The organism is Microvirga makkahensis (assembly GCF_009830105.1).
Taxonomy (GTDB): Bacteria; Pseudomonadota; Alphaproteobacteria; order Rhizobiales; family Beijerinckiaceae; genus Microvirga; species Microvirga makkahensis.
In genome coordinates this window covers 1-57,671 of record NZ_WURB01000020.1, presented here as the reverse complement: position 1 = coordinate 57,671, position 57,671 = coordinate 1, and the positions used below count along the sequence as shown (strand labels likewise).

The 57,671-nt window shown below is 61.4% G+C and carries 42 protein-coding genes and 3 pseudogenes (1 of these 45 running past the window's edge); 28 read left to right on the top strand and 17 right to left on the bottom strand.

Annotated features, from left to right (window positions below):
* The 7 genes from GR328_RS20210 to GR328_RS20180 all read left to right on the top strand — a co-directional run.
* Positions 1–2,697, top strand: the 3' portion of a protein-coding gene (locus tag GR328_RS20210) for a MupA/Atu3671 family FMN-dependent luciferase-like monooxygenase (RefSeq protein WP_160887054.1). It extends 2,016 nt beyond the left edge of the window; the window shows 2,697 of its 4,713 coding nt (coding positions 2,017–4,713); the start codon falls outside the window, past its left edge; it ends in the stop codon at positions 2,695–2,697.
* A gap of 9 nt (positions 2,698–2,706) precedes the next feature.
* Positions 2,707–9,369: a type I polyketide synthase gene (locus tag GR328_RS20205; protein WP_160887025.1), complete on the top strand. Its 6,663-nt coding sequence runs from the start codon at positions 2,707–2,709 to the stop codon at positions 9,367–9,369.
* Entirely contained in the window at positions 9,366–10,382 is a 1,017-nt protein-coding gene (locus GR328_RS20200; RefSeq protein ID WP_160887023.1) for a glycosyltransferase family 2 protein, read from the top strand. Before GR328_RS20205 ends, GR328_RS20200 begins: the two co-directional genes overlap by 4 nt.
* Positions 10,383–10,450: 68 nt before the next feature.
* Positions 10,451–11,482 carry a glycosyltransferase family 2 protein gene (locus GR328_RS20195; protein WP_160887021.1) on the top strand — a complete coding sequence of 344 codons (1,032 nt, stop codon included), beginning with the start codon at positions 10,451–10,453 and terminating at the stop codon, positions 11,480–11,482.
* A 63-nt stretch (positions 11,483–11,545) separates the two neighbouring features.
* The gene (locus GR328_RS20190) at positions 11,546–13,135 is read left to right on the top strand and encodes a GumC family protein (protein WP_160887020.1); all 1,590 of its coding nucleotides are present in this window, start codon (positions 11,546–11,548) and stop codon (positions 13,133–13,135) included.
* A 57-nt stretch (positions 13,136–13,192) separates the two neighbouring features.
* On the top strand, positions 13,193–14,005 hold the full coding sequence (locus tag GR328_RS20185; protein WP_160887018.1) for a CpsD/CapB family tyrosine-protein kinase: 813 nt from the start codon (positions 13,193–13,195) through the stop codon (positions 14,003–14,005).
* A gap of 192 nt (positions 14,006–14,197) precedes the next feature.
* Positions 14,198–15,571, top strand: coding sequence for an oligosaccharide flippase family protein (locus GR328_RS20180; protein ID WP_160887016.1), 1,374 nt, complete (start codon positions 14,198–14,200; stop codon positions 15,569–15,571).
* A 294-nt stretch (positions 15,572–15,865) separates the two neighbouring features.
* Here GR328_RS20180 and GR328_RS20175 read toward each other — a convergent pair whose 3' ends face one another.
* Positions 15,866–17,125, bottom strand: coding sequence for a glycosyltransferase (locus GR328_RS20175; protein ID WP_160887014.1), 1,260 nt, complete (start codon positions 17,123–17,125; stop codon positions 15,866–15,868).
* 436 nt (positions 17,126–17,561) lie between these two features.
* Here GR328_RS20175 and GR328_RS20170 point away from each other — a divergent pair, with 436 nt between their 5' ends.
* Complete coding sequence (locus tag GR328_RS20170) at positions 17,562–19,235, top strand: O-antigen ligase family protein (protein WP_160887012.1); 1,674 nt, start codon at positions 17,562–17,564, stop codon at positions 19,233–19,235.
* Positions 19,236–19,411: 176 nt separating this feature from the next.
* Here GR328_RS20170 and GR328_RS20165 read toward each other — a convergent pair whose 3' ends face one another.
* Together GR328_RS20165 and GR328_RS20160 are read right to left on the bottom strand one after the other, a co-directional pair.
* Complete coding sequence (locus GR328_RS20165; RefSeq protein ID WP_246215999.1) at positions 19,412–19,924, bottom strand: serine O-acetyltransferase; 513 nt, start codon at positions 19,922–19,924, stop codon at positions 19,412–19,414.
* Positions 19,925–20,026: 102 nt separating this feature from the next.
* Positions 20,027–21,643, bottom strand: a complete 1,617-nt coding sequence (locus GR328_RS20160; RefSeq protein ID WP_160887010.1) for a GMC oxidoreductase — start codon at positions 21,641–21,643, stop codon at positions 20,027–20,029.
* A gap of 290 nt (positions 21,644–21,933) precedes the next feature.
* Between GR328_RS20160 and GR328_RS20155 the strand changes: the two are divergent.
* Positions 21,934–22,958 (top strand): annotated as a pseudogene (locus GR328_RS20155) (IS110 family RNA-guided transposase).
* A 363-nt stretch (positions 22,959–23,321) separates the two neighbouring features.
* On the opposite strand, the gene GR328_RS20150 reads toward GR328_RS20155, so the two are convergent.
* The gene (locus GR328_RS20150) at positions 23,322–24,506 is read right to left on the bottom strand and encodes a glycosyltransferase family 2 protein (RefSeq protein WP_160887008.1); all 1,185 of its coding nucleotides are present in this window, start codon (positions 24,504–24,506) and stop codon (positions 23,322–23,324) included.
* A 264-nt stretch (positions 24,507–24,770) separates the two neighbouring features.
* Between GR328_RS20150 and GR328_RS20145 the strand changes: the two genes are divergently transcribed.
* From GR328_RS20145 to GR328_RS20135, 3 genes are all read left to right on the top strand, one after another.
* Positions 24,771–26,048, top strand: coding sequence for a hypothetical protein (locus GR328_RS20145; RefSeq protein WP_160887006.1), 1,278 nt, complete (start codon positions 24,771–24,773; stop codon positions 26,046–26,048).
* Positions 26,049–26,094: 46 nt separating this feature from the next.
* Positions 26,095–27,702 carry a hypothetical protein gene (locus GR328_RS20140; protein WP_246215998.1) on the top strand — a complete coding sequence of 536 codons (1,608 nt, stop codon included), beginning with the start codon at positions 26,095–26,097 and terminating at the stop codon, positions 27,700–27,702.
* Positions 27,703–27,915: 213 nt separating this feature from the next.
* Entirely contained in the window at positions 27,916–29,211 is a 1,296-nt protein-coding gene (locus GR328_RS20135; protein WP_160887004.1) for a polysaccharide biosynthesis/export family protein, read from the top strand.
* A 357-nt stretch (positions 29,212–29,568) separates the two neighbouring features.
* Here GR328_RS20135 and GR328_RS28340 read toward each other — a convergent pair whose 3' ends face one another.
* Positions 29,569–30,789 carry a glycosyltransferase gene (locus GR328_RS28340; protein WP_160887002.1) on the bottom strand — a complete coding sequence of 407 codons (1,221 nt, stop codon included), beginning with the start codon at positions 30,787–30,789 and terminating at the stop codon, positions 29,569–29,571.
* Positions 30,790–31,117: 328 nt separating this feature from the next.
* Positions 31,118–31,639 carry a flavin reductase family protein gene (locus tag GR328_RS20125; protein WP_246215997.1) on the bottom strand — a complete coding sequence of 174 codons (522 nt, stop codon included), beginning with the start codon at positions 31,637–31,639 and terminating at the stop codon, positions 31,118–31,120.
* A gap of 407 nt (positions 31,640–32,046) precedes the next feature.
* Between GR328_RS20125 and rfbC the strand changes: the two genes are divergently transcribed.
* From rfbC to GR328_RS27600, 9 genes and pseudogenes are all read left to right on the top strand, one after another.
* Positions 32,047–32,673, top strand: a complete 627-nt coding sequence (gene rfbC, locus GR328_RS20120; RefSeq protein WP_160887000.1) for a dTDP-4-dehydrorhamnose 3,5-epimerase — start codon at positions 32,047–32,049, stop codon at positions 32,671–32,673.
* Positions 32,674–32,702: 29 nt separating this feature from the next.
* Positions 32,703–33,779 (top strand): dTDP-glucose 4,6-dehydratase, encoded by a 1,077-nt coding sequence (rfbB, locus tag GR328_RS20115; RefSeq protein WP_160886998.1) that lies wholly within the window; start codon positions 32,703–32,705, stop codon positions 33,777–33,779.
* A 45-nt stretch (positions 33,780–33,824) separates the two neighbouring features.
* Positions 33,825–34,706, top strand: a complete 882-nt coding sequence (rfbA, locus tag GR328_RS20110) for a glucose-1-phosphate thymidylyltransferase RfbA (protein WP_160886996.1) — start codon at positions 33,825–33,827, stop codon at positions 34,704–34,706.
* A gap of 1,101 nt (positions 34,707–35,807) precedes the next feature.
* Positions 35,808–35,951, top strand: a complete 144-nt coding sequence (locus tag GR328_RS26920; RefSeq protein WP_205790168.1) for a hypothetical protein — start codon at positions 35,808–35,810, stop codon at positions 35,949–35,951.
* 75 nt (positions 35,952–36,026) lie between these two features.
* On the top strand, positions 36,027–36,689 hold the full coding sequence (locus tag GR328_RS20105; protein ID WP_160886994.1) for a winged helix-turn-helix domain-containing protein: 663 nt from the start codon (positions 36,027–36,029) through the stop codon (positions 36,687–36,689).
* The gene (locus GR328_RS20100; protein WP_160886992.1) at positions 36,686–37,024 is read left to right on the top strand and encodes a transposase; all 339 of its coding nucleotides are present in this window, start codon (positions 36,686–36,688) and stop codon (positions 37,022–37,024) included. Before GR328_RS20105 ends, GR328_RS20100 begins: the two co-directional genes overlap by 4 nt.
* Before the next feature lie 634 nt (positions 37,025–37,658).
* Complete coding sequence (locus tag GR328_RS20095; RefSeq protein WP_160886990.1) at positions 37,659–38,231, top strand: histidine phosphatase family protein; 573 nt, start codon at positions 37,659–37,661, stop codon at positions 38,229–38,231.
* A gap of 124 nt (positions 38,232–38,355) precedes the next feature.
* A pseudogene (locus tag GR328_RS20090) lies at positions 38,356–38,478 on the top strand (IS5/IS1182 family transposase); the annotation flags it as partial.
* Position 38,479: 1 nt separating this feature from the next.
* Positions 38,480–38,590, top strand: a pseudogene (locus GR328_RS27600) (IS110 family RNA-guided transposase); the annotation flags it as partial.
* Positions 38,591–39,168: 578 nt separating this feature from the next.
* On the opposite strand, the gene GR328_RS20085 reads toward GR328_RS27600, so the two are convergent.
* Positions 39,169–40,089 carry a LysR family transcriptional regulator gene (locus GR328_RS20085; RefSeq protein ID WP_246215996.1) on the bottom strand — a complete coding sequence of 307 codons (921 nt, stop codon included), beginning with the start codon at positions 40,087–40,089 and terminating at the stop codon, positions 39,169–39,171.
* Between the two features lie 134 nt (positions 40,090–40,223).
* On the opposite strand from GR328_RS20085, the gene GR328_RS20080 reads away from it, so the two are divergent.
* From GR328_RS20080 to GR328_RS20055, 6 genes are all read left to right on the top strand, one after another.
* The gene (locus GR328_RS20080) at positions 40,224–41,060 is read left to right on the top strand and encodes a transporter substrate-binding domain-containing protein (RefSeq protein WP_160886988.1); all 837 of its coding nucleotides are present in this window, start codon (positions 40,224–40,226) and stop codon (positions 41,058–41,060) included.
* A gap of 65 nt (positions 41,061–41,125) precedes the next feature.
* Positions 41,126–42,259: an NAD(P)/FAD-dependent oxidoreductase gene (locus tag GR328_RS20075; protein ID WP_160886986.1), complete on the top strand. Its 1,134-nt coding sequence runs from the start codon at positions 41,126–41,128 to the stop codon at positions 42,257–42,259.
* Positions 42,240–42,548: a 2Fe-2S iron-sulfur cluster-binding protein gene (locus tag GR328_RS20070; protein ID WP_160886984.1), complete on the top strand. Its 309-nt coding sequence runs from the start codon at positions 42,240–42,242 to the stop codon at positions 42,546–42,548. The genes GR328_RS20075 and GR328_RS20070 overlap by 20 nt, the downstream gene beginning before the upstream one ends.
* A complete protein-coding gene (locus GR328_RS20065; protein WP_160886982.1) occupies positions 42,545–44,071 on the top strand; it encodes an NAD(P)/FAD-dependent oxidoreductase in 1,527 nt (508 codons plus the stop codon). Before GR328_RS20070 ends, GR328_RS20065 begins: the two co-directional genes overlap by 4 nt.
* A complete protein-coding gene (locus tag GR328_RS20060; protein ID WP_160886981.1) occupies positions 44,068–44,412 on the top strand; it encodes a Rid family hydrolase in 345 nt (114 codons plus the stop codon). Before GR328_RS20065 ends, GR328_RS20060 begins: the two co-directional genes overlap by 4 nt.
* Before the next feature lie 598 nt (positions 44,413–45,010).
* A complete protein-coding gene (locus tag GR328_RS20055) occupies positions 45,011–45,679 on the top strand; it encodes a hypothetical protein (protein WP_160886979.1) in 669 nt (222 codons plus the stop codon).
* Positions 45,680–45,811: 132 nt separating this feature from the next.
* Here the strand turns inward: GR328_RS20055 and GR328_RS20050 are convergent, their stop codons facing one another.
* The 7 genes from GR328_RS20050 to GR328_RS20020 all read right to left on the bottom strand — a co-directional run bounded on the left by GR328_RS20050 (position 45,812) and on the right by GR328_RS20020 (position 52,524).
* Positions 45,812–46,477: an RraA family protein gene (locus GR328_RS20050; RefSeq protein ID WP_160886977.1), complete on the bottom strand. Its 666-nt coding sequence runs from the start codon at positions 46,475–46,477 to the stop codon at positions 45,812–45,814.
* Between the two features lie 76 nt (positions 46,478–46,553).
* Entirely contained in the window at positions 46,554–47,666 is a 1,113-nt protein-coding gene (locus GR328_RS20045; protein ID WP_205790163.1) for an aminotransferase class I/II-fold pyridoxal phosphate-dependent enzyme, read from the bottom strand.
* 236 nt (positions 47,667–47,902) lie between these two features.
* Positions 47,903–49,102 (bottom strand): ABC transporter substrate-binding protein, encoded by a 1,200-nt coding sequence (locus GR328_RS20040; RefSeq protein ID WP_160886975.1) that lies wholly within the window; start codon positions 49,100–49,102, stop codon positions 47,903–47,905.
* Positions 49,103–49,154: 52 nt separating this feature from the next.
* On the bottom strand, positions 49,155–50,156 hold the full coding sequence (locus tag GR328_RS20035; protein WP_160886973.1) for a branched-chain amino acid ABC transporter permease: 1,002 nt from the start codon (positions 50,154–50,156) through the stop codon (positions 49,155–49,157).
* 8 nt (positions 50,157–50,164) lie between these two features.
* Entirely contained in the window at positions 50,165–51,037 is an 873-nt protein-coding gene (locus GR328_RS20030; protein WP_160886971.1) for a branched-chain amino acid ABC transporter permease, read from the bottom strand.
* A 12-nt stretch (positions 51,038–51,049) separates the two neighbouring features.
* Complete coding sequence (locus GR328_RS20025; RefSeq protein ID WP_160886969.1) at positions 51,050–51,757, bottom strand: ABC transporter ATP-binding protein; 708 nt, start codon at positions 51,755–51,757, stop codon at positions 51,050–51,052.
* Entirely contained in the window at positions 51,754–52,524 is a 771-nt protein-coding gene (locus GR328_RS20020) for an ABC transporter ATP-binding protein (protein ID WP_425487057.1), read from the bottom strand. The genes GR328_RS20025 and GR328_RS20020 overlap by 4 nt, the downstream gene beginning before the upstream one ends.
* A 751-nt stretch (positions 52,525–53,275) precedes the next feature.
* On the opposite strand from GR328_RS20020, the gene GR328_RS20015 reads away from it, so the two are divergent.
* Complete coding sequence (locus GR328_RS20015) at positions 53,276–54,073, top strand: helix-turn-helix domain-containing protein (protein WP_160886965.1); 798 nt, start codon at positions 53,276–53,278, stop codon at positions 54,071–54,073.
* 80 nt (positions 54,074–54,153) lie between these two features.
* Here GR328_RS20015 and GR328_RS20010 read toward each other — a convergent pair whose 3' ends face one another.
* From GR328_RS20010 to GR328_RS20000, 3 genes are all read right to left on the bottom strand, one after another.
* On the bottom strand, positions 54,154–54,876 hold the full coding sequence (locus GR328_RS20010; protein WP_246215995.1) for an SDR family oxidoreductase: 723 nt from the start codon (positions 54,874–54,876) through the stop codon (positions 54,154–54,156).
* Between the two features lie 155 nt (positions 54,877–55,031).
* Entirely contained in the window at positions 55,032–55,802 is a 771-nt protein-coding gene (locus tag GR328_RS20005) for a 2-keto-4-pentenoate hydratase (RefSeq protein WP_160886961.1), read from the bottom strand.
* A gap of 504 nt (positions 55,803–56,306) precedes the next feature.
* Positions 56,307–57,260, bottom strand: coding sequence for a cyclase family protein (locus GR328_RS20000; RefSeq protein ID WP_160886959.1), 954 nt, complete (start codon positions 57,258–57,260; stop codon positions 56,307–56,309).
* Positions 57,261–57,671: the final 411 nt, after the last annotated feature.

Here is a 57,671-nt window from a genome sequence, read left to right as displayed (position 1 = left end):
CCCTCCCTCACGGGCAATACAGCGCGGATCGTGCAGGTCGACGGAGAGAGTGCCACGATCGGCCGATTCCCGACCGATCGCCCTGACAGCGCCGCTATGCCAGGGAATCTCTGCTATTGCATCTATACCTCGGGCAGCACCGGGCTGCCCAAGGGTGTTCTGATCGAGCACCGCAACGTCATTAATTTTTTCACAGGAATGGACGAGCGTGTTGATCGCCAGCTGCCGGCAACATGGTTTGCCGTCACAAGCCTGTCGTTCGATATCTCGGTCCTGGAGCTCCTCTACACCCTGTCCCGGGGGTTCCAAGTCGTCATCTATCGCGACCGTGCCGCGGTTCCAAGCGTCGATCGTCGGCTTGACGCAGCACGGCCCAGCAGCGGGATCGACTTCTCCCTGTTCTATTTCTCCGGCTGCGGAGCGGAGAGCGACGCATCTGGAAAGTATCGGCTGCTGCTCGAAGGCGCACGCTGGGCCGATGCCAACGGTTTCTGTGCAGTCTGGACACCCGAGCGTCACTTCCATGCCTTCGGCGGGCTTTATCCGGAACCGTCCGTCACGGCTGCAGCCGTTGCGGCCGTCACACAAAATGTCTCGATCCGGGCCGGCTCGGTCGTTCTGCCTCTCCATCATCCAGTCCGCGTCGCAGAAGCCTGGAGCGTCGTCGACAATCTCTCCAACGGCCGGGCTGGAATCTCGATCGCATCCGGATGGCAGCCGGACGATTTCATTCTCATGCCGGAAAACTATGCCAAGTCGAAGGACATCATGTTCCGCGACGCGGAGTTGGTGAAGCGCCTGTGGCGCGGCGAGAAGGTGGCCTTCGCGGGGCCATTGGGAAAGGACGTCGAGATCCAGGTTCTCCCGCGGCCAGTCCAGCCGGAATTGCCTCTCTGGGTCACGACGGCTGGCAATCCCGAGACCTTCGAGCAGGCAGGACGCATCGGAGCCAACCTCCTCACCCATCTGCTCGGGCAATCCGTCGAGCAGCTTGCGCCGAAGATCGCCGCTTACCGGAAGGCCCGCGCTGAGGCCGGGTTCGATCCCGATACGGGCATCGTGTCGCTCATGCTGCATACCTTTGTGTCGGATGACGAAGAGGCCGTGCGCGAAATCGTCCGCGAGCCGCTCAAGGCCTATCTCGGCAGCTCGCTGTCGCTGTTAAAGCATTATGCGTGGACCTTCCCGGCCTTCAAGAAGCCGAGATCCGGCGAAGCCGGTGGCGATGAACTGGCGGGAGTCGCCGACGACGAGCGCGACGCAATCCTGGAATTCGCCTTCTTGCGCTACTACGAGACAAGCGGGCTGTTCGGAACGCCAGAAAGCGCCGCCCGGATGGTTGCATCCCTGAAAGGGATTGGCATCGACGAGATCGCCTGTCTGGTCGATTTCGGCATCGACACCGATACGGTCCTCGCCAACCTGCCGCATCTCGGCAGGCTGCAGCAGCAGAGCCAGCCGGCATCCGCCGTCGAGGCAAGTGGAACGGCGTCCGTGCCGGCGCTCCACCTCGACCAGTCACTGGCCGCTCAGCTCATCCGTCACCGGGTGACGCATCTCCAGTGCACCCCCTCGATGGCGCGCCTGCTAACTCTGGACGATAGGAGCCAAGCCGCGCTTGCAAAGGTCGCGAACATCTTCATCGGCGGCGAAGCCTTCCCGGTCGGACTTGCCAGGGAGCTGTCCGAACTCGTCGATGGCGGTCGCATCACCAACATGTATGGGCCGACGGAGACCACGATCTGGTCCACGACATGGCCTCTGCAGGGCAGCGGAGAAACCGTTCCCATTGGCACCCCAATCGCCAATAATGCGATCTATATCCTCGATGCGCAGCGGCAGCCGCTTCCGCCCGGCGTCCCGGGTGAACTCTGGATCGGCGGCGAGGGCGTAGCCCGTGGCTATCATCAGCGGCCCGAACTGAGCGCCGAACGCTTCGTGGCCGACCCATTCCGCGGCGCTGGGGCACGCATGTACCGGACCGGCGACCTCGCCAAGTGGCGACGGCTCGGGAACGGGCGCGGAATTGTGGAGTTCCTAGGCCGTGTCGATCACCAGGTGAAGATCCGCGGCTACCGCATTGAACTCGGTGAGATCGAGGCGTGCTTGGCCCAACACCCGGCGGTTCGGGAGTGCGTGGTGGTGGCCAGGCCGGGTCCTGCCGGCGACCAGCAGCTCGTGGCATTCCTGTCGGCTCGCACGGATCATTCCGCCGACGCCGCGCAGATCCGGGCCTATCTCCGAAACACGCTGCCGGAAGCCATGGTGCCGGCCCATCTGGTGGTGCTGCCGTCCCTGCCGCACACGCTCAACGGCAAGATCGACCGCAAGGCCTTACCGGAGCTGGCCGAGACGCGCAGCATCCGCACGGTCGCCCAGGAGCCGCTGGCGCCTGAGGGTGAGCTGGAACGGACAGTTCTCGCTGCCTGGCACACCACTCTGGGAGACGACACAATCCGGGTCGACGATAATTTCTTCGATGTCGGGGGACATTCGCTGCTCGTGGTCCGGCTGCATCGTCACCTCCGCGAGATCCTCAAGCGGCCGATCTTCCTGACGGATCTCTACCGCTTCCCGACCGTGCGCAGCTTCGTGCAGTCGATTTCATCCAACGTGCCAGATGCCGCGGCTCAGCAGGGCATCGATCGCGCGGCACGCCGGCGCCAGAACCTCCAGCGCCGCGGCGCCTATCACTAGGAGAACTTCGTGTCCGGATTAGGCAGCGATATCGCGATCGTGGGCATCGGTCTCAGGGTTCCGGGAGCGTTGAGCCCGGCCCTGTTCTGGAACAATCTACGCCAGGGGCGCGAGAGCGTCCGCCAGCTGACCGAGGGCGAACTCCTCAAGGCCGGCGTGTCGCGGGAGACCTTTCTGCACCCGAACTACGTGCGGGCCGCAGCGATGCTGGACCGCATGGAGATGTTCGACGCCGAATTCTTCGGGTTCTCGCCGAAAGAGGCCGCGATCATGGACCCGCAGCACCGTCATTTCCTGGAGACCTGCTGGGAGGCCTTCGAGGATGCCGGTCATCCTCCGGAGGCCTTCAAGGGTTCGGTCGGCATGTTCGCCGGCTGCGGTATGGGCGGATACTTCGCGTTCAACCTGCTGTCCAACCCTGATCTTGTGCGGAACGTCGGCACGTTCCTGCTGCGCCATACGGGTAACGACAAGGACTTCCTGACGACGCGGGCGAGCTATCTGTTCAACCTGCGCGGGCCATCGGTGAATGTTCAGACGGCGTGCTCGACCTCCCTTGTCGCGACGCATCTCGCGTGCCAGCATCTGCTTTCGGGTGAATGCGACATGGCCCTCGCCGGAGGCGTCACCATCGAGATCCCGCATGGACGCGGCTACCACTACGAGAACGGTGAGATACTTTCCCCGGACGGCCATTGCCGGGCTTTCGATCACAGGTCTGCAGGTACAGTTTTCGGCTCTGGCGCTGCTGTGGTGGTCTTGCGGCGTCTTCAGGAAGCGGTCGCGGACGGCGATCGGATCTATGCGGTGATCAAGGGAACCGCCGTCAACAACGATGGCTCCAGCAAGGTCGGCTACCTCGCGCCTTCGGTGGATGGGCAGGCAGCCTGCATTTCGGAGGCGCTCGCCGTTGCCGGTGTCGAGCCAGACAGCATCCGGTATGTCGAATGCCACGGCACCGGAACCTTCATGGGGGATCCGATCGAGGTTGCTGCACTCACCCAGGCTTTCCGTAGCGGTACGGCAGATGTCGGATACTGCGGGATCGGCAGCGTCAAATCCAATATCGGCCATCTCGACACAGCCGCTGGCGTCGCCGGCCTCGTGAAAGCAGCACTAGCCCTTTATCATCGCGAGATACCTCCGACCATCAATTTCGAGAAGAGCAATCCCCATATCGATTTCGCGACGAGTCCGTTCTACGTCCAGGACAGGCTTCAGTCCTGGGATGCTTCGCCGGGCTCGCCGCGCCGCGCCGGCGTCAACTCGCTTGGTGTCGGGGGGACGAACGCGTTTGCCGTCCTGGAAGAATATGCAGGATCATCGTTGGGAAGCGGCAGGCGACCGTGGCGTTTGCTGGCCGTGTCTGCCCGGAGCCGCGCGGCGCTCGATGCGAATGCAGCCCGTCTGGCGCAACATCTGCGCGACCACCCGGAGATCGACCTTGGCGACGTGTCGTGGACGCTCCAAGTGGGACGGCGCTCTTTCCAGGAGCGCCGTGTCCTTGCCGTTCGCGATCGCGCCGAAGCAATCTCCCTGCTCGAGGCGCAGGACAGCCGGAGGGTGTTCACTCATACCGCCTCGCAGGAGACCCAGAGCGTCGCCTTCATGTTCCCGGGCGGCGGCTCGCAATATCCCCGCATGGCAGCGGACCTATACCGCAGCGAACCAGCCTTCGCCCAGCATATTGATCATGGCCTTCGCCTGCTGCAGGAGCGGTACGGCCTCGACCTGCGGCCACTTCTGCTCTGTGAGAGTCATCAGCTGGACGAGATCCGTATGGCCCTTGAGGCACCATCGCTCCAACTGCCGGCCGTCTTCATCGTCGAATATGCATTGGCTCAAATCCTCATGGCACGGGGCGTTAAACCGCAGGCGCTGCTGGGTCACAGTGTCGGCGAGAACACCGCCGCCTGCGTGGCCGGATCCATGAGCTTCGAGGACTGCCTCGGCCTGGTGGTTCTGCGCGGGCGTCTGATGGACCGGGTGTCCGGCGGCATGATCGCGGTGCCGGTCTCGGCTGCGGAGCTGCAACCGCATCTCGATGCGCTTGGTCTCGATCTGGCAGCCGTCAATGCCCCCAATCTCTGCGTCGCTTCCGGTCCGGCAGCCGATATCGCCGCCTTGGAGAAACGGCTCGGTGAAGCGGGAATCGAGGCCCAGCGCGTCAAGATCGAGATTGCCGCTCATAGCCGGCTTCTGGAGCCGATTCTGGATGAGTTCGGCGCTTATCTCAGATCAATACGGCTCACGCCGCCGTCGATCCGGTGGGTATCGAACCGCACTGGAACCTGGATTACTGACGAAGAGGCGATTGACCCGCAATACTGGGTCGACCACCTGCGCGGCACTGTCCGGTTCGCTGACTGCCTTGCGACCCTGGCGGCGGAGCCCGGACGGGTCTTCCTCGAGGTCGGACCCGGCAAGACATTGTCGTCCCTTGCGAAGATCCAGCCTGCCGTCAAGGCCGGTCAGGCCGTCATCCCGACCATGCGCCACGCGGACGAGCAGGTGCCTGATGACGGCTTCTTGCTCACGGCTTTGGGCCGGCTGTGGGCGTGCGGCGGAAGCCTCGACAGCGAACGGCTGTTTTCCGGCGAGCGGCGGCGGCGGATTGGCCTCCCGACCTATGCGTTTCAGGGCCAGCGCTATTTCTTCGAGCCCGGCGCCGGGGCACAGCAAGGCAAGGGATCCGAGAGCCTGCTTGCCGATCGGGAGGCGGACGAATCCCGCTGGTACTGGGCACCGGGCTGGAAGATGCGCGAGGCGGAAGACGCCACTGAGGAATCCTTGTCCTGGCTCGTCTTCCTCGACGATTCCGGCATCGGAGCGCGCCTTGTCGAACGCCTGAGGCGGCGCGGTGATCGGGTCGTGACGGTTCGTGCGGGCGATTCCTATCAGCGGCTCTCCGACGACGCCTATGTCATCGCTCCCGAGCATGGCCGCGCCGACTACGATGCGTTGGTGCACGACCTCACCCGGTCCGGGAGGGCTCCCGACCGGGTGGCTCACCTGTTCCTGCTGTCGCGTACCGACAGCTTCCGTCCCGGATCGAGCTTATTCCATCGCGATCAGGAGCAGGGTTTTTACAGCCTGTTGTTCTTCGCTCAAGCCTGGGCGTCCGAAGATTCCAAACGAGGTCTCCACATCGTCACCGTGACCGCCGGCATGCAGAGCGTTGGCGACAGTGATCCAGTTGCGCGACCCGAGCAAGCCACCGTCCTGGGGCCGGTGCGGGTGATCCCGCGCGAGTTCCCGGACATCACGGTTTCCTGCGTCGACGTTGACCCTGCCGCGTTCAAGAGAAAGCGTGCGGTCCTGCGCGATCTCGTCGAGGGCTTGAGCCTCGCGAAGCCGGTGAGCGTTCGTGCGGGCCACCAAGCGGAGGAAGAAGCCGCCCTGTCGTTGCTGGAGGCGGAGTTGCGGGCGCCAGCGTCAAACGACATCGTCGCCCATCGAAGCCTCGGCCGCTACCTCCAGACGATTCGGCGCACGGCCGTTGCGGACGGAGGGGAGATTCCCCTGCGGCAACGCGGCGTGGTGATCATCACCGGCGGATTGGGCGGCATCGGCCTGACGATCGCCAAAGAACTCGCTGCTGAGCGCGAGGCGCGCATCGTCCTCGTGTCGCGGACGGCGGTTCCGGACCGCGCGCAATGGCCTGACCTCGCCCGAAAGCTGGCCGCTTGCCATCAGCTGCTACGGACAATCGCAGAGATCGAAGCGATCGAGAAGCTCGGGGCCGAGGTGACCCTGCTGCAGGCTGATGTGACGAATATCGAAAGCATGCGTGCGGTCGCTCAAACGGTGCGTCAGCGCTACGGCGCCATCAACGGTCTTGTGCATGCTGCTGGCGTCATCCACGACGCCTCACTGGCGACGAAGGATCAAGCGGATATCGAGGAGGTGCTTGCCCCGAAGGTCTACGGCACACTGGTGCTCGACGAGGTTCTCAGGGATGACGATCTCGACATGTTCGTCGTGTTCTCGTCGACGAGCACCGTCACCGCACCGCCCGGGCAGGTCGACTACGTGGCTGCTAATGCCTTCCTCAACGCTTTCGCGCAAGCACGGTCCCTAAAGGGGCATGGCAGAACTATTGCGATAAATTGGGGCGTGTGGAGCGATGTCGGCATGGCAGCACGCAGTGCGGCTCGCTTGCTCCGCGATGACAGGGCGGCAGAGGCGCAGCTCGCGGAGCATCCGTTCTTCGACCGGCTCTCGGTCGACGCCAAAGGCGTGGCTACACTCGAGGTGAGATGGTCGGCGTCGGAGCATTGGTTCTTGGCTGAGCACAGGACCGCCCAGGGCGACGCGCTTTTGCCCGGAGCCGGATATCTGGAGTTGTCGGCGGCGGCACTGCGGGAGATCGGCATTGCCCAGCCTTTCGAGATCCAGGACCTCCTGTTCCTCAGACCCCTCGCCGTTGACGATGCGGGACGCCATGTAAGGGTGCGCCTCACGCCGACACCGGAGGGTTACGGGTTCGATGTCGCCGTCGCGGTCGATCTCGATTCGAACCTGGCCGCCGGCGCAGAACTGCGGACCGGCTGGAGGCGTGTGGCGCAGGCGGAGCTTATCCTGGGCGAGCAGCCGCAGCTGCCGAGCCTCGACCTCGTGGCCCTCGAAGCCGCCATGCCGCGTCGTCTGCCCTCGGTGACAAAGCAGCAGAATCATCTGCGGTTTGGACCCCGTTGGGACGTAGTCGAACGCGTCGTGGCCGGAGAGGAGAGGGCGCTCGCCTATCTGCGGCTCGCCGACGCCTTCGCGTCGGACCTGGAGGATTTCAGCCTGCATCCAGCCCTGGTCGACTTGGCTACTGGCTACGCCATGGACCTGATTCAGGGATATACCGGCGACAGCCTTTGGGTGCCGGTGAGCTACCATAAGATCCGAGTACAGGGGCGTCTTCCCGCCGAGATCTGCTCTGTGGTGACGGTGCGTGGCGGCAGCACTCAGGAAAGCGGGTTCGCGCAGTTCGATGTTACGATCACCGATCGTCAGGGCAACGTGCTGATCGCGGCCGAGAAATTCACCATCAAGCGCCTCGACGCAGCTCTGGATATCGGCCACGGCTCATCGGCGGATGCTGCAGATGTTGAAGAGGGTCAGGCTGCATCCTCCGACCGTCGCCCCTCCGCGGCGGAGCTCGCCTTCCAACACAACCTTTCGCAAGGGATCAAGCCCAATGAAGGACGGCGCTCCTTCACCCGGGCGCTCGGCGGATATCAGGGAGCACAGCTTTACGTGAGCTCCATGGATCTCAGGGCTCTCGTCACGCAGGCCGGTGCGGCCGCAGGCCTTCAGAACACGACTTCCGCAGCGGAGCCCTCCTTTGCCAGACCCGAACTCGGATCGAACTATGTGGCGCCACGCGACGAAATCGAGACGACCCTGACCGAGCTCTGGCGCGACTTGCTGGGGGTGAGTCAGGTCGGCATCCTCGACAACTTCTTCGACCTGGGCGGTCACAGCCTGATCGCCGTTCGGCTCTTCGCCAAGGTCAAGCGCGTCTTTGCGGTCGAGTTCCCGATCTCGGTTCTCTTCGAAGCGCCCACCATCGAGGCCTGCGCAGCCTTGATCCGCAGCGCGAGGCCGGCCGGCGACAAAGAAGGGGACCGCGCTTCCACCGGCAGCGCCCGTCCGCGCTACCGGCATCTGGTGCCGATGCATGCCGGGGAAGGCGGGTCTGGGCGGCCTTTCTTCCTGGTGGCCGGCATGTTTGGCAACGTCCTCAACCTGCGCCATCTGGCCCATCAGATCGGCGTCGACCGGCCATTCTATGGTGTGCAGGCCCGCGGGGTCTATGGCAATGATGCGCCTCATGAAACGTTTGAGGACATGGCGCGCGAATACCTGGAAGAGATCCGTCTCGTCCAGCCGCAGGGCCCCTATACTCTGGGCGGATTCTCCGGCGGCGGGATCGCCGCCCTGGAGATGGCGCGGCAGCTGCAGGAGGAGGGTGAGAAGGTCGATCTGCTCGTGATGCTCGACACGCCTCTGCCGCGCTCGGAGACGCTGACTTGGAAGGACAAGATTGTCATGCACCTCCAGCGCATGCGGCGCGCAGGGCCGCGCCACGTCCTGGACATCGTGCAGGGCCGGCGAGCCTGGCGGCGTCGCCTGATCCAGGAACAGAATGCCCTTGGATCGGTTGCGCAGGGCGGGCTGCACTCCGCAGCAATCGGAGCAGCCTTCCACCGGGCTTTGGAGCGGTACGAGGTGCGGCCCTATGACGGCACCATTACCCTGTTCCGCCCGAAGCTGCAGCCGGTCCATGTCTTCGGGCCGCACCGGCAGATCAACGCGGATCGGCGGTTCATCTACGAGGATAACGGCTGGACTCCATACTGCCGGCGGATCGTCGTCTTTGAAGTTCCAGGAGACCACGACAGCATGGTGCTTGAGCCCAACGTGCGCGTGCTGGCCACGAAGATGCGTGAAGCGATCAACGGCGCCGACAAGATGGCGAGCCGGACCCGGCAGGCCGTAGGCATCACGGATGCGAAGATGCAACAGGCAGCCGATCCGATTGTCGTCCGGTCCTTCCCGCGCCAGTCGTACGGCGCCTCGCGACCGAGGCGCCCGGAGGCCCTCAAAGGTCATGCCATGCCGCCAGGCGCCACGGCTCCGAAGGAGCGGCCGGCCGAAGCGGAGGGGCAGCGGCAATGAGCGCGGCACTTCAGGAGATCCGTCAACCAGACCCCTCGTCCGCGCAGGTGGTCATTGTCATCGTCAACTACTGCACCCCCCAGCTTACGATCAACTGCCTGGAGTCCCTTGAGCAGAGCGGTGATCTGACGGCCAGCATGCAGGTTGTCGTCGTTGACGGAGGCTCCACGGACGACTCGGCTGCCATTATCGGGGCAGCCATCGAGCATCACGGCTGGGCTGGCTGGGCTACCCTCCTACCACTCAACGTCAACGGCGGGTTCGCCTATGCGAACAACCGTGGCGTTGAAGTTGCAACGACTCGGTTCGGCAGACCGCGCTTTGTCTGGCTCCTGAATTCCGACACGATTGTGCGTCCCGGAGCCCTGTCGCGACTTCTCACCTTCATGGAAGGGAACCCACAGGCGGCGATCGCCGGCAGCCGGCTTGAGGACCCCGACGGAACGCCGCAGCATTCCGCATTCCGGTTCCACTCCGTCCTGGGGGAATTGGAATCGACCATTCGGCTCGGCCCCGTCTCACGGTTGCTGCGGAAGTGGTGTGTAGCGCCTCCAATCGCCGATGCCTCCATCCGGACCGACTGGGTTTCAGGTGCGAGCCTAATCGTTCGCACGGAGGCGCTCGATGGCACCGGCGTGCTCGATGAGGCCTACTTCATGTACTACGAAGAATCAGATCTGTGTCTGCACGTCGCCCGAAAAGGGTGGCAATGTTGGTACGTGCCGGAGAGCCGGGTTGTCCATCTCGTGGGCAAATCCTCCGGCGTGACGAGCCGCAGCGGTGCCCCACGCCGCCGGCCCACCTATTGGTTCGCCTCCCGCCGCCGCTACTTCATCAAGAACCATGGCTGGCTCTACGCTGTCCTGGCCGACCTGGCCTGGGTCGGCGGCCATGCTGTCTGGCGCCTGCGACGGAACCTGCAGAACAAGCCCGACCGAGATCCTCCCCGGTTGCTGACCGACTTTCTGAGGCAATGCGCTCTCGCGCGGACGGCCCAGATCTCGAAACCTTGAGCCCGCGATGGAGGAGCGTCATGGAATCCGGGGAGATTGCACAGACCCACCAGCGGAAACGGTCGGCGATGAGCGAAACGCCCGTTTCTCCAACACCCCGCATCGGTGCCGTCGCAATCGGCCGCAACGAGGGCGAGCGTTTGCGCTGCTGTCTGCACTCGCTCGTCGATCTCAGGCATAAGGTCATCTATGTGGACTCGGGGTCGACGGACCATAGCGTCGCTCTGGCGACCACGCTGGGCTGCGACATCGTCGCGCTCGATCTGAGCAGCCCCTTCACGGCGGCGGCAGCCCGCAATGCGGGTCTCTCCCGGCTCCTCGAAACAGCTCCCGACTGCGAGTTCGTCCAGTTTGTCGATGGGGACTGCGAAGTGGTCAGCGGATGGATAGCTTCGGCATCCACCTTCCTGACGCACCACAAGGACTATGCGGTCGTGTGCGGGCGCCGGCGGGAGCGTCATCCGGACAATTCAATCTACAACCGGGTCTGTGACCTCGAGTGGAACACACCGGCTGGCGAGGCCGAAGCCTGCGGCGGCGACGCCTTGATGCGCGTAGACGCCGTGCGCGGCGTCGGCGGATTCGATCCGGCTCTGATTGCCGGCGAGGAGCCGGAATTGTGCTCGCGGCTCAGGAAAGCAGGCTGGCGCATCATGCGCCTCGATGAAGAAATGACCCTTCATGACGCGAACATCACACGCTTCGGCCAATGGTGGCGACGTACCGAGCGGGCCGGCTGGGCCTTCGTGAACGGCGCCGTCATGGAAGCCCGCACCGGGCATCGCCGATGGGCTCGCGAGGCGGTACGTCCATGGGTGTGGTGTCTCGCCGTTCCGGCTCTTGCGCTTGCTCTCTGGCGACCTCTCGGCGTCCTGGGCCTGCTGCCGCTCCTTGCCTATCCGCTCGTCATGGCGCGCGCCGCGGCCGCTGCGATCCAGCGTGGCGGATCGATCCGGGACGCGCCCGCCCATGGAGCGCTCTCGGTCATCGGCAAGTTCGCCGAGCTCAAAGGGCAGCTCACATGGATACGTGATCACCTGCTCCGGCGCCCGCGGCGCCTGATCGAGTACAAGACTGCACTCACCAGATACCGCTCATAGCAGGTTGCGCTGCGGACTGGTCGAAAGTCCAGGGGATCGACCCCGTCGAAATCGAGGTAAGGGATGGAACAGGGCAGCGAGCGCGGCATTCAACACTATCTCGACCTGCTGAAGAGAAGATTCGGCCTCGTGGCCGGGATCATCCTGCTGCTCGCAGCCGTCGGTGCTGCAGTGGTGTTTTCCCTTCCGAGGATCTATCGTGGGGAAGCGGCTATTCTGGTAGATCCTCCGACCATCTCAGCGAGCCTGGGCGAGCCTGGCCGGCCATACCAGCCGACGGAACCGCTTCAGCTGGCCGAACAGCGGGTCCTGACCAGGGAGAATCTGCTCCGGCTCGCCGAAAAGTTCGATCTGTTTACAAAGCGTAGGGCTAGTCTCACGCCGGTGGAGATTGCCGACCTGATGCGCGAACGCACCCGGATCGCGCGCATCGAAGTCGGACCTGCAGCCCGCCCGCCAAACAGCCCGACCTTTACGTTCACGGTGGAGTTCGAGTACGAGAATCCTGAGCTGGCGGCCGCAGTGGCAGATGAGCTCGCACACGCTATTCTGAACGAGGATGTCCGCGCGCGGACCAGCCGGGCCGGCGATGCGGTCCAGCTGCTCGGCCGCGAAGTCAAGGATATGAGGGGTCAGATCGCCGCGATCGAGGACCAGATCTCAGGTCTTTCGCAGAAGAACATCGACGTGCTGCCGGGCCGGCCCGAGTTCCAGATGACACAGCTCGAGGCAAAGAGGAGCGATCTGGCCGAAAATGACGCGGCGATCCGCTCCCTGGACGACGAAAGGCGTCTGCTCGATCTTGAGCTGCGCATGAAGGCGGTCGGCGGAAGCGCCCCGGCCAGCGATACGCAGGCTCTTGAAATGCGGCTGCAGGAGATGAAGGAGCAGCTTGTCGACCGGACGTCGGTCTACTCGGACAAACACCCCGAGGTTCGGACACTGAAGCAGCAGATCGTCTCGATAGAGGAGCAAATCCGCAACGCGTCCTCCAGAGCTGAGCTTCCCGGACATATCGAAACCTCGCTCCTTCCCCCCAATCTGAGGCTCATTGCGGAGCGCATCAGAACCCTCGAAGACCGCAGAATCTTCCTGGACGAGCGGCGCCAGACCCTGCAGGCCAGCATCTCGGCCCTCCAGATCGGAATCGCGCAGGCCCCGGAAGTCGAGGCCGCGTTGAGGACGCTGCAGGGACGTCGGGATGCGCTTCAGAGGAGTCTTGACGAGCTGACCGGGCGCCTGACCGCCGCCGAGCTGGTGGAACGCCTGGAGCAGGACGAGCGATCTCAGCGCCTCAAGCTCATTGAGCGGCCTATCGTCCCGGACAAACCAGCCAAGCCCAACCGCTTGAAGCTCCTGATCGTTGTCCTTGGCGCCGCCGTCATAGCCGGATTCGGCACCGTCCTCGCCCTTGATTTCCTCGATCAGACGATCCGCAGCGCCAATGAGGTGCGATCTGCCACGGGAGGCATGCCGGTAACATGCATTCCGAAGATCATGACGAGACGGGAGGCGCGTCGACGCAGGATCAGACGGACTGTCGGCACTGCTTCCGTCGGTTCATTGATGCTCGTGTTGCTCTTCGCCGCTCATACCTACGTCATGCCCGTTCAGCAGATATGGGAAAAGGTCGAGCTCTTCCGCCGTAACTGAGAACGCGCTGAAGCCAAACCGAACGACACACGAATTGTTACGAGTCAGGTCATACAAATGGTGCAGATCACACAAGCCGCCGAGTGGATAGGATTGGACCAAGCCGTCGAGGCGGAGCAGTCGCTTGCACCCGTTCAGCGGATCGAGGTTTCAGTCGTATCGGAGCGCAGACACGGGGCTGCGGTGGAGTCCTGGAGCGCTGTCAAGGCCGTTTCCCTCTGCCCAGCTCACCTGGAGGACAACCGCATCGTCTCGCATGATGGCACAGACGAGCGCGCGCATCCCTTCGACCTGCTGAGAACCCAAGTCCTGCACGTCATGGACGAGCATGACTGGCAGGTGCTTGCAGTCGCCTCGCCCACCGACAGGAGCGGAAACACGACGACAGCCATCAACCTCGCCTTGAGCGTTGCGCGTCAGGGCGAGCGCCCGGTCGTGCTGGTCGATTTGAACCTCCGGCAGCCGCAGATCGCCAGGAGCCTGGGGTTGAACAGGCTGGTCGGCGTGATCGACTATCTGGATGGAAGGGCTCGTCTTCAGGACACGATGGTGAAGGTTGAGGTCTCGGGACGGAGCGCATTCGTGCTGCCCTGCGCCGCTTCGGGGGCGAACGCTCCGGATGTGATCGCGTCCAGCCGGACGAAGACCCTAATCCAGCGGTTGAAACGAGAGGGCGACCGCCCGCTCGTCATTCTGGACATGCCCCCCCTGCTCACCTCCTACGAGACGGTCGCACTCCTGCCTGAAGTCGACTGCATGCTGCTAGTGCTGGCGGCGGGGCACTCGACCATGGCGGAGCTCGATGCCTGTAGAGGCCACTTGGAGGCGACGAACATCGTCCGGGTCGTTCTAAATAGCGATCGCGGCTGAAAGCACGGGCAGGCCGCTTAATTCGAAATCTCAGGGAAGACGGTTGCCTCGACCCATGTATGATGATGCTGTAAGAAGAAGAGGCACGGAGCCGGTGAGCGCGCTGCACACACCGGGCTTGCTGCCACAGCGATCCACCGTACGCGTCTCCTCCCGAGCCAGACGGACGATAGCGTTCAACAAGGGCCAAGCATGATCAATGACGCTGTTGCCGCTCCTTTACGCAAACGCATTCTCCGCGCGAGTGGATGGACGCTCATTCAGAACGGCGCATCGCTATCGCTCCGGTTGTTCGGCAATCTGCTGCTGACCCGCCTACTCACGCCGGAAGCCTTCGGTCTCATGGCGGTCATCCAAGCGCTCGTGGTCGCACTAGCGCACCTCTCCGATGTCGGCATCTCCCAGAATATCGTGGTTCACCGTCGAGGAGACGATCCGGACTTTCTAAACACTGTCTGGACCGTGCAGATCCTGCGCGGTGTCCTCATCCTGATCGCCTCGGCGGCTTGTGCCGTCGGGATTTTCCTGCTTGAGCAGGCCGGTTGGTTTAGGCCCGGCACGGTTTATACGGACCCGCAACTCCCCTATGTCATCGTAGCCTTCTTCTTCTACGTTCTGATTTTGGGCTTCGAAACGACAAAGGTGCAGCAAGCCCGCCGGAATATGCAGCTCGAACAGATCACCATGATCGAGCTGATGAGTCAGGCGGCCGCCCTGATCGTCATGTTGATTCTCGCTACCACTTTCCGGAATGTCTGGGCGCTCGTCGCCGGCTCACTTGTGGCGGCGACACTCAGGGTAGTTGCCGGACACCTTATCCTGTCAGGGCCGCGTAACCGCATCATGTGGGATCCGAGTGCCTGGACCGACATTCTGAGCTTCGGCAAATGGATCTTTCTCAGCTCTGTCATGGGATTTCTTCTTGTCAGCGGCGATCGGATCCTTCTCGGAGCGATCGTCGACTCGACCGTTCTGGGGGTCTACTCCATTGCCGTTCTACTGCTCGGCGTTCTGTATTCGACCTTCTACGCCATCATCGGATCGGTCGTGTTTCCGACCCTGAGCGAGGTGTTCAGGAATCACCCGAATGATCTGCGGCAGGTGCATCGACGATTCCAGTTGCAAGCCGATGTGGCGCTCTTCGGACTGGCTGGCTTTCTATTCGTGGCCGGACCGGCGATAGTCGACCTCCTGTACGACGATCGTTACAGAGAGGCCGGAACGATGCTAGCGGCGCTCTCGCTCGGCTTGATCGGCGCACGCTCCTCCATCTCCGAGCAAGGGTACCTGGCCATGGGCCAGGTGCGCTACCAAGCGGCCGCGAATTTCTGCAGGGTCGCTGTGCTATGTCTTGGCCTGCCGCTTGGGTTTGCATTGTACGGCATCGATGGTGCTCTCGTAGCTCTTATCCTCACCCAGTATGCGGGCTGGCCGGTCACCATACGCTTCGCGATGCGCAACGGCCTCTTCCAGCCGGGCGGCCTACTCATCGGCCCGCCGCTGTTCATCGCCGGTGCGGCTCTGGGGTGGTTGGGGAGAAGCGCCATGCTCCTTGTGATGCAATGAAGCAGGGGCTGAGCCGCTGGCGTCTATGTCTCGGTGACGGCAGTCGCACGGCGGGGCGGCGGGTGGGGAGGCGCGAACCGGTCGGTGAAGACGCGGGTCGTCCGACCGCGCGTGCTTCGCTCGGACGTGCAGTTTCAGTCTGCCCGGGGAATACCGGCAAGCACCTTGCCTGAACAGGCTTGAATGATCGCGGTTTCCGCGCGAGCCTTATCGAGGGTCTTCTGCGCGAAAGTGCCGCCAGCCTTGCGACACGACGTTCCGAGAGGCAGAACCTCCCAGGCCGTATCGTGAGGATCAGGCGATTCTGCCCTTGAGACCTGTCGATCGCATCCCTTGAAGCTCGTCTTGATGCGCGCTCAGGCTTGCGTTCGGGGCAGCGGAGGCGAGGCCGGCGAGATCGCGCGCATGCTCCATTCGTCGCTCGAACTCTTTCTCGAACGTGTGCTCGCGAGCAAAGGCAAGGCTGCGGAGACTATGGGAGTCAATGTCCTCATCGCTGAGTGCGGTAATCCGGGCGGCCAGGAGAGCAGGCCGGTTGATGGGCGTTGCCCAACCGGCCCGGCTGGCTTCCATGACGCCGTGAAAGGCCTCATTCGAATAGCCTACGATGGGCACACCGCACGCCATGGTTTCCAGATAGGTACATGATGGGTCGCCCTGCCGGTGACAGCAGACGAACAGATCAATTTCGTCGCGAATGAAAGGCAAGAGTTCCTGCTCGAAATCGAGATTGCCTTTGAAGCACACGACGTCGTCGAGGCCACGCCGCTTGACCTCGTGCCGCATCCGAGGTTCGAGAGTGCCGGAGCCGCAAATGAACAGCCTGAAGGGCCGCCCCGACCTGCGCAGGGCGTCCGCCACCACCACCAAGTCGTCCGCGCCCTTGATGGCGATGAGGCGCCCCGAGAAGACAAGCCGCAACTCGCCGCGACGGCGCCGGTCCTTGAATCGACGGTGCAGGGCAGATTCGTCAGCCAGCATGCTGGTCCTGACGCGGGTGTCGAAGAACAGTATCGTGCATGGATTGATCCGCCGGTAGGCTTCGTAGGTCGGGATTCCATTGCACTGCACCCCCGATGCAGCCGCAACGGCCCGCCGTATCCTCCACTCTTCCCCGAAGAGCCAGAGGGCTTGTCGCGCGAAGCGCAGTGGGCCCGGCGCGTTTGTCCTGGCGATCTGCAGCCGGGTGCGCAGCGAATACTCGGCACCATAGATGCAGGGAACATTCAAGTGGGCGCATAGTTGCGCCAAATGGGTCTGCCGATAATGGACGGCCAGCATCGCAACGGCAGCGCCCTGCAGAACGCCCGCAATCTCCAGACTCTCATGAGGTAAAACCGTGAGCTCGAAGGGCAGATCCTCCTGTCGGACAGCTACGTTATCGAGGTTGTCTGAGGCGTCTGGAGCAGGCTCCATCACCACCTGAACGGGGCCTGGCCACGAGCGCTGGTACTCGCAAAGCCCGGAGATGAACTTTCTGGTGAGGATGAAGCGGTCACCCGACCGCGCGACCGGCAAGGTGGGCAAGACCACGAGACGTGGCCCATTCGACATAACGGCGTTCCCATTCATCAAGACGCTGCAACCCCTTTAGACCCATTGACCTGTCGTCAGGCAGATCAGAATGCCTTCGCCAACGGCCCGCAGGCTCGCCGTACCGTCACGATGGAAGGCAAATCCTCCTGCTTCAATGCTTCTTTGAGGGTACCTCATGTCTCTGCCAACAGAGTCGTAGAGATGAGAATCCGTCCCACCGGCAGCCTGTGCGTCGTATGCCGTAGAAGCATCGCGACGGCGCTCCGGAGAATAGGGGTTACACTCGAAATGCCGGATTATATTCCGGTCGACCTCATTGTATCCTTCAGCCGTCCGCACCATCCCAAATGCCGGCGCACAAGCGCCAGAATGACTGATCGACCGGCCGGGGCCTGCGTGGGATCGTCCTGGTGAACAAGGCTTCACAACCGGATACGAAGGCTGCACATTCGCAATGTCCGAGAACATACGAGCGCTGGTCTATATTCTGATCCTGTCGATCCCAACCTTCTATGTTGGGCGGATCGTCTCAGCCGACCTTGTGTCACGGAAAGAGTTCGCCGTTTGGCGAAACGCTTGGTATGCCAGCACCATTGCGGTATTCCTGTCCGGAAATTTTTTCGTCTTTGCCGCCGCGTTGGCGGCCATCTGCTGGTACGCGCGTACAGGCACCTCCCGGCTTCCTCTCTATATCATCCTGCTCTTCACGACGCCGCCGGTTGCCGTCACCGTTGGCGGCTTCGGCCTCGTGCATTACCTCTTGCTCCTCAATCATGCCCATGTCCTGTCCATGCTCCTGCTCCTACCGGTGCTGCTCTCCGGCCACGGCGGATCAGCCCAACGGACCTCATCGGGAGCATATCCTTCCGCAGCGTGGACTACGCCGCCGTCCCCTGAGATGAGACGATCGCGACTGGGAAATGTTTGCGACATCCTGGTGGTGGCTTTCGTCGTCCTTCAGACTGTCCTGCAGTACCGGGAGGCCGGAACGACGCACGTCATTAGAACGGCGGTGATCCACACGTTGACCATCGCGCTGCCCTACTTTGCCTTCAGTCGAGGCGTGAGGAGCATCGACGAGGTCATGAAGATCCTGCTGGCCTTCGTGATCGCAGTTCTCCCGCTGGCGCTGATCGGAGTGTTCGAGGTGGCCAAGAGCTGGCTTCTCTATCCTCCTGTCGCCTCGAGTTGGGGTGTTCCGCTCATCCACGCCTATATCACCCGTGAGGGCTCTCTGCGTGCCACAGCGTCGGCCGAGGGGCCGATCGTCTTCGGCTACTTGGTGATGGTCGCCATCGGCTGCCTGATCGCCACGAGCGGAGAGCTGTTCAGGACCGTCAAAGTGCGTGCTGCGCTCGCGATTCTAGCAGCTGGCTTGGTCGCCAGCCTATCTCGCGGGCCCTGGGTAGGAACAGCCGTGCTGCTGCTTATCCTGGTCATGATCAGTCCCCGCAGAGCCGCGAATTCGTTCAAGCTCATCGGCGCCGGTGTTCTGATGGCGCCGGTGTTGTTCACGCCGGTAGGGGAACGGGCCTTGCGTCTTCTGCCGTTCGTCGGCTCCGTCGATGTGGAGAATGTTGACTACAGGAAACAGCTTTTGGAGAACTCCCTCTTGGTGATCGAGCGAAATCTTCTGTTCGGCTCGGCCGATTATCTCTCTACTCCGGAGATGCAGGAGATGGTCCAGGGCCAGGGTATCATAGACGTCGTCAACACCTTCGTGCAGATCGCTCTTGAGTCCGGGGTCGTCGGCCTCGCATTGTTCGTGCTGTTCTTCAGCTGCGTCCTGCTCGGATTGGCCGGCCTGCTGAAGCAGGAGGCCAGACCTGGTCTCAACCTGCGCGCGGTCCTGGCAACACTCGTGGCCATTCTGGTGACGATCATGACCGTCAGTAGCATCTCCTTTATCCCATATGTCTACTGGATAATGGCTGGGCTTAGCATTGGGCTGGTGCGGACCGCCCAGGTCAGGAGACAGCCGATGGATGCGTCAGCTTCCCCGACCCGACCGACAGGGAATCTCCGGATCGGCATGCCCATGCCCCCTAGTCGGCCCAGAGGACTGCTCTCGCCTGCCCGCACCTGTGTGTCAGACGATGACGCGCGGCGGGCCTCAGAAGCGGAATGATGTTCCGTAAAGCCCTTAAGGCGGTCGGGAAGGATGGCGGCTCAGCGCGCGAGGGCGCTGGTGTCCTTGCCAGCGGTCGCTATCCGCTCCAGCGGGAACGGGCCGGAAAACAATGAGCCTCAGGTCCGCCAGCGATGGGACGCGGCCGGAGACGCGGCCGTCGCTTTCTCAAGCCCTCATATGAGCCGCGCCGGAATACCGACTGCCGTCGCGCCGGCCGGAACATCGGTCAGGACGACAGCATTGGCCCCGATCCGCGCGTGCTCGCCCACGATGACCGGACCGAGAATCTTGGCTCCCGCGCCGATGTCCACATGCCCGGCAATTCGCGGCAATCCTCCATCGATGGTCCCGATGGTGACCTGCTGGAAGATGAGACAATTGGGACCGATCTGCGCGTCAGGATGAATGACGATGCCGTTCGGATGGGGGAGGAGCAACCCGCCCCCGATCTGGCAATTGAGCGGGATATCCGCGCCGGTCACAACGCTCCAGAAACGGTGCCGAAGGACCGCCCATCGCCGCTGCAAAGCCGCCCAGGGCGTTTGCGATGCGCCTGCCCGCTGGTAGGCGCGGATGCTGGCTATGAGAGATCGAGAGGGACACCAGCTCAGGAAGGTTTTGACCTCCCGTGAGAAGTCCGGTTCGGTGGACGACACGCTTTGTCGAGTGGAGCGCATCAGCTGCATGGCCTGATCCATCATCAAACACCTCGTGGACGGATAAGCGGGATCGCCCTCGGCTTGCACTGCGGGAGAGCCATCCGATTCTGGCAGCCCGTCCTCATCGTTTCAGGCTGCCCATGCAGTGGAGGTCTCCTTCAAATGCTTGCTCAAGGTCTCGGCAACGCGCAAGGCATTGGCCGCGATCGTGAGGCTCGGATTGGTGCCGCCGCTGGTCGGCATAAAGGATGCATCGACAACGTAAAGATTGTCGAGGTCATGGGCCTTGCAGTTGGAGTCGAGCACGCTCGTGGCAGGATCATGGCCGAAGCGGCAGGTTCCGCAGGGATGCCCGTAGTTGAGTTGCACGTCGAGCTGGAGCGACAGACTACGGAAGCGGCCGAGCGCCGCTCTCAGGAGCCTGCGCGCCCGCCGCGCTCGCTGTCGGAGTTCGTCGGGAATATCGTAGATGACGCGAATGCGGTTCGGATCGGCGGGATCAAGAATCACCCGGTTTCCAGGCTGAGGCATGTCCTGGATGACCATGGTGAAGACCGTTGCCTGCCCGAACAGGAATGCCCCGAACGTGGCCGGAATGCGCAGCAGCTGACGAAGGGGCGCGAAACGCCGGAAGAGGCTGCGATCGAACCAGCTGACAAGATAACCATACACTTCGCTGAAGCCGGCGGAGAGCCCCGTTGATTGGATCATGCCGAGTCGCATCCCGTCCCGGACATAGAAGTCCCGTAGGCCGATCGTTCTGCGGGGGCCGCTGGTTGCCAGTTTTCGCTGCGGCCACACAGCGATCCATTCGTTCGCGTGGAACATCAGGTTGCACCCCACGAGACCAGACCCATTGGCGACACCGCTTGGCCAGATGTCGTTTTTCGACCGAAGGAGAAGGGCCGGGCTATGGTAGGCACCGGCCGCCAGAACGATGATTCGTCCGCGCAGCCGATAGAGCCGTCCCTTATGACGGCAGATGACCGCTTCGACCCGCTGAGCACCCGCTTCGAGTCGCTCCGCTTCGCATTCCGCAAGCAGGACTGCGCGGCCGGTCCGCAACGCAGGAGCCAGACACACGGATCGGGCGTCGCTCCTGCAATCGCGCTCGCATCGCCTGCCGCCGCATTCAGCGCAGCCTGGCGCGTACCCAAAACCCACGTGAAGGCGGTAGGGATGGAGGCCCATCTTCGCGAAGTTTTCCATGAAATGCTCGTCAACCGCGCTCGCGCGGGGCGGAGGACGGAGATTCCTCTGCGGTTGCGGCGAGAGCGGATCGACCGTTCCCACGACCCGATAGAGGTGCTCCGCCTCCTCGTAGTACTGAACCATGTCGCTCCACGAGACCGGCCATCCTCCTGTCGGATGCGGCAGCTCCGCGAGAAACTCGATGTCGCTGCGCTCGAAGCGCTCAAGGGTGGCTGCATAGAGGATCGACGATCCCCCTGCGCCGCATCCGAGGGGCGCGAAGATATGGCTCTCCCGGCCGTCAACCTGCGTGGTGATGCGCTCAGGCCAGTGGGCGGAGTCGAGACGCTCGCCGCTGCTCTCGATCTCCACGCCCATCGAGACCGGACCGGTGAAGTTCGCCTTGCCTTTCTCGATGAAGAGAACCCGATGCCCTCGCTCTGCGAGGCTGTATCCGATCGTAGCACCGCCAATACCCGTGCCGACGATGACGGCATCCCACAACTCGTCGGCCAGCGAACTGGGATCGGCTTCTACTTCAGATATGTCGGACATCCGGCTGCTTTCACGAGTTCGCAAGAAGCATAGGTCGTCTGGATGGTACAGGCCTGCCGATGGGTTGCAATGCCGAGCCGGCCGGGATGCCCATAATTTCCAACATGAGTCCTTTTGGTCCGCCGCGCGCGCGAGGGCCAGCGCGTAGCCCACACATTGGGTAGTCGCGGAGCGAGCCGCCCTTAGGCCGGATGGTCACTGCATGGAAGAATGGGTGGTTGTTCCCCGATAAGATGGAAAGACGGGCTCACGACTGGACGCCGGGCCCAAGCATCGAACGGAGAACAAGCATGGGTGAGTATATCGGCCTTGACGTGTCCTTGAATGAAGCGGCGATTTCCGTGCGGCGGGACGGCACGCGGATCTGGCGCGGCAAATGCCCCTCTGACCCGAACCTGATCGCCGAGGTCCTGCGCAAGCGTGCGCCCGAGCCGAAGCGGGTGGTCTCCGAGACCGATCCTTTATCGGTGTGGTTCTATCATGCGCTGAGTGCTGAAGGGCTGCCGGCCATCTGCGTCAACGCCCGCCACGCCAAGGCCGCCCTCGACATGGCACCCAACAAAACCGACGCCAATGATGCCGATGGCTTGGCCCATCTGGCCGAGGTCGGCTTCTACCGCGAGGTGCGGGTGAAGGGCTGTGACAGCATGCTGATCCGCACGCTGGTGGCCGCACGGACCCGATCGGTCCAGATCACAACCGAGCTGCCCAACCAGGTCCGCGGGCTCATGAAAACGTTCGGGCTGGTCGTGCCGCGCGGCAAAGGCGGCACGTTCGAAGCCGAAGTCCAGCGCCTATTGGTGGGCCAGGAAGAGCTCGCCCGGATCATCCTGCCGGTGCTGGAGGCTTGGCGCAGCGTGCGCAGCGGGCGTCCGCCTTGGGGTGGCAGCTTCTCGCCAGTGCCCGGCAGAGTGCGGCCTGTCAGCAGTTGATGTCGATCCCCGGCGTGGCGGCGATCACCGCCACCTCGTTCACGGCCGCCATCGAGGATCCGGCAAACTTCAAGAAGTCGCGCTCGGTCGGCGTTTGGCTGGGGCTGACGACCCGCCGCTACCAGACCGGCGAGGTCGACTATGACGGCCATATCTCCGGGCGCGGCGATGCTCATCTGCGAGGGCTGCTCTATGAGGCCGTAACCGTGATCCTGGCACGCACCCATGCCGACAGTGACCTGCGCTAATGGGGATTTCAGTTGAGGGAGAGGATCGGCTTCAAACGGGCAGCCGTTGCTGTGGCGAGGAAGCTCGCCGTCATCATGCATGCGATGCTCAAATCCGGCGAACCGTTCAGCCGGGCAGGCAATGCCATCGCCTGATCCAGACGGAACTCCGATGCGCCTGTCCTGAGGTGTGCTGAGGCGTCCCTGCCGGGACGTGGATGAACCATTCCGCCTAGGCTGTTGCACCTGCTAGCCTCAAGCCCGCAGCGTGCGTTCCACACCTTGGAAGGTTCCTCCTGCGCAGCTCCATCATGCGGCGACTGCTGTCGGCTGTTCCGTGCATCACCGGCCCCATAAGCCGACCATTGCAGCAACGAGGACGCTGCAAGGAAGTTCAAGCGCCTCCGCGCCGGTTCAGAGAAGCTCGCGCCGAGGGCCCGCGCACGCTTTCTGGTTTATCCCGCGCCATACCGCTCTCGAGGCGCGAGGAGGCGCGATAGGCGAGGGTCGGAAATGACACTATCCTCGTGACCTGTCGGTGCGGATCCACTCCGGGAGGTGTCCGAGGCGGCGATAGATCCGAACTTTCTGCATCAGATGACCTGCCAGCTCCGGCAGGTCTCGCACCCCGAGAATCCGCCGGCCGAACCGCGCCCAAGCCAGCGTCAGACTGCCCGCCGTCAGCAAACCGGCAATCGTCGCCAGCAACAGGGGCATCAGGCCGTACCCGACCAGAGCCGCCGCCGCACAAGCCAGCCACACCAGTCCGACCACGGCGCTCAGTAGGCTCAAGGGCGGCACCAGAAGGTCGAGCGCCAGCGCCAGCAGATCCCGATTGCCGGTCCGTAGCCCTCGCCAGAGCGCCCGCGGCGCCTCCTGCACAAGCGTGCGGGTCGAGCCGATCTCCCAGCGCTGCCGTTGGGTAATAATGCCGGTCTCCGAGGCCGGAAAGGTGCTCTCGACGTAGGCGGCAGGGTAGAACAGCGCAGCTCTGCCGCGGGCGGCGAGATCGAGCCCGAGCTTGACGTCCTCCACTAGATGGCCACTGGCCAGATCGACGGCTGCGAGGGGCTGCCATGGAAAGGCCATGCCGGTGCCCATGAGCTGGCACGGCAGCCCGAGTCTTGCCAGCCCGAGCGGCCGCACATGGTTCTTGAGCATCCAGGCCAGTTCCTGAACCCGCCGCCGCTGCCCTTCTCGCGCCGACTTCATGACATAGAGCGCCTGAGTGGGCCGACCTGCGGCGAAGGCCGTCTGGGCGAGGGGCAGAATGGAGCCTGGAGCCACACGGCAGTCAGCATCAATGATGACCACCGTCTCAGGTGGGTCTTGCCGCAAATGGCGCAGGCCCCAGTCGAGGGCATAGCCCTTGCCGCGGCGCTCCGGATCTTGACGCTCGCTGACCTCGGCGCCGGCCGCTCGCGCCACGGCGGCGGTGTCGTCGGTGCAGTTGTCGGCGACCACCAGCAGCCGATCGCAGGGCCGCAGCTGCGCCGCGATATCCTGCAGAGTTTGTCGAATGCCGGCTTCCTCATTGTGGGCCGGCACGATGACCGCAATGGTTCCGGGTCCGAGGAAGCGGCCGGGGCGCCAGGTGCGACTGACAGGGCTCTTGAGAGCGGAGGCGGCCAGAACCTCGGCCGCAAGAATGAGCGAGGGAAAGCAGACCAGAGCGGCCAAAGCACCTAGTGTCATATCCAGCATAGGATACGCACCGCTTTGTCAAACCATGCATGCTGCACATATGGCTTCAAGCGGCTGGTGCTGGTTCGGTCGGCTTGCCGCGAAGCGGGAGCGTCTATGCATTTCATGCTGCTCAGATCCTTGCAATACGTAAAACTGGCAGCGGCCAACGGCGATGTAAATTACCCCTTTTTTCCTCTTTTCTGCCCCTATTCCTACTTTGGGAACTGCCTCACTCCATCCTTAATGGCGGGACGTGCGTTCGACCTAGCTTGAGAGTGACGTGTGGGATTCGACCATGAGCTTCCAATCGATATGCTGACGTCGAGCAGCGGCTCGCGTGACATGCGTATGCTGGCGAGAGCCACGAAGGTCGCCCGATACGGTGTTCTGGCCCTCGCGGTGGCTGCGAGTGCGACCGAGGCCGCCGGAGCCGGCAGCCAGGCGAGCCTATCCAAAGGCCGAACTGAGCCTGCCTTGAGCCTCGTTCCGCCCCCCCGAGAGGCAGCACGGATTTTCGTGTCGGGACACAGCCTGACGGACCGCCCGCTACCGGACTATCTTGCGACCATCGCCGACAGCCTTGGCACACCTGCAGTCTGGAACCAGCAAAATTTATTCGGCTCCTCGATCCGCGAGCGTATCCGCGGGCGCGGTGCTGGAGAAACGGGCTGGGTGGGTTATAGCCAGGGGGAGAACCGCGACGGGCAGGGCCTGAACGTCATCAACGAGCTGCGCAGGCCGCAGACCATCGACACCGATCGGTACGATGCGCTGATCATCACTGAGCAGCACACGCTGCTGGGTTCCCTGATCTGGAATGACACGGTCCGCTATCTTCGGCACTTCCATGACCGGATCATCGAAGGAAATCCGCAGGCGACGACCTATCTCTATCATTCCTGGATCAGCCTGAACGATAAGGATAATCCCAATCGATGGATTGCCTACGAGCGGGAAGCGCTTTCGGCGTGGCAGTGTGTTGCGGCGCGTATCAACCAGTCTCTGGCAGCAGAAGGACGCACGGATCGAATTTCCTCCCTGCCGGCTGCTGCTGCCTTAGCTGCCCTCGTGGAGCGTGCTACGCAGGGCGCTGGTCTGCCGGGTATCAGCGGGGAAAGCGTGCGGCAGACAATGGAGCGGCTCTTCCGGGACGATGTGCATCTGACGCCGCTGGGAACGTATTATATCGCTCTTGTGAGCTATGCCATCGTCTATCGCCGCTCGCCGTTGGGTGCTTGGGCGCCCTCAGAAATCGACCAGACACAGACAGCTACTCTCCAACAGATGGCATGGACCTTCGTGACGGACATTGCGCGCGATCAGCAGGCCAACTCTCTAGAGGCGTGCCGCGCCATCGTCAGCAATGAGTTTGTGTACACCTACTGGTCGTATATCCGCGATACCTACTGGCGCCAGGAGGGCAATACGATTCAAGCCTACGCGAAATGGCTGCAACATCTTGCCCGCTGGCGTTACCGCCTCTCGCGTGAAGATGAAGATAACCCACTCTATTACAGCGCCGCTCATGATCGCACCTACTGGTATTCCCCACCGGATTGACCTACGCGCGCATCCTCTCTCCACCCTAGTCGAGAAGATCTCACCAATGGCCTTTGCGGGACGAACGAAAATCAAATCATACTTTGCCGTGCTGGCTCTTGCCTTGTTTGGAGGAACTGCCAATCCAAGCGAGGCGCAGATTTCGGCTCCATCTCGTGTCCAGGAGCCTGCCCGACGTGCGGGACTTGGAATCAATTTGGCCGAGATAACCTATTGGACGACGGAGCACCCGTTTACCAATCTCGCCCTGCATGCATCGCGCTGGCGTACTCAGCCTCGCGGAAAGCCGTTTACCTGGGACGTCCCGTTGCCGCCCATGACAGACGACAATTATCCGAAGGCAGTGCCTCAAGGATCAGGAATGGAGAGCTTCCTCCTTGGCACTTCCGCTCGCGGTCATCTCCCAAAAGAGCTGGTCGTCCTCTACGACGGCAAGGGTCGGCTGCAATACACGTTTGGGGCGCACCTGAAACAGCGCGGAGCAGGACGTGACATCATTACCGATCTTGGCGGCGAGCGGGGTGCGATAGCCGTACAGATCGTTGAAACCGACCCTGCTGACCCTTTACGAAACATTCGGCTGCACGAGCCGAATGTTCCTACCAATCCGCCGACATTTCGTCAGGCCTTTCTCGACCGTTGGGCAGGCATGTCCGTTCTTCGCTTCATGGACTGGATGCAAACGAACAATTCGAAAGTGCGCCGTTGGGAACAAAGACCTCCGAAGGCGAGCTTTACTCAAGCTGAAGGTGGAGTCGCTCTCGAGTACATGATCGGGCTATCCAATGTGCAGAAGGCGGCACCTTGGTTCTGTATTCCGCATCTGGCCGACGACGAATACGTTCGTCATTTCGCCGAGCAGGTCAAGCAAGAGCTTGATCCTTCGTTGCCTGTCTATGTCGAGTACTCCAACGAGGTCTGGAACGGGATCTTCGAGCAATCCAGGCATGCGGCCCGAATGGGAACGCAGCTAGGCCTCTCCTCGAACGAATTCGAGGCGCAGCTTCGCTATTATTCTCAACGCACGACCGAGGTGCTGAAGATCTGGGAGCAGGTCTTTGCCGACCAGAAATCAAGGATAATCGGCGTATATGCAGCCCAGGCAGCGAATCCTTGGACGAGCTCTACGGTCTTGGAATGGGGCGAGGCGCGCCGCTACGCCGACGTCCTTGCAGTAGCGCCCTACTTCGGGAATGCGCTCGGCGATCCTAAGCGGCAGGGGCAGGTCGTCGGTTTGTCGGTCGATCAAGTCTTGCAGACTCTCGCCCGGGAGGTCGAAATGGAAAACAAGAAGATGATCGAAAGCCAAGCGGCGGTCGCCCGGGCGATGGGCGTCAGATTGGTTGCCTACGAGGGCGGGCAGCACCTCGCCGGATATGCGGGTTCCGAGAACAATCCAAAGCTCGAGCAGCTCTTTCTGTCAGCCAACCGGCATCCACGAATGAAGGACATTTACCTGTCTCACCTCAATCATTGGAAGGCGGCGGGAGGCGATCTGTTTGTGCTCTACAATTCCATGGGTGTGTACGGCAAATGGGGAAGTTGGGGGCTTCTCGAAACAGAGCAGCAGGATCCATCGACAGCACCCAAATGGGAGGCGGTGCAGCAGTTCATGCGAGATAACGCCCTAGCCCAAGGCCAGCATGGCGAGTAGGCTGGTACTCTTCAGCGGCACCGTTGGGTTCGATTCCAATCGCCTTCATAGAACATGGAAAGCAGAATGCCCCGGGATCTCGTCTCTATCGTGGTTGAAAGCCGTTTGAACCCTATTCGCCGTTTACTCGCGTCCGCCGTAGGATGTGGCGAAGGATCACGGTTGCTCGCGACTGTTCCGTCGAAACCGTTTCAAGTGACAGGGAGAAATGCGATGGCCCGTCTTGGGAGGATTGGAGGCGGCCTTCCTGTGCCCCGATTGACTGCATTGCCCTGGCTCGGTTCGCTCTGCTGGAGCCTGTGGATTGCCTCCGCCGCGGCGCAAACGGCACCTTACCAATTCAAGGCAGGGGATCTCATCGAAGTCTGGGTGGCGCAGCAGCAGACTCTCAACCGGCAGATCGTCGTCAGGCCCGACGGTCGTATATCGATGCCTCTCGCCGGTCATTTGCATGCGGAAGGGCTTACTCCTGAAGAGCTCGAGACTGCGCTGACGCAGCGGCTCCAAGAGTTCTTCAAAGACAAGCTCAACCTGACCGTCATGCTGAGCCCAGCGCCTGAACAGGATCCTCCAATGATCTATGTCGCCGGAGACGTCGATCAGCCTGGTGCTTACCGGTACCGGGCTGGAATGACTGTTCTCCACGCCGTCAGCGTCTCTGGAGGGTTCTTCCGGACGGAGATTGAGGCGAGCCGCGACCGCGCCATTGAGCTACGCGGCGAGTCTGAAGCCCTGCAGCGGCAGTTGGTCACCCTTCTCGTTCAGGAGGCAAGGCTGCGGGCTGAGCTCGATGATCAACAATCCATCGAGATGCCTGCCGAGATTGCCGCGCATCGGGACTCCGTTGCCAGCGAGGTCCTGCAGCGGGAGCGAGTGCTGCTGGACAGACGCCGCCAAAAATACCGCGGCCAGATCGAAGCGGTTGAGTTGCTCAAAGATACGGCCAAACGGGAAGTCGACGCTGTCAGAAATCAGATTGCCACGACCGATAAACAGATTGAGCTGATCAGCAGGCGCTATGAGAATATCCAGTCTTTGGTTTCCAAGGGGATTGCAACGGACTCACGACTGCTGGAGATCGAAATCTCCCTAGAGGAGCTCAAGCGAACCAGGTCTCAACTGCAAGCGGACTTGACAAGAGCCGAGAGCAACGTCATCCAAAACACGGCCGCTCTTCCGGATATTCAGAATCAGCGCCAGATTGAGCTGCAATCGGAGCTCCAGCAGACGGAACGCAACCTCGATGAACTTCGTTCAAGGATGAAGATGAGTCAGGACCGTCTGATGCATCTTGATGGCGCATCCCAGTCGTCCGACCGCTCGATCATCGGAACCAGATCCTGGCAGTATGTAATACTTCGCACTGAAGCTGGCCGTGTTCAAGAAATCCCCGCCACCGAGCTCACTCAAATTCAGCAAGGAGACCTGATCAGGGTCGATCCGGCACCCGGAGGGGAATCGTCGGCCGGCACACGGCCCCGTCGGGAGGCCCGCCGCGAGCGCGGGTGACAGAGGCTCCACTTTCTGAAGAGCGCATCGTGGAATGCGGAAAAGCGGGTCCACTTTTCACTGACGCGGCCCTTCGGGTCCGCACGATGCGCTAGGGCATCTCTTTTCGAAGTGGTGCCGGTTCGCCATTGAAATCGCGGTACAATGAGGAGAAAAGCCTATTCGATGCAAATGGAAGCAGATCTGAAGCCGGTGATGTCTTGCAACTTGAGAGACGTTATGCGGGATGCTCCCATTGCCCCGTTGTCTGGCGGATCGGCTCCAATCCGTGATCTCTCCTCATCGATAAAAGGTATACGGTCAATGAGCAAAGGCTGGCGTCAGCTGCAGCCCGTGACCTTGGCGCAGAAGCGGGGTTCAGGATAGGACATTTCGCCCGATCGCCACTTGAATCAAGCGTTCGATCTTCTCCGCCTCGCGGGTCACGTCATGGCGCTCAAGGACGCGCTGCCGCGCGGCTCGCCCCATTTGCGACCATTCCTCAGGCTCTTCCGACAGAGCATCCCGCATGGCATCCGCCAGCAATCCGGCGTCGCCGGCAGGCACCAGCCATCCCGTCGTACCAGGAATTACAAGTTCAGGAATTCCGGCTACGTATGTTGAGACCACCGGACGCCGCATGGCCATTGCCTCCATGAGGACCACCGGGAGCCCCTCGGCAAAGCTCGGGAGCACGACGATGCGGGACTGCATGATTTCCGCTCTCACGCCCTCATTTGAAAGCCACCCCGTGATATGGACGATATCGTCGAGTTCAAGTTCCGTTATCCGGTTCTCAATACGCTTCCGCAGTGGACCATCGCCCGCTAGGGTCAGCCTGAACCGAAGGCCTTGCGCCCGGAGTTTGGCTGTGGCTTCCAACAGAAGAAAATGTCCCTTCTGCTCTGCGAGGCGAGCCACACAAACGAAACTTGGCCCTGGAATTTTGTCGTGGCCTCGGTCGGGGTAGAAATCGCAATCGAGACCGCAATGTACGACCTGTAACTTGGGCCATTGGTCTGGATCGATCCATCGTTTGAGCTGGCTCCGACCGTAGGAGCTCACAGCCACTACGAATGATGCTGACTTCATCTTGTCTGAGAGCGCGATCGATCTCGGCCCGTCGAATTCCTCGGGCCCGTGCACCGTGAGGGAGTATGAGATCCCAGCGATTACGTGAGCCAGGAGAGCTATCGTGGCTGGGTTCGTGCCAAAATGGACATGCAGGTGTTCAACCTGGTCGTGGCTGCACCAGTCGGCAATAATGGCGGCTTCGATGAGGTAGGCGAGGTGTCGAATTAGGCCACGATCAGATCGAAAGCCAATGCGTAGACTCGCTCCGAGAGCTCTCATTGTGCCGAGCGGGTGCCGGATAACAGTTCGTGTGAATGCTGCGAGAAGATCGACTGACTTCTGGCGGAGAATATGCTTGGTTTTGGCTTTCTCGGCGAGGTCACCTTCATCGACCAGTTCGACTTCCCGGTAGTTCAAGGCATAACGCAGCACAGTGTTGCCGCGCGCCTCAAGCGCAATAATTTCCCGCCGGATGAAGCTATGCGATGGGGCAGGGTATTGGTTGGTGAGATAGGCGACTGTCACCCTGGATCGATCTCTGTCTGCGCGTAGGTGCGCTACTTCGAAATCGACCTGCGATGAGATTCCAGCTGTCGCATGCAGGGGCGGAACTAGCCTCTGCCTTGCCGATGCCTTACTCTTGCTTCTCATCGCGAGACCCTTTCGCGCATCATGCCGATGAATGTCTATCGTCGCTGTTGGCGTTCATGCTGAGGGTATCCATGCATCGTGTCGTAGCATTGTCGTTCCCGTACGTCTGGAGAATTCTCGGCCATCGATTGGCGAAGACCACACCGCCCAGGGTACGCGGGCTGCCTTTTCGGCAGTGCTGTTAAGAAGTCGGCGCATCACTTCACACCACATGGTAATCACCAGCTCGGTAGATGAGCGCCGGCCGATTGGAGTCGGACCGGACTGCTCGTACTCCTCCTACAAACAAGGTGTGCGTGCCATGGTCGAGCTGGTTGATTACATCGCAGTCAAGCACTGCGATGGCATCGATAAGGACTGGTGAGCCCGTGGCCAGTACGGTCCAGTCGCTATCTGCAAAACGATCAAGACCACGGCGCCTCGTACGACCTGCGAAGCAATCGGAGAGAATGCGTTGCTCTGCGGCCATCACGTTAACGCAAAAGCTTCCGGATTGGAGGATTGCGCGATGACCATCTGTTTCCTTGTTGACACAGACGACGAGGCTTGGAGGCTCTAGCGAAAGCGAGCAGAGCGACGTGACGGTAAGCCCGCGGCGTTGATCTCCCTGTCCGGCCGTGACGATGCTGACGGTGGCGGCCAATTCCCGCATTGCCAACCGGAATTCCGTCGGCCCGGTCAATCTCTCTGAGGCAATCGAACTCGCAGGCATGTGTTTCGTCATTTGGGCCTCCGCCCTTGCCTCTTTCGTTTCACGGTCGCACGACCGCTCATGTCTGCATGTCAGTCAAGCCGCTCTCGCGCCTTCACACAAGATCGTCGCCAGCGAGGAATTGGCTCGTAAGGATAAAATCTTATAGGAAAGCTGGTTAATCCCTCTGCCTGATCTCTTCTATCCTGATGATCTGACTCAAAGCCTGCACCGGCTTGCTAGTCTTTCAGGACGTGAGCGCTTTTACTCGCCGGAACGTCACATGCTGCCATTTGGCGCGACGGCCGAGGGCATTGGTGGTCTCATGCCTAAGTAAGGCGACACCCCTTCAAGCAGCGAGTTGTTCGGCTCCTGACAACGTCGGGTCTGTCGGCCTCAGGGCCTACGGCGGGAGAGATTCCGTTGCTCAGGAGCATGCGATGCGGTTGGCTGTAACGACATATGAGTGGTCTAGTCACGATTTTGGCGGTGAGGTGAATCCGACCGACATCCCCGAGGTTATCCTGCTGATTCCGCGCCGCTTCCGTGACGAGCGGGGGTGGTTCTCGGAAACCTACAGCGTGCGTTCCTGTCCCCAAGCCTTGAGCCGCACGGCTTTCGTTCAGGACAATCAGGTCTTTTCCGCAGCGCGAGGGACTCTGCGCGGTCTGCACTTTCAACGTCCGCCTCAGTCTCAAGCGAAGCTGGTCCGCGTTCTGCGTGGACGGATTTTCGACGTGGCCGTCGATCTCCGCGTCGGATCGTCTACCTACGGCCGCTGGGTCGGCGCAACGCTCACGGCGGAAGCGGGCGAGCAGTTGTTCGTGCCGCATGGTTTCGCCCATGGCTACTGTACCTTGGAGCCCGAAACGGAAGTCGCCTACAAGGTCGACAGCTTCTATACGCCGGATTGCGACGCGGGACTGGCCTGGGACGATCCTTCCCTCGATATCACTTGGCCTATCCGGACGGAGGAGGTTGTTCTCTCCGGCAGGGATAGAGATTTGCCGACCTTTGCGAACTTCGTGTCACCTTTTCGCTACGAGCCCGCTGAGACGCCGGTCTGACCCACACAATCCCTGTTCGAGTTTCCTTCATGCCCGCTATTTCGCCCGCAAAGCGCATTATCGTCACCGGAGGTGCCGGCTTCATCGGCTCAGCAGTAGTGCGCCACCTCATTGCCGAGACGGACCATCAGGTGCTCGTCCTCGACAAGCTGACCTATGCCGGCAGCCTGGACTCGCTTAGGCCCGTTGCGAACAACCCCCGCTATCGGTTTGTGCAGGCTGACATCCTTGACGCCTTGAAGGTGCAGGATGTCTTCGCCTCCTACCAACCCGACATCGTCATGCATCTGGCTGCCGAGAGCCACGTCGACCGCTCCATCGACGGGCCTGGCGCCTTCATCCAGACAAACGTGATGGGTACCTACACCCTGCTGCAGTCGGCCTTGGCCTATTGGCTGGGCCTGTCCGGCTCGCGGAAGGCGGACTTTCGCTTCCACCACATATCCACGGACGAGGTATTCGGCTCGCTGGGCGCGGAAGGATACTTCACGGAAAGCACGGCTTATGACCCGCGCTCGCCTTACTCCGCCTCCAAGGCGGCCTCGGATCATCTGGTCCGCGCTTGGCATCACACCTTCGGTTTCCCTGTGGGGATCAGCAACTGCTCCAACAATTACGGTCCTTACCACTTCCCCGAAAAGCTGATTCCACTCGTCATCCTCAACGCCCTCGAGGGCAAGCCGCTGCCCGTCTACGGCGACGGATCGAACATCCGGGACTGGCTCTACGTGGAGGACCACGCCCGGGCGCTCGTACTGATCGCCGAGAGAGGCCGGGTGGGTGAAAGCTATAACGTCGGCGGCCACAATGAGAAGACGAATCTGGAGGTGGTGCGGGCGATCTGCGCTGTTCTGGACGAGATCGCTCCCGATCCGCGCATCGGGCGGCGGGAGGAACTGATCACCTTCGTCAGGGATCGGCCAGGGCACGACAGGCGCTACGCCATCGACCCATCCAAGATCGGGCGGGAGCTGGGTTGGGCCCCGCAGGAGACCTTCGAAACGGGCCTCGCCAAGACCGTGCGCTGGTATCTCGCCAACCCCTCATGGTGGAAGCGCATCCGCTCCAGTGTCTATTGCGGCGAGAGGCTGGGAGCGCGTGCATGATCCTCCGCTTCGAGTACAGAGCATAATCGTGATTGGGAGTGATACATGGAGCGCAAGGGCATAATCCTGGCGGGAGGCTCGGGCACGCGGCTACATCCTCTCACTCTTGTGACGTCGAAGCAGTTGCTTCCGATCTACGACAAGCCGATGATCTATTATCCCCTGACCTCCCTCATGCTGGCGGGTATCAGGGACATACTGATCATCACCACGCCTGAAGACCAAGGCGCGTTCAAGCGGCTTCTGGGCACAGGCCGACAATGGGGCGTGCGTTTCGAGTACGCAATCCAGCCCAGTCCCGATGGATTGGCGCAGGCCTTTCTCATCGGGGAGGACTTTGTCGAGGGGCATCCCTCCTGCCTGATTCTGGGAGACAATCTCATCTATGGTCACGGGCTGTCCGAGGTCTTAAAGCGGGCCGGCACGCAGCGGGAAGGGGCGACGGTGTTCGGCTACCAGGTCGAGGATCCCGAGCGCTACGGCATCGTCGACTTCGACAGCGAGGGGCGCGTAACGTCGATTGAGGAAAAGCCGGATCGGCCGAAATCCCGCTGGGCCGTGATCGGGCTCTATTTCTATGACGAACAGGTGGTGAAGCTAACCAGGACGCTGACGCCGTCGCAGCGTGGGGAGCTCGAGATCACGGATCTCAACAATCTCTACCTTCGCCAGGGACAGCTGCGCGTCAAGCAGCTCGGGCGCGGCTATACTTGGCTGGATGCGGGAACGCACGAGTCGCTTCTCGAGGCTTCCGAGTTCGTTCACATCCTGCAATCCCGTCAGGGTCAGCTCATCGCGTCTCCGGAAGAGATCGCTTATCGCGAGCGCTGGATCGACAGGGCCGCCTTCGAGGATGCGGCCACCAGTCTTGCCAAGACCCGCTACGGACGCTCACTCCTGGCGCAGCTTCGCACGAACGAACTCTGATCCAGCGGAGTGCCGGTCTGAAAAGAGGCAAGACTTCGGCGCAAGGACAGTGGCTCAGGGAATGGACTCTCAGCGACATCTTCCAGAGGCGATGCATTCTTACCAACATGCGCTCATAGTGCGGACCCAGAGGTCTGCGTCCGTGACTCGCAAGGCCGCGTCAGCGAGAAGTGGATCCGGTTTTGCTAGCGCGGCCCTTCGGGTCTGCGTCCGACGGTGTGCTATCTGTCAGGGTAAGCATCGGCTCAATCCTAAAAGTGGATTCCACTTTTCGCGAGCGAGGTACTAGCGCAGGTAAGACCTGCCTGGAGCAGCTGCGCGGGATGACATTCAGCAACTTGGCTTTGTCAGCAGTGGCGAGAGCGGCGAAGCCACGGCCGTACCTGGTCGGACCCGGAATGCAGTCAATCTGGACGTCCTGGATCGAATTTTCTTATCTGTCGGGTGGTCATAACCATCTGAATGGCACGCCTAAGGTGTTTCAGATCATGCTCTAGGCGAACCAGCCGCGCGACTAATTCAGTACCGGTGAGCTGTTGCGGGGGCGCTTCCTTAGCACTGCCGTCGTCACCAGAATCTCTCCATAAGATGTTTCTCAGTTCTATGAGCGACATCTGGCCTATGCCGGGGACTGCCATCCAAGTATGCAAAGGAACGCTCACCATCTCCTGAACGGTTGGGCGCCGCCCCTGAAACTCGGCTAAAAGTGCCGCCCGCAACCGTGGCGAACAAAGCTCGATTGGGAAGGGGTCCGATCTCTGCAAGTCGTCCTCATTGATAAGATTAAGAGGACACCACTGTAGCTACAGAGCTTATCTTTACTAGGAGTCTTATCCTGAATAGCGCTCAGTCAGGCCTTTAGGGTACCCATGGGGAGTCCTCCAAGGGCTTGGCTCTGCAGTAACTTCGCTCGGCGCACATGCCACCGACCAATTCCATTCCTGGGGCCACAAACCCGAGGTGGCGGGTACGGCCGAGAAGATTGTGTAAGCTCCTGCGCCTGAGGCTTGGATGCGCCTGTCGGCGGGCGATGACACGAGGGAAGCGTGCCTGGGTGCTGTCAAGTTGGCAACGGTCCAGGACCTATGGCAGGGATTGGACATGAGCACGAAGTTGAACCGCGCCGAGTTTTCCGGAGGCGGATTGGCTTGGATTTCACGCTGCCATCTGCATGACCTCAAGCTGAGCCTAAATCAGCGCTCGCAGGTCGGCCTCGCGGGTGGCGTGCTCGTAGGAGGTCGGTAGGGCGATCGGCACCTAATGATCTTCACGAAGCTGGTGTAACATAGGGCAGTGTCGATCCTCGTGAGGAGGCGCGCGATGGAGGACAACGTTTGGCGTCCGGCGCATCTCACGCCGGAGCAAATGGAGGAGCGACGTCTGGCGGCCGCGAGGCTGTTGCGGCGGGGGCGGTTGTCCCGGGCCGAGGTCGCCCGGCAACTTGGGGTCAGTCGGGCCAGTGTCTCCCGTTGGACGGCCACGCTGGCTCAGCAGGGCCGGCGCGGATTAGCCGCCCGAGCCAGAACAGGACGAGCGCCCCGGCTTGATGAGAAGACCTGGGCCTATCTGGGTCGGCTGCTGGATCGGGGTGCGGTGGCAGCAGGCTTTGCGACCGAGCGCTGGACCCTCAAACGCATCACCACCCTGATCGAGCGCGAGTTCGGAGTGCATTACCATCCGCGCTATCTGGAGCGGCCTCTCAAGGCCCATGGCTTCAGCGTGCAGCGTGCGGCCACCCGGGGCAAGGAGCGCGACGAGCTTGTCATCGCGATCTGGCCCAAGCGGGATTGGGTGGCGATTCAAAAAGGCCCAGCGGGAGCACCGGACCTTTCTCCTCTGGGACGAGACGGGCCACAGCTTCCGCGCCCGACCGGGCACGACCTGGGCGCGGCGCGGAGTCACCCCGGTGCTCCAGCGGGTGAGCAAGCGACGGGCGGCTTTACGCTCGCCACTTTCGCTCCAGCATCTCAAGTGCCACGGTGATCCTGGTCCTGCGGTATTTCCGTCGCAGGCTCGGCACGCCCCTGCTGGTGGTCTGGGGTCGGCTCAACGCTCATCGGTCACAGGCCACCCCAGCCTTCATCGCGGCCCAGCCGCAGGACTTCGCAGTGGCCTACCTGCCGGCCTATGCGCCCGAGCTCAATCCCGAGGAGCAGTGCAATGCCCCCGTCAAGCGCGCCATGGAGAATGCGCTGCCTGGATCAGTCGCCGATCTCCACCGTCTGGCGCGCCGCGAGTTTTGCCGTTTGCGGCGCCGCCCCGCGATGATCGTCAGCTTCTTTCGGCACGCAGGCCTCTCCGTCACAGGACACTCGTGAAGATCATTAGCCGCCAAGAACGCCTATCCCGTCGCCTCCGCCGCGCCTGCTCCGATGGATGAGAGCTCCGCAGCCCCGGTAGGGCTCCGTAGAACCCTGAGACATTTCAAACTGGTTGCAACAATGCAGTGTAGATCATGTCACGCACGCAGCGTCGGTAGCACGAAAGAGACATTCACAAGGCGGCTGCACCGGTTACTATATCTGGCATGACAACCAGAGCCTTCTTTCGGTGCGCCGCATGGCTGCTTGTCCTCGCCATTGCCGTCTTCACCTTTGCACCGATTGAGCTTCGGCCAGTCTCCGGCGCTCCCGTCAGTCTGGAGCGCTTTGCAGCCTTTACGCTAATCGGCGCTTGCTTTGGCCTCGGCTATCCTACACACCGACTTTCCATTCTCCTGGTGGTGATCGGGATCGTTGGAGGGCTCGAGATGGCCCAACACCTGGTGCCGAGCCGCCATGGCCGCCTTCCAGATGGCTTGGTGAAGGCCGCGGGCGCTCTTCTTGGACTGGCTGGCGTTATGATCGGTGAACGAAGCAAGACAGATCGATGAAGGCGCTTCCGTGAACGTATTTGCGCCGGCAGAAGTTACGTCTCTTGTAAGATATGCTGATCCTCGGAGTGGAGGCCGTTGTGACCATTGCCTACTTTGTCACCCACCCTGAAGTGGTCGTTGACCTGGGTACCCCCGTGCCTCAGTGGCATTTATCGGACAAAGGGATCCACCGCATGCGGACCTTTGCCTCATTAGCCGATCTAGCCAAACTCTCTGCCATCTGGGCCAGCACCGAAACCAAAGCTATTGAGGCGGCCGGGATCCTAGCGGGCCACTTTGGACTGCCGGTGGGCATCCACCATGCGCTGCATGAGAATGACCGCAGCGCGACTGGGTTTATTCCGCCGCCAGAGTTTGAAGAGATGGCAGATGCCTTTTTCGCAAGACCAGAAGAGAGCGTGCGCGGATGGGAGCGTGCTGTTGATGCACAAAATCGTGTCGCAGCCGCCGTGGACGACATCCTTCAGGGGTTCTTGGGCGATAGCATCGCATTTGTAGCGCATGGCGGCGTTGGCACACTGCTGCTCTGCAAGTATCTCATGCGACCGATCTCCCGTTATATGGATCAACCTTTCCAAGGCCACTTTTGGGCCTTTGAGGTCGCGACCCGCCGCGTTATCCATCCATGGCGTTCGATTGCGCCTCGCTGAGACGAGCAGTCCCATAAACAGTCTTCCGCGAGGATGTGACGCCGCCTTGTTGCACGAATGTGCGTTGGCGCCTGGATCTGGATGCCATAGGAAGGCTGTGCCCTCCTGACCAAAGATCTCCGCCATGCCCCTCACGGCCAATGCCGCGCGCCGTCACCGCATCCCCAAGCAGCGGCATCGGGTGACAAATTGGGCCGAGTACGATGCTGCCTTGCGCCAGAGGGGCAGTCTGACCGCCTGGTTCTCTGCGCAAGGCCATCGTCGCACTGGCCCGGCGCCTGGCCATCGTCATGCATCGGAGGTGGAGCGATGGGACAGAGTTCCGCTGGTCCAGAGATGATGCCAAGGCGTGTGTCTGATCCGATGGCGAGGCCTAAACGATAGAGAGAGCATTACAAGTTCCACCCGCCGGTGGACAGATGTCCTTCGCGGGACGAGGGATGAAGCAAGGGCGTGCCGGGACTTGGTCGGGCGTGTCATCACTTTCAAACCGCTGTTTAGATTGCCCGCTTCATTCTCCTGATCCCATGCTGGGACGGCTCGAGAGCCGATCCCGAAGGGAAGCAGGGCCTCGCGAAGAACATTGAACACTGGGGGGTGGACAGCTCGGAAGGCGCTTGACTTCAACTCGCCGAAAAATAGAGAAGTCCCGGCATTTGGGGGAGCGGGTCGAGCCTGAAGCGTTGAGGCCCGCTTGACTATGCTGTATCGCTCGACGGACTGCCTCGGGCGTTGTGGCGCTCCCATGGAACACTTGGCCCATAGCGCATCCCTCCATTCCGGCGATAAGAATGCACCATCAAGCCCCGGGATCAAACAGCTCTCGCCCTCGCTTCAGGCTTGCGATGGAACCTATGGCCCCGTTTGTGCGCAAAGATTTCCTGAGCGAGGGCCTTTTCCGTCTCCCGAAGCGCGCTTATGGAAACTTCGATTCGTTTCAGCGCAGAACTAGGGAGTTATGCAAGCGGTCAACATACTCGCGAAACTCACGCATGAACGTCACGGCCAGTGCAGAGGTCGGATGCTGATGTGATCGCAATGAGACGAAGCCGGAATCAATAAACGGTATGAATGGCTTCGCCACGACTCCCTTGTCCAGAAATTCAGCTGCCGAGTAGGGATCGACCAAGCAGATGCCGCCGCCTTCTGCGACCAGCAGGCAAGCGATGTGGGACAAGGGGGTCTCAAGCGAGATCGTGCGTGGAATATCGGCGAGAGCCATATCGATCCGAGTTCGAAAGAAAGTCCCTGGTCCGATCCCCACGAAACGCTCGCCTTTGAGATCCGCGGGCTTGATGGATCGGCGCCGGGCCAACGGGTGGTCTTTTTGCATGACGGCAACGGCCGCGACCGGAATGGTCTCGATCTCGAGTCCGGCCCGATCGAGCGGACTATCCGCATAGCCAAAGTCGGCCTGACCGCTTGCGACGGCATCGAGAACAAGATGGGAGGGAGCCCCGCTGACCGTAATATGGACATCCGGCCGCTGAACCGAAAACCGGGCGACAAAGCGGGTGAGAATGCTTCCGGCCAAAGCCGGCATCGCGGCGATCCGAAGCGAACCGGCGGTCTGCGCCCGAAGTGCCTGAGCGAATGCCCCGATCCGTGCCAATCCGACAAAGGACCGCTCAACCTCCTCGAGCAGCGCAGTCGCCTCGGCTGTCGGCACGACGTGGTTGCCGCGCCTCTGGAATAGGATCAGGCCGGTCGATTCCTCCAGGCTTCGGATCAGCCGGCTGACGGCCGGTTGGGTGACGAAGAGTGCCTCGGAAGCACTCGTGATGCTGCCGGTGAGCATGACCGCACGGAACGCTTCGATCTGACGAGAACTGATTTCCATAAGGCTCCAGCGCAGCATAACTTCAGGACATGCCAGTCATATTAAATCTGATTTGACCTCATAGAAAGAGCTGCCCGATTGTTGCGCTGCCGCTTCGGCAGGCATAGAGGCGGCTACCGCCGAGACAAAAGTTCAAACGAGGGAATGAGGACATGAGCACGTTGAAAGTTCTGGGCGCCGTTCTCGGCTTGGCCGTCGCAGCGAGTGGAGCGGTGGCGCAGGAGAAGACGGTCAAAATAGCCACCGAGGGCGCCTATGCTCCCTGGAACTTCACGAGCCCAGGTGGCAAGCTCGAAGGCTTCGAGATCGATCTGGCCAACGACCTCTGTGCCCGCATGAAGGTGAGGTGCGAGATCGTGGCGCAGGACTGGGACGGCATCATCCCGGCGCTCCAGGCCAAGAAGTACGACGCCATCATGGCCGGCATGAGCATCACGCCGAAGCGCGAGGAGGTGATGAGCTTCTCCCGTCCATATGCCCTTCCAATCAATACCTTTGCCGTCGGTGCCACCGGAGATCTTGCCAAGCTGCCGGGCGACGGCAAGAGGATCAACCTGACAGCGGACGAGGACGCCGGCAAGGCGGCAATCGCTGCGATGGCGCCCGCCCTGAAAGGCAAAACTCTTGGGGTTCAGGGTTCCACAACTGCCTCGGCCTTTGCCGATCAGTACCTCAAAGGGCTGGTCGAGATCCGCGAGTACAAAACCACCGAGCAGCACGACCTCGACCTTGTTGCTGGCCGCATCGATGCCGTCCTGGCGAACATGACGGTTCTGACCGCGACAATCGCCAAGCCAGAAATGAAAGATATGAAGCTTGCTGGTCCCACTCTCCTCGGCGGCCCCTTTGGGCCCGGCATCGGCGTCGGCCTCCGCAAGGAGGACACGGACCTGAAGAAGATGTTTGATGAGGCCATTGCAGCTGCCTCTGCCGACGGCACGATCAAGGCGCTCAGCATGAAGTGGTTCAAGGTCGACATCGCGCCCTGAGCCTAAGATCCATCGTAACGGCGGGGAGGCCCCGGGCGCGCCTCGTCTTCAGTGAACAGGACGGCATGACGCATCACCAATCAGACCAAGAGCCCGATGTTGCCATCGTCGGCGGAGGCCTCATGGGAGCCTGCGTGGCATGGGGATTGGCGCGACGGGGACTGCGGGTCTGCGTCCTAGACGAGGGCGATATCGCCTTGCGGGCCTCGCGGGCGAACTTCGCCCTCATCTGGGTGCAGGGCAAGGGAATCGGCTTTCCAGCCTATGCGGCCTGGACCAAGGCCGCGGCGGAGGCTTGGCCCCGGCTGGCCGCGGAGCTCCGATCCGAGACGGGCATCAATGTCGGCCTCGACCAGCCAGGCGGGTTCACGCTTTGCCTGTCGGACCGCGAGCTGCAGGCGAATGTCGACCTGATGGTGCGACTGCATAGCCAGACCGACGCGGTGATCTATCCCTATGAAGTCATGGATCATCGGCAGACGAAGGCCCGGCTGCCTGCCATCGGACCCGATGTGAGTGGCTCGATCTATTGTCCTCTCGACGGGCATGTGAATTCGCTGCGCCTGTTCCGTGCCCTGCATGCCGCGATGAAGGCACGCAGCGTTGACTACCGGGCGGATCACGCGGTCACCGCTATCGAACCGCGTGCCGGCGGCTTCGCACTGAACGGCGCTTGGGGCACCGTAAGAGCTCCAAAGGTCGTCCTCGCAGCAGGGTTGGGCAACGCGCGTCTGGCGCCGATGGTCGGGCTTGAGGCGCTCATGAAGCCGAGCCGGGGACAGATCATTGTCACCGAGAAGGCCACTCCCTTCCTGCGCTATCCGGTTGTCACGGTTCGTCAGACCGACGAAGGAGGCGTTATGATTGGCGACAGCGAGGAGGCGGATGGCTCAAGCCTCAGGATCGATCATTCCATCTCCTCCGTCATGGCCGACAGGGCCATCCGGATGTTTCCCCTGCTCGGTGATCTGAATGTCGTTAGGACCTGGTCGGCCTTCCGCGTCATGACGCCGGACGGCTCCCCTATCTACGAGCAATCGGAAACCTGCCCTGGCGCCTACGTCGCCATGGCGCATTCAGGCGTCACCTTGGCTCCTCAGCATGCCTTCTCGCTGGCAGACTACATCGCCACAGGGACGATCCCGAAGGAAGTTGCTGTCTTCTCGACCAGGAGGTTCCGTGTTCCGGCGTCTGTCTGATCGCGCTTCGGGCGAAGTCACCTTCACTTTCGACGGGCTTCCAGTTAGGGCGTCCGCTGGCGACAGCGTCGCTGCAGCGCTGCTGGCGGCAGGCGTCCGTGCCTGCCGCACGACACCCGTCTCGGGAGCACCGCGGGGACCCTATTGCATGATGGGCGTGTGCTTCGAGTGCCTGGTCAGGATTGACGGCATGGACAACCGCCAGGGATGTCTCGTGCCGGTGCAGGAGGGAATGAGGGTGGAGACCCAGCACGGCGCGCGAGCTCTGACAACGGAGCCCGCCCAATGACGGAGGGTATGGTCCGTAGAGGACACGGGATTGCGGATCTGGCGGATGAATACGACGTGATCGTCGTCGGGGCCGGGCCTGCGGGTCTGTCGGCGGCAACAATGCTTGCGAGGTTCAAGGCACGGACGCTTCTCGTCGACGAGAATCAGACACCCGGAGGCCAGATCTACCGCGCTATCACCCTGGCGCAGTCGGCAGACCGCCGCAGACTGGGCGAGGATTACTGGCGCGGGCGCGGCATCGCCGAGGATTTTCTCAATTCGGAGGCTGAGTATGCGCCGGCAACGACCGCGTGGAGCATCCAATCCGTACAAGACGACGCTGAACGAATCGTCGGTCAGGAAGTGGGGCTCTCCTCGACCGGAATGGCGCGTCTCATCCGCGCAAAGCAGGTGGTGCTCGCCACGGGAGCCCTGGAGCGTCCCTTCCCGATCCCGGGTTGGACTCTTCCGGGCGTCATGACCGCGGGAGCTGCCCAGATCGCCCTGAAGACCTCCGGCCTCGTCCCCAGTGGAAAGGTCGTGATCGCGGGAACGGGTCCGCTGCTTTATCTCCTCGCGGCGCAGTTGATCGAAGCAGGCGCAAGGGTGTCGACCGTCCTCGACACGACGCCGAGGGAGAACTGGCTTCGGGCCTTTCGACATGCCCCGGGCTTTCTCGTCTCGCCCTATCTCGCCAAGGGGTTGAAGCTGCTCAGAACGGTGCAACGCCGCACCCGTGTAATTCGATGGGTTTCCGAATTGGCAGCGGAGGGCGAGGGAGGATTGAGGGAAGTCGTCTGGAGGGCTGGAGGCTGCGAGCACCGGCTGCCCGCGGATCTCCTTCTGCTCCACCAAGGCGTGGTCCCTAACGTCAATTTCTCGAATGCCGCCGGATGCGCTCACGAATGGGACGAGGCTCAGCTCACGTTCCGGCCGCAGATTGACGAATGGTATGGAAGCTCGGTTGCCGGTCTCTCCCTTGCGGGCGACGGGGCTGGAATCAGGGGAGCCGAGGCAGCGGCGATCCAGGGGCGAATCGCAGGGCTGGGCTGCGCCTCCCGTCTTGGTCTCGTCGCACCGGCCGAGCGTGATCGACTTGCTGTTCCGCTCCGGAGGTCCCTAGCACGGGCCATGCGGGGCAGGCGGTTTCTCGATGAGTTGTACCGGCCTGGCAAGGAGTTCCGGGTGCCGCAAGACCCAGACACCATCGTGTGCCGCTGTGAAGAGATCTCAGCCGGACAGATCCGGACGTCCGTGAGCGCAGGCGCAGGCGGTCCGAACCAGATGAAGGTGTTTCTCCGGTGCGGCATGGGTCCATGCCAGGGCAGGCTCTGTGGGCTGACAGTGACCGAATTGATCGCAGACGAGCGTAGCAAGCATCCATGCGAGATCGGGTTCTACCGGCTGCGGTTCCCGATCAAGCCATTGAGGCTGCGCGAACTCGCCGCCCTGCCGCAAACACAAACAGCGAAAGTCGCCGTTCTGGCCGACCTCGCCGATACGCACCATTCCGCAGACTGGAACGAAAGGAAGCCTCAGTGACGGAACGCCATATTCAAACGCCGATCATGCATCGTGTTGTCGTGCACAACGACCTGGTCTTCGTCGGCGGAACGGTCGCGGACGACCTGTCGGTTGGTCTCGAGGGGCAGACTGAACAAATCCTCGCCAAGTTCGACCAGTACCTGAGCGCCGCTGGCACGGACAAATCCCGCTTGCTGTCCGCGACGATCTTCCTGACGGATCTCAACCTCAAGCCGGAGATGGATGCCGCCTGGAAACGGTGGCTGGCTCCCAAGGACTTTCCGGCCCGCGCCACTGTTGGCGTTGCGGATCTTGGCGAAGATACTCTTGTCGAGATCATGATCACGGCAGCCCGCTGAGCCAGGACCAGCACCTCTACCGAAAGGACGTTCTCACGGGGCGACAGGCCCCAAACTTCGGGCCGCTGATCGTCAGCGGCCCTTTGTTTTGATCGAATCTTGCGCCCTCCTAAACTCCGTACACCTCGCAGCGTGCATCCTACACGCCAGCTTATAGGGAGCTGTCAGCCCGCAAGAGAGAATGCTCCTACAGCTATAGTTCTATAATGTTAATTATGTGCAATGATATCTCATTTATAAAACTTGTCATGAGAACCGGCCGCACGATCCTACGGGTATCGGACCATAAAGCCAATTACATGCCGAGGAGGATATTGGCCGTGATCGGTAAGGTGATATTGACGCAGAACTCCCAAGGAGCTGGATCCTCGGATCAGTATCTTGGCTAACCTCTCGCAATCGCACCTCGACCGCGAGCCTCCCATTAGCGGTTGTCACGTGCTAGACGGCCGTGCCGCCGATTGCAGCTGATCGTAAGTGACAGACGCGGGGAAGAAGTCTTGGACTACGAAAAGTTTGTGAATGCCATGCGAAAGGACCAAGTTGTCCAACATATGGGGGAAACAAGCTCCAGCCTCTGGATGGAATGTTTCGGCAGATGGACTGGTCGATTCCCAGCTTTGACTCTGGTTCGCAATTTCACTTCACCGGGCAAGATCTCCATGCAGGGCCAGCCAGTAAGTTCCTGCGGATGCATCAGGAATGGCTTGCCAAGGGACAGGTTCGGCTTCCTTTTCCAGATGTCGTCTTCCTTCTCGAGAGACCTGATTTGCATCTCTTGATCAGAGCGCAGGAGAACGACGATGAATCCATCGTTCTGGCGCCGTTTTGTCGTCCAAAGAATAATGATCCGGGACCGCATCGTCCCAAGTATGGCGGACCGATCAGTCGCAGCCCGATCGCGATCCGGTTCAGCCGACATGCTAAGATCGACCACCTCAACGGCTACATGCCCGACTTCCAATTGACGGTCGAGGAAGGTGCGGTTACCGGTTTACCCACGGACTACCTTCCTTGGGTAAGAGGCATCATTTCCGACGCGCTCCTATGCTCGTTCGCGCTAGCCGTCGCCAAGCCCGACGATAACTGCTCTGTGTTTGCCGACTCCGGAACGCCTGACCTGGCATCCGCAAACAAAAGGCGGGCCCGCGCAGGGCCAGACCCGGTTCCGGCAACCAAGACGCTGACCATTCGTTTTACGGGTGGGACACGTCTTTGGCACTTGGCTCAAAGACGTTGCCAGGGCCTGGACACGGCGCGCCTATAGTGAACCGCGTCGAGCGCAGCCGGACGGTAGGCTCTTACTAAGCCTGGATCAATCCGACTGGCTTCGCGCGCATATACGCCTCGTCCGGGACAGGTATGTGGTCCATTCCGGAGAGGTGAGCGACAAAGAAACTCAGATTGTCTCTGGAATGCTGAAAACGTCCTGCAACGTCCTGCCGGAATCCAGCTGGCGCTTCCATTCTTCCTCCATCCGCGTGCGCTTCGACCCGGCCTCAAGCAGCGGCGGGGCCTCCTCCACCGGGATGATGGCAAGACCGTCGTTGTCCCCCAGCACGATATCGCCGGGCTTGGTCGGAACGCCACCGAATACGATCGGGCCATTGACCGAGCCTCGCTCCTTGGAGAGCGGGCCTCGCGCCGTGTTCCCAAGGCAGTAGACGGGAAAGTCGTCCCATGACGCGAGAGTGTCGATATCTCGGACGGCGCCATTCACCACGAGGCCGGAAATTTTCTTCTGTCGCGCAAAGCCGGAGAGCAACTCGCCCACATAGGCGGTTTCGACGCTTCCGCCGGCGTCAATAACGACAACGTCACCCGCCTCGGCGATGTCGATGGCGTGCAGAGCCGGCCCGAAATCAGCGCGCTCGCACCACGCCGTGATCGCCCGCCCCACCATTCGCCGGCCAAGGGGAAACGGACGAAGCGGTCTGATCCGAGGATCAACAATGATCCGGCCATTCGTGATGTCGGATATGATGGTCACCGGAACCTCAGCCCATTCCTGCAATGCGGCAGCTTCCAGATGGTTTAGGGTCTTCGTATAGATTCGCGTCGGCATGAAAGCCTCTCGTTCATAATCTGCGGGCGAAGTTGGAGATCGGGAGCTGACCAGCAAGGAATGCGCTCGGTTGCCCTCAGTGATTGGGGGACCGGGATGTCAGCAGCTGCCCTAATGCGCTGACCCCGCGGACAATCACCTCGTCCGCCTGCGTGGAATAGCTGAAGCGCGCATGGTTTACCCTCTGCTCGAGCGGAAAGAAGGTCGCGCCGGGCACGTAGGCGACCTTCGCCTCCGGTAGGGCGTGGTCCGCCATGAACCGCGTCGTATCGAAACCCTCTGGAAAAGTCAGCCAGGTGAACAGGCCGCCGCTCGGATCTGTAAAGGATACATTCTGCGGGAATGTGCGCCGGATGGTGTCGAGCATGAGATCCTTCTTGCGTCGATAGGTCTCGCGAATGGTCTTGATATGAGCGTCGATGTCATATCGCTCGAGGTACAGCGATGCGATAGACATATTGAGCGTGCTGCACTGCGTATCCGCGGCCAGCTTCAGCAGTCCGAGCTGCTGGGTGAGTTCTTCCGACGCGACAGCCCAACCTAAACGCAGACCCGGCGCGAGGATTTTGGAGAAGCTGCCGAGAAAGATCACTCGTCCTTCCGTGTCGAAGCTCTTGATGGGCGGGATAGGGGTCCCCTGATAGCGAAGCTCTCGATAAGGGCTGTCTTCGAGGACCATCAGGTCGTAACGATTGGCGAGCTCGATGAGACGCTTGCGCCGCTCCAGGCTCATCGTCACCCCTGTGGGGTTCTGAAAGTCCGGCACGGTATAAAGGAGCTTGGCGCCCGGGTTTCGCTGCAGCGTCAGCTCGAGCTCGTCCATGTCCATTCCGTCCTGGTCCATCCTCACCGTGGCATAGGCCGGCTCGTAGGGATTGAAGGCAATGAGCGCTCCCAGGAAGGTCGGGTTCTCGGTGATGATGACATTGCCCTTGTCGATCAACATCTTCGCAACCAAGTCCAGCCCCTGCTGGGCGCCCTGCAGAATGAGGATGTTGTCCTCGGCGCAGGGGATCGAATCGCGCGTCATGCGTTCGGCGATCTGTTGACGCAAGCGTGGAATGCCGTTCGATACGGTGTACTGCAGGGTGTCTCGGCCGCTGACGGCGACGGCCTCGTGGACAATCCCTTCCAACTCCGTAATCGGGAAGAGCGAGGCGTCCGGATACCCGCCGCCGAAGGAGATCACTCGGGGATCCGCGCCCAGCCTCAAGAGATCACGGATGGCATTGGGCTTCATCACATCCATACGACGGGCCAGTCTCACGTCCATATCGGTCAGTCCAGTTCTTATGAAGCGTAAAGTGTACCCGCGCGACCGCCGTCCGTTTCTGTCGGGACCGCATAAAGGTGTCCGGCCGGTCAAATGGCGATGCGGGAAAGAAAGACGGCGTGGCGGATGCCGTATCCGCCACGCCGATCAACCTATTTCATCTCAGTGATGACTTCGTAGTCGCTGCCCGAAACCTTGAAGAGGCCGTACGAGCCGGGCACGTCACCACGCTCATCGAAGTTGACGCTGCCAGAAGCGCCTTTGTAATCGATCTCCTTGCCGGCGGCGATGAGCTCCTTCGCCTTCTTCCATTCACCCGGCATGATAGGCTCGCCCTTGCCGCTGGTGACGGCCCGCAGGGATTGGGGCAGCTTCGTCTTGTCGCCGCCAGCCTTTTCAATCGCGAGGGCGAGCAGGAACACGGCGTCGAACGAGGGCGCCACATAGCTTCCGTTGACATCTCCGCCAGCCTTGCTGAAGGCGGCATTGAAAATGTCGAGAGCCTGCGATTTCGCGGGGATCGGCGCCGAGGCGATGAAGGTCGAAAGGTTTTCGGCGCCGAACGCCTTGATTGGAGCCGAGGTCTTCATACCCTCCGCGCCGACGAAGTTCTTGAAGAAGCCGTTCTCGATCGCCTCGCGCAGGATGGTCAAGCCCGATGTGTCACCGTAGTCGAGGAGGACGAGCGTATCGGCTCCGCCCTTTGCAAGTTCGGCCAGGTCGGAGCGGTACGACGACTTGCTCTCCTCGTGGCCGGCGAAAGCCGTGATCTTGCCGCCTTTGGCCTCGAACTCCTTCTTGAAGGCGGCCGCAATGCCTTTGCCGTAGTCGTTGTTGATAAACGACACCGCCACCGTCTGGGTCCCACGCGACAAGAGTGTCCTCGCCAGTGCCTGGCCCTGGTATTCGTCCGAAGGGACGGTTCGGAAAACGAGATCGTTGTCCTTGAGCGTCGTGATCTCCGGGGAAGTCGCGGCGGGCGAGATCAGGAGAACACCGGCCGGGATCGTGGCGGAGTTCGCCGCCGCAAGGAGGGCTCCCGAGCACATGGGGCCAGCGATGCCGATCACGCGGGACACGTTGACGAGCTTGGTCGCCGCATCGGCAGCCACCTGCGGCTTGCACCCGGAATCGGCTACGTTGCCGACGAGCTTCTGTCCGTTCAGGATGCCACCCTGGTCGTTCACCTGTTTGACCGCGAACTCGTACGACTTGATGATTTCGGGGGCCATGGCGGCAGCGCCGCCGGTGATGCCGGCGAGAAGGCCAATGTTGACCTGGGCCAGGGCCGGGGTCGCCAGCGCGCATGTCCCGAGCAGCCATGCGGCAAGTCCGAGAGATTTGAGTTTCATAGAATTCCTCCACCTGTGTTGTCCGAACCGCCCTTCAGGTTCTGTGGCGTATTCAGATTTCTTTGTGCGGGGCCTGTATCCTTGCTCCGTGACCTGTTGGTGAGAGCGCCCCTTCGGATAGGGGAGCCCTACGCAGTTTTTCCGGCAACAGGCCCTCTGGCCGGAAACGAAGAACAATCTGCAGAAGAAGGCCGATCAGGAACATCCGGCCGTACTTGGCCTTCAGTGCAAACTCTGCCGGAAGCTGATCGGTTACGATCTCGGAGGCTGACCAAATGATCCAGACGATCACGGCCCCGAGCAGCACGCCGCGGTTGTTGCCCGAGCCTCCCAGAATAACCATGATCCACACCAGGAAGGTCACGAGCATGGGATCGATCGCATCGGGAGTAATCGTGCGGGCAAGGTGCACGTAGAGCCCGCCTGCGAGCCCCATGAGCGCCGAGCCGAGCATGAAAGCTTCGAGACGCCGCACGGGAACGTTCTTGCCCATGGCGACGGCGGCCCGTTCGTTGTCGCGGATGGCGCGCATCATCCGCCCCCAGGGCGCATGCGCCTGACGTTCGATCAGCAGGTAGACCACGATCAGGATCAGCCCGACGATGGCGAGATACGCCAGTTGCGCCTGGGCATAGGGGAGGTCGCCGAGAGGCCGGGGCACCCCCGTGATGCCTCGGGCGGAATTCGTCAGCCAGTCCTCCGTCTTCGCGACGAGGCGGATGGCTTCCGCGACGCCGATCGTGACGATGGCCAAGTAGTCCGAACGGAACCGAAGACAAATCTTGCCGACCGGCCATGCGATGAGGCCCGAGACGATCATGGCGCCTGCAAGCCCGAACGGGAACGGAAGATCGAAACCGCCGAGGCGGCCGGCGGCCTCGGACGTCGTCAGAATCGCAGAGGTATAGGCTCCGACGGCGAAGAAGCCCGCCAGGCCGGCATTGAAGAGTCCGGCATAGCCCCACTGAATGTTCAATCCGATGGCCAGGCATCCGTAGATGCACATGAAGATCATCAGATAGACGGGGTAGATGGTGAAAGAGAGCCAGTCCATGCCCCGTCCTACAGAATTTTGCCGCGGAAAAGCCCGGTCGGGCGCAAGAGCAGCACGACCAGAAGGATCGCAAACGAGCTCAGCATCTTGTATTCGCTGGGGATCACCAGAACCGATAGTTCCTCGGTCACTCCGACCACGAGTCCCCCGACGATAGCGCCTTCGATCCTGCCGACACCGCCCAGGATCGCGGCCGCAAAGGTGGGCAGCAGGATGTTCCAGCCCATCAGGGATCTCAGCTCGGTGTTCAGGCCGAGGAAGAAGCCCGATGCGGCGCACAGACCACCCGCGATGACCCAGGTCATCGCGATGACCTTGTTGTTGTCGATGCCCGAGAGCAAGGCGAGATCCGGGTTGTCGGACATGGCCCGCATGGCCTTGCCCCATTTGTTCCGAGTGAGGAAAAGGTGAAGCGCGATGACGAGCCCGATGACCACGAGGAGCGTCACGAGCTCATGCGGCTTCACGCGGATCCCGAACCAGTTCTCCGGCCGGGAGATTCCTCGCGTGTAGCTCGTCGTGTCGACCCCCCATATAATCTGGACGACGGACCGAAGCATCAGCGCGACGCCGAAGGAGGCGATGGTCGTGATGATTTTGGGCATTCGCCGCAGATGAGCGTAAAACAGCCAGTCGATAGCAATCGCCAGGAGCGCTGCGACGACGACGGCCACGGGCAGGGCCGCATAAGGCGAAAGGCCGAGAAGCCCCGCGACGAAGAGCGCCGTGAAGGCGCCGAAGGTCGCCAGATCGCCATGGGCGAAATGCCCATACCGCATGATGGCGTAGATCAGCGTGATCCCGATCGCGCCGAGAGCATAGATGGAGCCTTGAACGACGCCAGGCAGCAGAAAGAAATTGACGAAGCTGAAGATGTCCATTCTGTCCGTAGCCTATCCACCCAGGAACATTTCGGCGATGTGACGATCGGCTAGGAGCGCCGGTCCCGAACCTTCATGACGGTTGCGGCCGGCGGCGAGCACGTAACCCCGGTCTGAAAATGCAAGTGCCTGTTTCGCATGCTGCTCAACGAGGAGGATCGCAACGCCCGCAGCACGGACATCCCGACAGATCTTGAAAATCTGCTCCATGTATTTGGGAGAGAGACCGGCAGTCGGCTCATCCAGGAGCAGCACCTTCGGATCGAGCATGAGCGCTCGCCCCATCGCGACCATCTGGCGTTGTCCTCCAGAGAGGCTCCCGGCGATAGTTTTGCGCTTTGCCTTGAGATCGGGAAAGAGAGCGTAGACCCGGTCGAGTGAAGCCGAGAAGTCACCCTTTCGGAGAAAGGCGCCCATCTCGAAATTCTCGTGCACGGTCATCTCGCCAAAGATGTTCTGGACCTGCGGCACATAGCACACGCCCGCGTTGACGATCCGGTTCGGCGACCAACCCGTGATGTCCCTACCGCCAACCGTGATCGTCCCGGAGCGGATGTTGAGAAGCCCGAAAATGGACTTCATGGCCGTCGACTTGCCGGCGCCGTTTGGGCCGACGATGGCGACGATCTCGCCTTCCGCGACCTCCATGGACACATCATAGAGGATATCCGCCTCGCCATATCCGGCCCGGATACTTTTCATCTTCAACAGCGCGCTCATGCGGATGCACCCGACGTTTCTCCGAGATAGGCTTCGAGGACCCGGGGGTCCGAGCGGACTGAGTGGAAATCACCCTCGATGAGAACTTGCCCGTCCGCCATGCAGATCACGGGATCGCACAGGCGCTCGATCATTTCCATGTCGTGTTCGATGAGAATGAACGTGTAGTTGCGCTCCCTGTGCAGCAGAGCGATCTTTTCCTCCAGCTTCCGGAGCAGGGTGCGATTGACGCCCGCGGCTGGCTCGTCGAGAAGAACCAGTTTCGCATCGGTCATCATTGTTCGGCCGAGCTCCAGGAGCTTCTTCTGGCCACCGGATATCTGCCCGGCGCGCTCGTGAGCGATATGGGTCAGCTCGAGAAACTCCAGCGTGCTCCAGGCGCGGTGCAGGGTTTCGGATTCCGCCCTTTTCACGGCACCGAAGTCCAGCCAGTTCCGGAAGAGCGACTCGCCCGGCTGCGCGGGAGCAACCACCATCAGGTTCTCGAGGACCGACATCAGGTGGAACTCATGCGGGATCTGGAACGTGCGCACCAAGCCCTTGTGGAACCTCCGGTCCGGACTGAGTGCGGTAATGTCCTCTCCACGATAAAGAATGCGACCGGATTTCGGATGAAGCGCGCCCGCGATCAGGTTGAAGAGCGTCGTCTTCCCGGCGCCATTGGGGCCGATCAGCCCGGTGATCGATCCCTCTACAATAGAGAGGGAGCAGTTATCGATGGCCCGGAAGAGATTGAAGTCAAGCGTCAGGTTCTCGCACGACAAGATCATCGTCGAACTCATCGGACGACCAACGGATGTGCATCGAATGAACCGTTCCCGACAACATAGCCGGGAGCGGAGTCCATGGAACAGCCTGTCTGAACAGCCTCGTACGGCAATGAAAACCGCTGTCGTTTGAAGTTATGGCGCGGAGCGTGCCGCATGATCATGAAACTGTATCGCCCTTGAACCTGCTCGCCCCACCACGTGATTCAAATCTGCACATGAGGGCTTGTGTTGCCGCCGAAGCTATCAGCTTGGATGCATCGCGCTTTTTTGAGATGGTCATGTTTTGCATGGGCGGGCCATTCGCATAGGCACGCGCTGCCTCTATCCACCCTGATGCCGCAGGCTCAATCACATCCGGGTCCCATACTCTGCACAGGATAGCAATCTTGTCACAGGATGTTGAGTTGCATTCCTGAGAGATGCCATCTGCAGACCAGGCTCGCCTGCCCACGGCGTCCGTTGTCCGGTCCAGCTTCGAAACACGATATTTCGTCGAGAGTTATCTTGATTTGCGTATGTTGCGGAGTTGGGACGTTTCGCATATCAATCCTGCCAGAACGACCGAAGATGTGATTTTGTAATGGAATGACATCGCGCCGTTCGGACCCGATCCGGTAGAGTTCAAGCCGAGGCTTAATGCGCAATGTCGGATGTCGTGTGGAGCAGTTATTCGGATTTCTATCAGCGATCCCGATACTCGATCTTCCCGCAAGAACATCGCCGCTCTCAGGGACGGCTCGATTTCCGGATGATCCTCGTCGACCAGGGACCCCACAACTTCAGTGATCCGGTCCTGTTCGAGACGGTGCTTGCCCTCCCGTTGAGCGTTGAGAAGCAATGCAACTGGGGGTGGACTATAGGCGAGCGCCGCTTTCGTCAGAAGGCGGAGCCAGGCCGCATGCTCGTGGTACCCGCAGAAACAGAGAGCAAGTGGGAGGTGGACGGGAACCGCAAGATCTTAGTTCTCGCGGTTCCGAACGATACCATTCGCGGCGTGCTAGGCCCTGCGTGCCCGCGGCGCATCGGCGAGGCTTTTCGGACGCTTTCCGAGCAGACGTGGGCGGACCCGTTGATCGAGGTTCTCATGAGCCGTCTGTGGGAGAGTGCGGCAGGAGCTGAGGCCGCAGACAATTACCTGGCCGACGGCCTGCTGATGTCGATCGTATCGCAGATGCTGATCAGGGCCGGAACTGAACTGGAACCGAACACGGCCGTGGCTCTGCCACGGTGGCGCTTGAAGCGGGTCAAGCAATTCGTCGACCGCAACCTCGACAAGGATATCACCCTGGACGATCTGGCAGCGGTCGCAGGGCTCAGCCGCAGGCATTTCTCACGCAGCTTCCGTCAGGAGCTCGGCGAGGCGCCGTTCCGGTGGCTGATGCAGCAGAGATTGGGCAAGGCGAAGCAGCAACTCACAGACAGTGACGCCTCCCTGTCCGAGATCGCCGAATGCTGCGGATTTTCAAGTCAGAGCCATCTCACCACCGCCCTGAAGCAGGCTACAGGCATGACGCCGCACCGGTGGCGCCAGCATACTCGTCAATAGCTTCGAGGCCGAAGGCGTCTGCACGATGGGCAGCCTGCGCTCGCCCATCGTGTATGAGGGAGGCGCGGTCCCGCAGCCGATCAAATCGACCACAGGGCTCCGCCGTCGCACGCGACCGCTTGCCCGGTGATGTAGCCTGCCCTTTCAGAGGAGAGAAACGCCGCAAGTGCAGCGAACTCCTCCGGCTGTCCGATCCGTCCCATTGGAATCGCCTTTGCGACCTTGTCCAAGTCGAGTTTGGCTTCGGCCAAGCGCTCCGTCATGGTGTACCCGGGCATGAGGGCGTTCACCGTAATGCCGCTTGCCGCAAATTCCCGACTGAGGGTCTTGGTCAGCCCGTGGAGGCCCGCACGCAACGCGTTCGAAATCGTGAAGTTTTCGATCGGTTCCTTCGCGGCGATGGAGGTGACGAGGAGAATGCGTCCCCATCTGCGTTCACGCATTCCCGGTATCGCGGCGCGGATCGCATCCGTCGTGCTCATGAACAGCCCCTCGAAGGATCGCCGCCAGTCGTCCGGTGAAATCCGCTCGAACGGCAGGGTTGGCGGCCCACCCGTATTCACGAGCAGAATGTCGAGGCCGCCCAGGGCGGTCATCGCCTCGTCCACGACCTGCTCCGCCGCACCAAGCAGCTGCAGGTCGCAGGGGAGGGCCGTCGCCCCGATGGCCTCGGCGGCCCTTCTCAGCCGCTCCTCGTTGCGTGCACAGACCGCGACCTGGGCTCCCTCGGCCGCGAGCTCCTTTGCGATCGCGAAACCAAGCCCCTTTGACGCTCCCATCACCAAGGCGCGTTTGCCCCTCAACCCGAAATCCATAGCGTAATCTCTCTCGTAATTTCGACATTGGGCGTCGAACGGTGCATTCAGGCTTCGAGTGACGAAGGCGGTCTCTGGGCCTATTTCCGTAACCCAGAGCCTCCCTGGCCGAGGACAAGCCGGCTCCCTGGCGTTGTTCCGCTCTAGCTGCCGCTGACTTCCACGCTTCCCAGTCCTGCCACGTCGAAGCGATAGGTGAAGGGCCCGGTCGGAAACCGGGTCGTGACGATGCTGCCGGTCATGACGATGTCGTTCTTGCGTAACTGACGGCCGTTGGCAGCGAGGTGGTTTGCAAGCCATGCGAGCGGCACGAAGGGATGTCCGAGCGCATCGGCGCCGTAGCCTCGCGCGAGCTCGGCTCCGTCTTGGTAGGCGATTCCTTCCAGAGTATTCAAGCGGGCAGGGGGAGGCGTAAACTCCCCTATGACGACCCCGGCATTCCAGGAGTTGTCGGCAACGAGCGTATTGATGTCGAGCATGCTGTAGTCGGCCTGGCGGTCGTCAACCAGTTCGATGGCCGCGGCAACCGCATCGATCGCCCCACCCACCTGCTCGGGCGTGAATGGCTCATCACGCGGATCCAAGTCTCGCCCCATACGAACGCAAATCTCGAACTCAAGGCCGAGGCGACCGTAGTCGGTCATCGACAGGCGGGCGCCGCTCTTGAACACTCGGTTGCTGAAGATCGTGCCGCAGATCGGCTGATCGATGCCGCACATCTGCTGCATGCGCTTGGACGTCAAGCCGATCTTGTACCCAGCTCGGGTATCGTCGCCGACGGTGGCGGCCACGTACGCGTCCTGCACGCGGTAGGCGTCCGACAGGCTACTGATTCCATCTAATTTGTGGAACTTCACTCCATCGCGGTGTTCGGCAACCAGTCGTTCTGCGATCACGCTCAATTGTTCGCTCAAGTCCTTACCCTCGCTGTGGGTGCCGTCTCAAGCAAACCCGGGCTCGACAGCATGCTCTGTGTGCGTTGCTCTAGGCGCATTCCGAGGAGTTGTGCGGCTCGCGGTTCGACAAGGCACTGGCGCGGGAGTTTAAGCCGCGAGATATGCTGATGGAAGGGGCAGGAAGGGCACTCTATAGGGACGATAGCCTTCCATGACGCTTTCCTGAAAACATGGCCTTCTGTTGAACTCGTCGGATCCGGGAAACGGCTTTCGAAAGCACCGTTTCCATGGGGACAGCTTGGGCTTATCGGTCGATCGGGGGAGGGAATCATTGCGAAAGGGTCGCGCGATTCGAGCGAATTGGCGCAGCCCTGCCGGCTTATCGCCGAGACGGCGTATCGCCCGAGCACAGGATCAAAGGTGCCCTGCCTGACACACAATGGAAGAAAGCCTCGTCTGTTCAAAGCCGTGGCTTCCCTGGGTGTTTCGAACCAAGTACGATCGTCCGAGCTCTTCCGGAAGCTATTTCGCACCAGGAGTGGGGCGCATGGCCCCATGTTCATCGCGCCGCAGAGGAGCACTCTGCTTGGGCAGTGGTGCTCCGGATGCGTCCGCAACAGTCACACCATACGGCCAGTCCGCCGGAGCGATTGCCACAAAGCGGGCGTAGCCACCCGTGCCCCCGAGCGGTTTGGCGAAACCGATCGAGATCAGGGCGCCTGCCTCCGGGACTTGATCGAGATTGGCGACGCCCTCGGCTTGGGTGAAGTGGTTGTGCATCAGCCATGCCTCCCCCTCGAGGGTTGGCGTCGTGTCGGTATCGAGGGGCTCATGACCATGGAAGAGGATCTTGCGCTCCAGATGCAGAAACTTCAGTGCATCAAGGCTCACGCCGGGGAATGGCTTATCGTTGAAATGCTTGGGGTTGTTCCAACGCTTGTACCAGTCTGAGCGGACCATGACGACGGCCCCTTCAGGAATGCGACCATGTCTGGTTTCCCAGTCGAGCACATCCTGGACCTGCATGTGATAGCCGGGATCGGCTTTCACTTTTTCCTGGATTGGAATGACGACCAAAGGGCGCACGGCAAAGGTTGGAGGCAGGTCGCTGATCGTCGCCCCGTATTCATCCCAGTGGGCAGGCGGATCAAGCTGGGTGCCGTACTGATCCGTTGTCAGCACATAGCTTGTCGCCACGAACCCGTGCTTGGCGTAGGTGTATTCCTCGCCGCGCTTTACATAGTCAGGAATGTCGGCACCCGCCGTTGTCGCCTTGAACTCAGCTTGCCCGAAACCGGGCCAAACCGGCTGCACGGGCGCGAAGGCATGGGTCAGGTCAATATGCTTGGCGCCCTTGGTGGCCTGCTCATACACCGACCAGAGCCCCTGATTTTGCGGCGGCTGCTGTGCGCTGACACTCGATGGGAGAAGAGAGGCCGTTATCAGTATGACAGCTGGCAAGCGCTTCGACACCATCGTTTACCCTCCTGTGCGAGACCTCGATCGCCAGTATATTTCTCGCGATACTCAAGGAAATTGCTAAGGTTCTTGTGGCTCCCTCATGGAGGATCGCTGTCACGACATGGCTCCCGGCTGAATTTCAGTAACATCTAAGCCACCTTGACCAATGAGGCGTGAACCGCGAGAAGGCCCGCTCCCTCCTCCCGAAGGGCCGCCTCTTCCTGAGGGCTGACGTTGATCACCGCCAGCCTTCAAAGTCCCGTTTCCTCGGGCGTCATGCGAGCAAGTTCTCTGGGGCCCCCCGAGAAGCTCCGTCCTTCTGCTGTTGCAGGTGAGTTGAACGAACTAGCAAAAGGTGTCGAGACAGCAGCGAAAGCAGCAGAGAGGCTCGGCAACCAGGGTCCGCTGCCGATCGTCGCCCTGTCG

Bases quoted from the DNA above. Each gene is read 5' to 3' on its own strand.
- GR328_RS20150 (WP_160887008.1), bottom strand. From the start codon at position 24,506: ATGCTGGATATGACACTAGGTGCTTTGGCCGCTCTGGTCTGCTTTCCC.
- GR328_RS20175 (WP_160887014.1), bottom strand. From the start codon at position 17,125: ATGTCGAATGGGCCACGTCTCGTGGTCTTGCCCACCTTGCCGGTCGCG.
- GR328_RS20180 (WP_160887016.1), top strand. From the start codon at position 14,198: ATGATCAATGACGCTGTTGCCGCTCCTTTACGCAAACGCATTCTCCGC.
- GR328_RS26920 (WP_205790168.1), top strand. From the start codon at position 35,808: ATGAGCACGAAGTTGAACCGCGCCGAGTTTTCCGGAGGCGGATTGGCT.
- GR328_RS20190 (WP_160887020.1), top strand. From the start codon at position 11,546: ATGGAACAGGGCAGCGAGCGCGGCATTCAACACTATCTCGACCTGCTG.
- GR328_RS20065 (WP_160886982.1), top strand. From the start codon at position 42,545: ATGACGGAGGGTATGGTCCGTAGAGGACACGGGATTGCGGATCTGGCG.
- GR328_RS20080 (WP_160886988.1), top strand. From the start codon at position 40,224: ATGAGCACGTTGAAAGTTCTGGGCGCCGTTCTCGGCTTGGCCGTCGCA.
- GR328_RS20085 (WP_246215996.1), bottom strand. From the start codon at position 40,089: ATGCTGCGCTGGAGCCTTATGGAAATCAGTTCTCGTCAGATCGAAGCG.
- GR328_RS20105 (WP_160886994.1), top strand. From the start codon at position 36,027: ATGGAGGACAACGTTTGGCGTCCGGCGCATCTCACGCCGGAGCAAATG.
- GR328_RS20040 (WP_160886975.1), bottom strand. From the start codon at position 49,102: ATGAAACTCAAATCTCTCGGACTTGCCGCATGGCTGCTCGGGACATGC.
- GR328_RS20015 (WP_160886965.1), top strand. From the start codon at position 53,276: ATGATCCTCGTCGACCAGGGACCCCACAACTTCAGTGATCCGGTCCTG.
- GR328_RS20185 (WP_160887018.1), top strand. From the start codon at position 13,193: ATGGTGCAGATCACACAAGCCGCCGAGTGGATAGGATTGGACCAAGCC.
- GR328_RS20160 (WP_160887010.1), bottom strand. From the start codon at position 21,643: ATGTCCGACATATCTGAAGTAGAAGCCGATCCCAGTTCGCTGGCCGAC.
- GR328_RS20140 (WP_246215998.1), top strand. From the start codon at position 26,095: ATGGCCTTTGCGGGACGAACGAAAATCAAATCATACTTTGCCGTGCTG.
- GR328_RS20125 (WP_246215997.1), bottom strand. From the start codon at position 31,639: ATGACGAAACACATGCCTGCGAGTTCGATTGCCTCAGAGAGATTGACC.
- GR328_RS20035 (WP_160886973.1), bottom strand. From the start codon at position 50,156: ATGGACTGGCTCTCTTTCACCATCTACCCCGTCTATCTGATGATCTTC.
- GR328_RS20030 (WP_160886971.1), bottom strand. From the start codon at position 51,037: ATGGACATCTTCAGCTTCGTCAATTTCTTTCTGCTGCCTGGCGTCGTT.
- rfbC (WP_160887000.1), top strand. From the start codon at position 32,047: ATGCGGTTGGCTGTAACGACATATGAGTGGTCTAGTCACGATTTTGGC.
- GR328_RS20025 (WP_160886969.1), bottom strand. From the start codon at position 51,757: ATGAGCGCGCTGTTGAAGATGAAAAGTATCCGGGCCGGATATGGCGAG.
- GR328_RS20075 (WP_160886986.1), top strand. From the start codon at position 41,126: ATGACGCATCACCAATCAGACCAAGAGCCCGATGTTGCCATCGTCGGC.
- GR328_RS20165 (WP_246215999.1), bottom strand. From the start codon at position 19,924: ATGCAGCTGATGCGCTCCACTCGACAAAGCGTGTCGTCCACCGAACCG.
- GR328_RS20195 (WP_160887021.1), top strand. From the start codon at position 10,451: ATGAGCGAAACGCCCGTTTCTCCAACACCCCGCATCGGTGCCGTCGCA.
- GR328_RS20050 (WP_160886977.1), bottom strand. From the start codon at position 46,477: ATGCCGACGCGAATCTATACGAAGACCCTAAACCATCTGGAAGCTGCC.
- rfbB (WP_160886998.1), top strand. From the start codon at position 32,703: ATGCCCGCTATTTCGCCCGCAAAGCGCATTATCGTCACCGGAGGTGCC.
- GR328_RS20055 (WP_160886979.1), top strand. From the start codon at position 45,011: ATGGACTGGTCGATTCCCAGCTTTGACTCTGGTTCGCAATTTCACTTC.
- rfbA (WP_160886996.1), top strand. From the start codon at position 33,825: ATGGAGCGCAAGGGCATAATCCTGGCGGGAGGCTCGGGCACGCGGCTA.
- GR328_RS20000 (WP_160886959.1), bottom strand. From the start codon at position 57,260: ATGGTGTCGAAGCGCTTGCCAGCTGTCATACTGATAACGGCCTCTCTT.
- GR328_RS20170 (WP_160887012.1), top strand. From the start codon at position 17,562: ATGTCCGAGAACATACGAGCGCTGGTCTATATTCTGATCCTGTCGATC.
- GR328_RS20200 (WP_160887023.1), top strand. From the start codon at position 9,366: ATGAGCGCGGCACTTCAGGAGATCCGTCAACCAGACCCCTCGTCCGCG.
- GR328_RS20135 (WP_160887004.1), top strand. From the start codon at position 27,916: ATGGCCCGTCTTGGGAGGATTGGAGGCGGCCTTCCTGTGCCCCGATTG.